General features: G+C 35.1%; 43 protein-coding genes, 6 tRNA genes and 1 pseudogene. 32 read left to right on the top strand and 18 right to left on the bottom strand.

Annotated elements, in window-relative coordinates; genetic code table 11:
• Nucleotides 1-187: 187 nt before the first annotated feature.
• Nucleotides 188-264 (bottom strand) — tRNA-Asp (locus tag H710_RS04250).
• A 220-nt stretch (nt 265-484) separates the two neighbouring features.
• Between H710_RS04250 and H710_RS04245 the strand changes: the two genes are divergently transcribed.
• The 3 genes from H710_RS04245 to H710_RS04235 all read left to right on the top strand — a co-directional run bounded on the left by H710_RS04245 (nt 485) and on the right by H710_RS04235 (nt 5,993).
• Nucleotides 485-560 (top strand) — tRNA-Val (locus H710_RS04245).
• A 1,172-nt stretch (nt 561-1,732) separates the two neighbouring features.
• Nucleotides 1,733-3,673, top strand: a complete 1,941-nt coding sequence (locus tag H710_RS04240; protein ID WP_041849594.1) for a DUF1561 family protein — start codon at nt 1,733-1,735, stop codon at nt 3,671-3,673.
• A 370-nt stretch (nt 3,674-4,043) separates the two neighbouring features.
• On the top strand, nt 4,044-5,993 hold the full coding sequence (locus tag H710_RS04235; protein ID WP_041849593.1) for a DUF1561 family protein: 1,950 nt from the start codon (nt 4,044-4,046) through the stop codon (nt 5,991-5,993).
• A gap of 173 nt (nt 5,994-6,166) precedes the next feature.
• Here the strand turns inward: H710_RS04235 and H710_RS04230 are convergent, their stop codons facing one another.
• Both H710_RS04230 and H710_RS04225 read right to left on the bottom strand, forming a co-directional pair.
• Nucleotides 6,167-7,405 carry a DUF2087 domain-containing protein gene (locus H710_RS04230; protein ID WP_041849592.1) on the bottom strand — a complete coding sequence of 413 codons (1,239 nt, stop codon included), beginning with the start codon at nt 7,403-7,405 and terminating at the stop codon, nt 6,167-6,169.
• An 18-nt stretch (nt 7,406-7,423) separates the two neighbouring features.
• A complete protein-coding gene (locus tag H710_RS04225; protein WP_041849591.1) occupies nt 7,424-8,113 on the bottom strand; it encodes a hypothetical protein in 690 nt (229 codons plus the stop codon).
• 98 nt (nt 8,114-8,211) lie between these two features.
• On the opposite strand from H710_RS04225, the gene H710_RS06265 reads away from it, so the two are divergent.
• The 7 genes from H710_RS06265 to parE all read left to right on the top strand — a co-directional run bounded on the left by H710_RS06265 (nt 8,212) and on the right by parE (nt 16,050).
• Complete coding sequence (locus H710_RS06265) at nt 8,212-8,373, top strand: hypothetical protein (RefSeq protein ID WP_179852339.1); 162 nt, start codon at nt 8,212-8,214, stop codon at nt 8,371-8,373.
• Between the two features lie 187 nt (nt 8,374-8,560).
• Nucleotides 8,561-9,748: a hypothetical protein gene (locus H710_RS04220; protein ID WP_041849590.1), complete on the top strand. Its 1,188-nt coding sequence runs from the start codon at nt 8,561-8,563 to the stop codon at nt 9,746-9,748.
• Complete coding sequence (locus tag H710_RS04215; RefSeq protein WP_041849589.1) at nt 9,742-10,950, top strand: MFS transporter; 1,209 nt, start codon at nt 9,742-9,744, stop codon at nt 10,948-10,950. The genes H710_RS04220 and H710_RS04215 overlap by 7 nt, the downstream gene beginning before the upstream one ends.
• A 438-nt stretch (nt 10,951-11,388) precedes the next feature.
• Nucleotides 11,389-12,033 (top strand): LemA family protein, encoded by a 645-nt coding sequence (locus H710_RS04210; RefSeq protein WP_041849588.1) that lies wholly within the window; start codon nt 11,389-11,391, stop codon nt 12,031-12,033.
• The gene (locus tag H710_RS04205; RefSeq protein WP_041849587.1) at nt 12,033-12,887 is read left to right on the top strand and encodes a TPM domain-containing protein; all 855 of its coding nucleotides are present in this window, start codon (nt 12,033-12,035) and stop codon (nt 12,885-12,887) included. The genes H710_RS04210 and H710_RS04205 overlap by 1 nt, the downstream gene beginning before the upstream one ends.
• A 289-nt stretch (nt 12,888-13,176) precedes the next feature.
• Entirely contained in the window at nt 13,177-13,902 is a 726-nt protein-coding gene (lipB, locus tag H710_RS04200) for a lipoyl(octanoyl) transferase LipB (RefSeq protein ID WP_041849586.1), read from the top strand.
• Nucleotides 13,903-13,971: 69 nt separating this feature from the next.
• Nucleotides 13,972-16,050, top strand: a complete 2,079-nt coding sequence (gene parE / locus H710_RS04195) for a DNA topoisomerase IV subunit B (protein WP_041849585.1) — start codon at nt 13,972-13,974, stop codon at nt 16,048-16,050.
• Nucleotides 16,051-16,067: 17 nt separating this feature from the next.
• Here the strand turns inward: parE and recJ are convergent, their stop codons facing one another.
• Nucleotides 16,068-17,852: a single-stranded-DNA-specific exonuclease RecJ gene (gene recJ, locus H710_RS04190; RefSeq protein WP_041849584.1), complete on the bottom strand. Its 1,785-nt coding sequence runs from the start codon at nt 17,850-17,852 to the stop codon at nt 16,068-16,070.
• A 284-nt stretch (nt 17,853-18,136) separates the two neighbouring features.
• Between recJ and rplM the strand changes: the two genes are divergently transcribed.
• Both rplM and rpsI read left to right on the top strand, forming a co-directional pair.
• Nucleotides 18,137-18,601, top strand: a complete 465-nt coding sequence (gene rplM / locus H710_RS04185) for a 50S ribosomal protein L13 (RefSeq protein WP_041849583.1) — start codon at nt 18,137-18,139, stop codon at nt 18,599-18,601.
• Nucleotides 18,602-18,603: 2 nt separating this feature from the next.
• The gene (rpsI, locus tag H710_RS04180; RefSeq protein WP_041849582.1) at nt 18,604-19,089 is read left to right on the top strand and encodes a 30S ribosomal protein S9; all 486 of its coding nucleotides are present in this window, start codon (nt 18,604-18,606) and stop codon (nt 19,087-19,089) included.
• Between the two features lie 160 nt (nt 19,090-19,249).
• Here the strand turns inward: rpsI and H710_RS04175 are convergent, their stop codons facing one another.
• Entirely contained in the window at nt 19,250-19,615 is a 366-nt protein-coding gene (locus H710_RS04175; protein WP_041849581.1) for a response regulator, read from the bottom strand.
• A 522-nt stretch (nt 19,616-20,137) separates the two neighbouring features.
• Nucleotides 20,138-20,926, bottom strand: a complete 789-nt coding sequence (locus H710_RS04170; protein WP_041849580.1) for an N-acetylmuramoyl-L-alanine amidase — start codon at nt 20,924-20,926, stop codon at nt 20,138-20,140.
• A 242-nt stretch (nt 20,927-21,168) separates the two neighbouring features.
• On the opposite strand from H710_RS04170, the gene H710_RS06550 reads away from it, so the two are divergent.
• Together H710_RS06550 and H710_RS06385 are read left to right on the top strand one after the other, a co-directional pair.
• Nucleotides 21,169-21,330, top strand: a complete 162-nt coding sequence (locus H710_RS06550; RefSeq protein WP_155367627.1) for a DUF1561 family protein — start codon at nt 21,169-21,171, stop codon at nt 21,328-21,330.
• Between the two features lie 647 nt (nt 21,331-21,977).
• Nucleotides 21,978-22,371 (top strand): annotated as a pseudogene (locus H710_RS06385) (tyrosine-type recombinase/integrase); the annotation flags it as partial.
• Nucleotides 22,372-22,444: 73 nt separating this feature from the next.
• On the opposite strand, the gene H710_RS04160 reads toward H710_RS06385, so the two are convergent.
• The 5 genes from H710_RS04160 to H710_RS04140 all read right to left on the bottom strand — a co-directional run bounded on the left by H710_RS04160 (nt 22,445) and on the right by H710_RS04140 (nt 25,257).
• Nucleotides 22,445-22,521: transfer RNA gene (locus H710_RS04160), tRNA-Arg, on the bottom strand.
• A gap of 36 nt (nt 22,522-22,557) precedes the next feature.
• The gene (locus tag H710_RS04155; protein WP_041849579.1) at nt 22,558-22,863 is read right to left on the bottom strand and encodes an ETC complex I subunit; all 306 of its coding nucleotides are present in this window, start codon (nt 22,861-22,863) and stop codon (nt 22,558-22,560) included.
• 88 nt (nt 22,864-22,951) lie between these two features.
• A tRNA-Pro gene (locus H710_RS04150) sits at nt 22,952-23,028 on the bottom strand.
• Nucleotides 23,029-23,359: 331 nt separating this feature from the next.
• Complete coding sequence (gene hdaA, locus H710_RS04145) at nt 23,360-24,049, bottom strand: DnaA regulatory inactivator HdaA (protein WP_041849578.1); 690 nt, start codon at nt 24,047-24,049, stop codon at nt 23,360-23,362.
• Nucleotides 24,046-25,257 (bottom strand): AI-2E family transporter, encoded by a 1,212-nt coding sequence (locus H710_RS04140; protein WP_041849577.1) that lies wholly within the window; start codon nt 25,255-25,257, stop codon nt 24,046-24,048. The genes hdaA and H710_RS04140 overlap by 4 nt, the downstream gene beginning before the upstream one ends.
• Nucleotides 25,258-25,423: 166 nt before the next feature.
• On the opposite strand from H710_RS04140, the gene purM reads away from it, so the two are divergent.
• The 11 genes from purM to recG all read left to right on the top strand — a co-directional run bounded on the left by purM (nt 25,424) and on the right by recG (nt 38,915).
• Complete coding sequence (gene purM, locus H710_RS04135; protein WP_041849576.1) at nt 25,424-26,509, top strand: phosphoribosylformylglycinamidine cyclo-ligase; 1,086 nt, start codon at nt 25,424-25,426, stop codon at nt 26,507-26,509.
• Nucleotides 26,506-27,117 carry a phosphoribosylglycinamide formyltransferase gene (purN, locus tag H710_RS04130; protein ID WP_041849575.1) on the top strand — a complete coding sequence of 204 codons (612 nt, stop codon included), beginning with the start codon at nt 26,506-26,508 and terminating at the stop codon, nt 27,115-27,117. Before purM ends, purN begins: the two co-directional genes overlap by 4 nt.
• Nucleotides 27,118-27,489: 372 nt before the next feature.
• A complete protein-coding gene (locus H710_RS04125) occupies nt 27,490-28,347 on the top strand; it encodes a DsbA family protein (protein WP_041849574.1) in 858 nt (285 codons plus the stop codon).
• Between the two features lie 226 nt (nt 28,348-28,573).
• A complete protein-coding gene (gene accB, locus H710_RS04120) occupies nt 28,574-29,056 on the top strand; it encodes an acetyl-CoA carboxylase biotin carboxyl carrier protein (protein ID WP_041849573.1) in 483 nt (160 codons plus the stop codon).
• Nucleotides 29,057-29,070: 14 nt separating this feature from the next.
• Nucleotides 29,071-30,408 carry an acetyl-CoA carboxylase biotin carboxylase subunit gene (accC, locus tag H710_RS04115; protein WP_041849572.1) on the top strand — a complete coding sequence of 446 codons (1,338 nt, stop codon included), beginning with the start codon at nt 29,071-29,073 and terminating at the stop codon, nt 30,406-30,408.
• 214 nt (nt 30,409-30,622) lie between these two features.
• Nucleotides 30,623-30,698 (top strand) — tRNA-Thr (locus H710_RS04110).
• Between the two features lie 541 nt (nt 30,699-31,239).
• Nucleotides 31,240-33,165 (top strand): DUF1561 family protein, encoded by a 1,926-nt coding sequence (locus H710_RS04105; RefSeq protein ID WP_041849571.1) that lies wholly within the window; start codon nt 31,240-31,242, stop codon nt 33,163-33,165.
• A gap of 620 nt (nt 33,166-33,785) precedes the next feature.
• Nucleotides 33,786-33,908 carry a DUF1561 family protein gene (locus H710_RS06485; RefSeq protein ID WP_348519595.1) on the top strand — a complete coding sequence of 41 codons (123 nt, stop codon included), beginning with the start codon at nt 33,786-33,788 and terminating at the stop codon, nt 33,906-33,908.
• A gap of 503 nt (nt 33,909-34,411) precedes the next feature.
• The gene (locus H710_RS06370) at nt 34,412-34,558 is read left to right on the top strand and encodes a DUF1561 family protein (protein WP_244875572.1); all 147 of its coding nucleotides are present in this window, start codon (nt 34,412-34,414) and stop codon (nt 34,556-34,558) included.
• Between the two features lie 350 nt (nt 34,559-34,908).
• Complete coding sequence (locus tag H710_RS04100; RefSeq protein WP_041849570.1) at nt 34,909-36,669, top strand: GNAT family N-acetyltransferase; 1,761 nt, start codon at nt 34,909-34,911, stop codon at nt 36,667-36,669.
• Between the two features lie 137 nt (nt 36,670-36,806).
• A complete protein-coding gene (gene recG, locus H710_RS04095) occupies nt 36,807-38,915 on the top strand; it encodes an ATP-dependent DNA helicase RecG (RefSeq protein ID WP_041849569.1) in 2,109 nt (702 codons plus the stop codon).
• Nucleotides 38,916-39,125: 210 nt separating this feature from the next.
• Here the strand turns inward: recG and glmS are convergent, their stop codons facing one another.
• The 5 genes from glmS to H710_RS04070 all read right to left on the bottom strand — a co-directional run bounded on the left by glmS (nt 39,126) and on the right by H710_RS04070 (nt 44,652).
• The gene (gene glmS, locus H710_RS04090) at nt 39,126-40,949 is read right to left on the bottom strand and encodes a glutamine--fructose-6-phosphate transaminase (isomerizing) (protein ID WP_041849568.1); all 1,824 of its coding nucleotides are present in this window, start codon (nt 40,947-40,949) and stop codon (nt 39,126-39,128) included.
• A gap of 162 nt (nt 40,950-41,111) precedes the next feature.
• Entirely contained in the window at nt 41,112-42,452 is a 1,341-nt protein-coding gene (gene glmU / locus H710_RS04085) for a bifunctional UDP-N-acetylglucosamine diphosphorylase/glucosamine-1-phosphate N-acetyltransferase GlmU (protein ID WP_041849567.1), read from the bottom strand.
• Between the two features lie 14 nt (nt 42,453-42,466).
• On the bottom strand, nt 42,467-43,255 hold the full coding sequence (locus H710_RS04080) for a cytochrome c biogenesis CcdA family protein (protein WP_041849566.1): 789 nt from the start codon (nt 43,253-43,255) through the stop codon (nt 42,467-42,469).
• A gap of 50 nt (nt 43,256-43,305) precedes the next feature.
• Complete coding sequence (locus H710_RS04075; RefSeq protein WP_041849565.1) at nt 43,306-44,268, bottom strand: hypothetical protein; 963 nt, start codon at nt 44,266-44,268, stop codon at nt 43,306-43,308.
• A gap of 60 nt (nt 44,269-44,328) precedes the next feature.
• A complete protein-coding gene (locus tag H710_RS04070; protein WP_041849564.1) occupies nt 44,329-44,652 on the bottom strand; it encodes a HesB/IscA family protein in 324 nt (107 codons plus the stop codon).
• A gap of 108 nt (nt 44,653-44,760) precedes the next feature.
• On the opposite strand from H710_RS04070, the gene H710_RS04065 reads away from it, so the two are divergent.
• The 4 genes from H710_RS04065 (at nt 44,761) to H710_RS04050 (ending at nt 51,930) form a co-directional block, all read left to right on the top strand.
• Nucleotides 44,761-45,957, top strand: coding sequence for a deoxyguanosinetriphosphate triphosphohydrolase (locus tag H710_RS04065; protein ID WP_041849563.1), 1,197 nt, complete (start codon nt 44,761-44,763; stop codon nt 45,955-45,957).
• A gap of 31 nt (nt 45,958-45,988) precedes the next feature.
• Nucleotides 45,989-47,746 (top strand): arginine--tRNA ligase, encoded by a 1,758-nt coding sequence (gene argS, locus H710_RS04060; RefSeq protein WP_041849562.1) that lies wholly within the window; start codon nt 45,989-45,991, stop codon nt 47,744-47,746.
• Between the two features lie 136 nt (nt 47,747-47,882).
• Complete coding sequence (locus tag H710_RS04055) at nt 47,883-50,300, top strand: SPOR domain-containing protein (RefSeq protein WP_041849561.1); 2,418 nt, start codon at nt 47,883-47,885, stop codon at nt 50,298-50,300.
• 523 nt (nt 50,301-50,823) lie between these two features.
• A complete protein-coding gene (locus tag H710_RS04050) occupies nt 50,824-51,930 on the top strand; it encodes a branched-chain amino acid aminotransferase (protein WP_041849560.1) in 1,107 nt (368 codons plus the stop codon).
• Nucleotides 51,931-52,028: 98 nt separating this feature from the next.
• Here H710_RS04050 and glpX read toward each other — a convergent pair whose 3' ends face one another.
• Nucleotides 52,029-53,018, bottom strand: a complete 990-nt coding sequence (gene glpX, locus H710_RS04045) for a class II fructose-bisphosphatase (protein ID WP_041849559.1) — start codon at nt 53,016-53,018, stop codon at nt 52,029-52,031.
• Nucleotides 53,019-53,540: 522 nt separating this feature from the next.
• Between glpX and H710_RS04040 the strand changes: the two genes are divergently transcribed.
• Nucleotides 53,541-53,615 (top strand) — tRNA-Glu (locus H710_RS04040).
• Between the two features lie 362 nt (nt 53,616-53,977).
• On the opposite strand, the gene H710_RS04035 is transcribed toward H710_RS04040, so the two are convergent.
• Nucleotides 53,978-54,619, bottom strand: coding sequence for a hypothetical protein (locus H710_RS04035; protein ID WP_041849558.1), 642 nt, complete (start codon nt 54,617-54,619; stop codon nt 53,978-53,980).
• Between the two features lie 273 nt (nt 54,620-54,892).
• Here H710_RS04035 and H710_RS04030 point away from each other — a divergent pair, with 273 nt between their 5' ends.
• Both H710_RS04030 and H710_RS04025 read left to right on the top strand, forming a co-directional pair.
• The gene (locus H710_RS04030; RefSeq protein ID WP_041849557.1) at nt 54,893-56,107 is read left to right on the top strand and encodes an NADP-dependent isocitrate dehydrogenase; all 1,215 of its coding nucleotides are present in this window, start codon (nt 54,893-54,895) and stop codon (nt 56,105-56,107) included.
• A 117-nt stretch (nt 56,108-56,224) separates the two neighbouring features.
• Complete coding sequence (locus H710_RS04025; protein WP_041849556.1) at nt 56,225-57,661, top strand: MFS transporter; 1,437 nt, start codon at nt 56,225-56,227, stop codon at nt 57,659-57,661.
• The last annotated feature ends 10 nt before the right edge of the window (nt 57,662-57,671 follow it).

Here is a 57,671-nt window from a genome sequence, read left to right as displayed (position 1 = left end):
GCTTCAAGGGCATGCCGTGCAAAACTTTTCAATAGTATAAGTACCGCAGTGCAAAGAAAGACGCAAGCCCCTATTCTTATAAACTATGGAAAAATTAAATTTCACAGAAAATTTGACGGTCAGCATCCCAACCACTACGCACTTTTAAATGCTTACATTAAAAATAATTAAGAGGTTACTTTAGAAATGGCGCGAGTGACGGGGCTCGAACCCGCGACCTCCGGCGTGACAGGCCAGCACTCTAACCAACTGAGCTACACCCGCGCATTTTATTTTGAATTAATCAAAATTAGTACCAGCGGTGGTGTAAGGTGTTCATTCATCTGTGTCAAGCATACTTCAATGTTTTTTCCAAAAAAATAAAATAAACAACAAAAACAAAATTTTTTTATCCGTTAAAAAATATTAATGAATATCATCTTTGTTCTTGCCTTTAGAAAAAATTTTCCTTAAAGAGCTTTCATCTAATTGCAAATTATAAACAGGGCGATTAGCTCAGCTGGTAGAGCGCCTCGTTTACACCGAGGATGTCGGGAGTTCGAGTCTCTCATCGCCCACCATTGTATTTTTTATAATGATTAACATTTTATCGATCTTTATTTAAAGGTAAGGGAAATATAATCCAAAGTGAGAAAGTGGAATTCTTCAATTTTCCTCTTGTATAGCGGTTTTTAATTCCTTGAGAGCCATTGCTTCAAATGTATGAAAATCGTATCAAATGCATTATTAAGACGTTCAAGATCAAGAATAAACAAAAATATAACAAGTACTATCCACCTCGTTAAGCGAGACATCATTCTCACATCCGGTAGGTACTCATCATCTCTGCAAGAGCTTTTTCTCTGCTTCTGTCAGCTCTACACTCTTGTTACTTTATTTTCTAGCCATGTTGCTAACCACACATATTTTTACCTTGCTTGTTGTGCTTTAAAAGATCTCTTGCCAAATTTGGACTCATCATATCTAAATCTTAGTGTTCTACATAAATTGGTAACCAACTAATGCAAAACGCTCGTTCATTTGTTGCGCAACCATTGAGAAAGATCAGCACGTACATCAGTATCAATTTTCCTGTTAATCTCATTTTCTACCTCAAGCTATGTACCGTCATCTTTAATGCATGCTCCATTTGCCTATGCTGTTCAGTTTTCTTCCAAGATAAAAGCCTTTTATGAAGGCCATAAAAAAGCAGCCAAAGCTGCTAATATAACCAAGAACTTCTCTCATGAACCAGTGTTTCAGTTTCCCCTTCACAAAGTTTGTCGATATTTGCTTTATCAATAGTGAAATGCAAGGCGCAAAATGATCAATAAATTCGCACACTAATCTGAATAATGTTTATTCACTTAAACCTTAATCATCATGATTATCAATGACAAATAAAATCGCCTTATCCTTAAACCTTAAAACATATTTGACGTGCTTCACATGATAACTCTTTGAACTTAATTTCAAATGTTCATGCAGATAGAATGTCTAATTATGCATGCTCTTCAGCGATCTTATCACAGTGTTCTGCTCCTAATTCATAGTGAAGATTCATGTTCAAACAACGTTCATTACAAATAGAAAATCATAAACAAACCACACACACAACCATAAACAAACCACAAATTTATTGTCTTATTTAAAATCCCATTTCTTTGTTCTTCATCCAGGATATGGCGATCAAGCACATTTTCCAACTCACACATCAATATCATAACGAAAACAACGTTAAAGGAAACACACAATGAAATTGAAACTATTGTTGTTCTTGTTTAACCTCTTATTATCTCTTCATACTTCTTTGTCCGCACCTATTCCTGCTCAAGTCCTGCAAACCCCTACAGACCATCCTCACGACAAAGCTATTCATGTTAAAGTCCATACAGGATATAAATATTGCTATGCCCCTGTCTTTACAAAAGGAGAGGGATACATCTATCTCGATGATTGTTCTTCCTCTAACGTTAAATTCGCTCGCTATGACCTGTTTCAAAGAGTCGCCTGGAATATCAACGACACCTGGTTGTGCATGACTGCTCCTAGCTCCGTGACAGGCATTGACGGAAGCTCAACCGCTGACTGGGATTATTTGCTCTTACGCCCTTGTGTTATCAATGATCAAAATCAACGCTGGATCATTAAAGAGCAAAGTTTTTATACAGCTGATGGAAGATTTCGTGTTAAAGACTATAAATGGTATGCTTATATTTCAAAGAACGAGAAAGACTATTATGACCATAAATTAGCCTTTGAAATGGCTGCCTGGGTCCAAACGATTTCTCCTCCTGGAAATCTCAGTTCCAAAACCTTTGTCGCCTGGCTATATGTCAATACATATCCTCCTGTATTTGCCCTCTATTATCTGCAAAATGACTCCTCCTCCCTCTCTACAACACCGCTGCCTCTTTATTACAATCCAGAAAATGGCCATATCGCTCAATATTACAATGCCTCTGGGGATTTTTATTGTATGGTTTCTCAACAATCTCCTTCCGATAATTGGAATTGGGTTACATGGCAACCTTGTACGGATAAAGTTTCTTCAAGTAAGGATGCCTCTTTTTGGGATATTTCTCAGTTAGATGAGACTAAAGGTCTTATTTTGGATTCTCAAGGTAATCCGCTAAGAGTAACGCAATATGGTACTTATTGGGGGGTCCCTTACACAGCAAAGCCCAGTTATCTTAAACAAGACACCAACAACTCGCCAACCTCTAATTTTCTATTGTCTACTGATATTGAAAAATGGAACCGTTATGTGAATGGGAATTTAGGAGATACGCTTGCTTATTGCCCTGCCCCTGGAAATAAGAAAAATGTTACACAGAATTCTTCTGCCAAAACACGAGTAAAACGGTCTTTACCTCCCGATTTTGATCTCACCCCAGAATGGACAAAAAGACTATGGGAAATCTCTAGAAGCACTATACGTAATGTTGAAACAACTATTGGCTATTGTGGAATTTGCATGCTGCATGCTATGCAAATGCTTGCTGAGTTGCAAGAATATCACAATAGTACTCCCCCTCAAGACGGAGAAGGATATTTCTTTAATACGCGTCTAGGTGTAGATCCATTTGACTCACTGCGTTTTAGATTTCCTGGAATTGCAGAAAGACTCGAAGTTACAGAGCAGTATACCGATATACCTTATTATGTGGGAGAAGATATGCACATAAGAATAAGTAGAATATCTCGCACTATAGCATCAATGTTTTTGACACAATATGTGTGGAGATCTTCAGCGGTAGCAAGAACCAATGATAAGATGAGAAGGGTACTTCAAGAACTTGTAAATACTCCTCCTGGAACACTTGGATTTGTAACAATTATTGCTGAAAATAGTACAGGAATGTCTGGTCATGTCCAACCTTTTTTAAGAACACGCCAATGGTTAACCTTAATCCCTACAAATACACCTGACCATACTCTTGGAACATTCAGAAATAGTCTTATCTCAACAACAAATCCACAAACCTTTCTTTATCATCTCTCAGAGAGAGGCACTCAAACACTTCGTTCAATCTCAACTTTTCAAATGAATCCATTAAATAATCCTCCTTTGAATCTTTACGTGTCGCAAAGGAATTGCACTGGAGAAGGAGAACATAGAAGAGGTAATAGAGGACTTCCAAGAGCTTCTCTCATTAATCAATGTAGAAGTAGCAGATGTGCTATCCAATGAAGAATATGACAGCATAGCCTTTTAGGCCTTTGAGAACTCTATTTTTCCAAATATATAAAATCGTATTAAGTGCATTGATCAGATGCTCAAAATCAAAAATAAACACAAATATAATCAGCACCGTCCATCACATAACATAAAGCGAAACATCATTTCTGCACCCTGGTAAAAATATTTTACCATCTCTTGTAGAATCTTTTTTGATTTCTGTGAACTCGACGCTATGTGAAAGAAAACAATATAAACAAGCCATAAAAAAATCATTCTTCTAGAATATTAGAAATTCTATCGCTCAAGATAGCTATATAAGACATCATTTTTTCAGTTAACTCATTAATAAAAAGCGGGAAAGAAATTAAAAGGAAACACAATGAAATTAAAACTGTTTTTCTTCTTCCTTAGCTTGCTATTGACCATTCAGACTTCTTCTGCAGCTCCTGTTCCTGGAGTGATTCAAAGACCTCCTGATCGTCCTAATGACAAAGTTATTCAAATCAGAGTCCACACAGAAAGCGAATACTGTTATGCTCCTATGTTTACAGGAGGAATGGGCTATATTTATATCGATAATTGTTCTTCCTATAGAGTTAAAGCAGCTCGATATGACCTATTTCAAAGAGTCGCTTGGAATATCAATGATACCTGGTTATGCATGACAGCTCCTGACTCTGTTACAGGGATTGATGAAAATTCTACAGCGGACTGGGGATATCTCTTATTAAAACCTTGTGTGATCAATGATCAAAACCAACGCTGGATCATTAAAGACGGAAGTTTCTATACAGCCGATGAGAAATTTCGCGTTAAAGATTTTAATTGGTATGCTTATATTTCAAAAGATTCAAAAGCTTCTTATGACCATAAATTAACTTTTAAAATGAAGGACTGGAGCTCAACAGTTTCTCGTCCTGGTAATATCAGTTTAAAAACATACGTAGCATGGTTATATGTTAGTGTATCCCCTCCTTTATTTGCCCTCTATTATCTGCAAAATGACTCCTCCTCCCTCTCTAAAACGCCGCTGCCTCTTTATTACAATCCAGAAAATGGTCATATTGCTCAATATTACGGTTCATCTGGGTCTTTATATTGTATGGCTTCCAAACAAACTGATTCACAGGATTGGAATTGGGTACAATGGACAGAGTGTACAGATAAAATTCCTTCAAAGAAGGACTCAACCTTTTGGGATGTTTCTCAGTTAAATGAAAATGAAGGTTTTATTCTGGATCATATGGGCAATCCGTTAAGGGTTACTCAATATGGTAGCCATTGGGGTGTCCCTTATACAGCAAAAACGAGTTATATACTAAAAGACACAACAAACTTTCCAACATCTAAGTTTATTCTTTCTACTGATATTGAACAATGGAATCGTTACACGAATGGGAATTTAGGGGAAACACTTCCCTTTTGCCCTGCTCCTGGAAAAAAGGAAATTTTGCAAAATTCTCCGACACGAGCAAAACGACAATTACCTCCTGAGTTTACTCTCACCCCAGAATGGAAAAAAAGACTATGGGAAATCGCTAGAAGCACTAAAGACGGCACGGAGCGAATTGGCTTTTGTGGTGTCTGCATGGTACACGTTGCGCAAATGCTTGCTGAATTACAAGAACGTTATCAGGGCCCCATTTATCGAGATAGAGATGGTTATTTTTTCAATACGCAGGAAGGTGTAGATGTATTTACCTCACTTCGCTCTAGATTTCTTAGTCTTACAACTAGACTTGAAATGACAGAATCTTTTTCTGCAACACCTTTTACTCCAACAGAGGATAGGCATGAACGAGCAAATAGAGCATCTAGCGTAATGATATCAACGTTTTTACCTGACTATATGTGGAGATCTTCAGCCGTTGCAAGAACGTCATCAGAAATAGGAAACACGCTTCTAACTTTGTTGCGTAGACCTCCTGGAACGCTTGGATTTGTTGTAGTTGTTAGAGATAATGCTGATCATACAGGCTACGTTGCTCACGCTCAACCTGTTTTAAACACGAATCAAGGACTGATATTAATCTCTACCAACGCACCTGGATTAAGTTTTGAAGACTTCACGAACCATCTTACCCCAATCCCAGCAACAAAAGAAGGTTTAGGAAGATTAGTTTCATATCTTTCAGTGAGAGGCTCTCAATCAATTCATTCAGTCTCAACCTTTGAAATGGTTTCGTTAACCTTACCCTCTTTTAATGTTTATATGTCTCAAGACAATTGTACTGGAGAAGGTGATCATAGAAGAGGTAGCGGGCAACTTCCAAGCACTTCATCCATTAATGAATGTGCTAGCGGTAGTGGCAGATGTACCCCACGATAAAATTGACAAGTGTTAAAACAATGAACGAGTTTGGTAAAGAAAAAATGAAAAATCAGGCTATATGATTTTCTTAGAATAGTAAAAAATTCCAAACTCTTTCAATAAATATCAACATACATCGAAACAGTGATCTTCATCTTATGATGAAGATCATTTTCGTACCTTGGTAAATACTAACAAACACGTTCATAAGTGTTGAATTCACGTTTTAAATATCCATTATCAACTAAACAGCGTCTCAATCTTGCATAATCATCACTAAAGAGAGAACAAATTTTGGAAACTTCGAACTCATGATAAGTTCTATTTAAATCAAAAGCATTCACGATTTTTATTAATATCTCTTGTCTCTCAAGTTGCTGATCATTTAATTCTTTATTATCTCTTTTTCTTCTTTGTAGAGCTACATTCCAAGCCTTTGTAACCATTTGCCATTTTTTTTCATTATATTCAATTAAACCAATAGAGTGTAAACGAGCAACAGCTTTGTTAACCTTTTTGAGATCTAATTCTGTCATGGTACAAATTTCTGAAATACTCTTTTCTCCTAAAATTATTGCGGCATAAATTAATCGCAATTCTGCATTAGCCATTACCTCATGAAGAGCAGAAATTTTAAGACCACTTTGTAATTTTTCTTTACCTATAGGCAATTGGCTAGAACGAATTGGTATTTCATCCATCTCTAATAATTCTTCCTGCAGTGATTGTTGACGAAAAACTAATTCAGATGAAAGCCTTTTGCGAATAATACCTAAACCACTTTGGCGATATTTATGTAATTCAGGTATCGTTATTACCTCATAACTATGATCAAGCCTACTTATAATCTCTTCCCATAGAGGTGTACGAACGCGTCTTAATAATTCTTTACCATCTGAAGAAATTTGCGCTAAAATTATTGGTTCATGTAAAATTAAATACCCCCCTTCAGCAATATGAGGCCAAAGAGTTGCTACAAACCGAACATCATCAGCAAGTGAGCCTGCATCAATCCAAGCAAAGTCAATTTTTCCCCAAGATGTGATTGTTTTATTATCAATGTCAAAAAAATTTCTTTGAACCATAATAATAAATTCGAGATTTGTTTTATCTGCTTGTATAGTATCCCATATCTCCTGCGCAGATTGGCCAAGCGCTGTAAAATCATCTATGGTTATGAGATGGGGGTTATAATCTGCTGGTACATGTGAAGGATCAAGTACTCCTGTACGTTCTTGCCATATATTTTTTTCAATTATTTCTTTGTCATTAATCCATTCTTTTTTCGCTTTTTTAAGAGCTTCAAGAATAAAAATTGTGCTATCGCCTGCACCAATTTCAATAACAAGGTTTGGGCGCACCATTTTTAGTAAGGCACTAATAAGCTCAGAACTATTTTCTGTTCCCATTCCAGGTCTAATAAGGTTCATACTTCTCCCCCTTTTATTTCAAAATAAACGCAATATACCAGCTTCAATAAAAGTGCATAGAGTATTTTTCATGGTGTCAGAGAGGTTCGTTATGGGCCACTCCATAATAGTATGAGGCTCTGATAATTTATTTAAAAAATTTTTCGCTTGCGCATCTACCAAAAATGCCCGACCATTTAATGGATTTATTACTTTGTAACCAGCCTTAAACGTTACAATTATACATGTTGGTTCCCGTATAATACCGCTTGGTATATTTTTAAAAAACAGTTGATTAGTTTCGAGAATACCATGGCGTAATAACGTTACATATATTTCACTTGAACTATAACGCTTCCCATTTAATAGGATAGGGAACATTTCTCTTATTTTTTGTCCATACTTCAAATTATCATAGGTCTTAACATCAATATTTATAAAAACTTTCGATCGTTCAGATAAAATTGAAATTTCTTCAATAGATGGAATTCCAAAAATAGCCGACATATTTTTAACAATGCACACGTTTTTAGAAAAATAAATATCTGCCTCTGGATTAAGTCTCTCTGGATAGGGATAATATGCATTTTCAAGAATAGGTAATTTAGACCTCTTGAGTTCAATTTGAGAGTATTTTTTGTGTATATTATGCTGATAATACTCTATTAATTGCCAGGTATAGGCACCTGTAAATTTGTAAAAATTTATATGAAATGGATCTTTTTCCATATTATCCCCCTTGTTATCTAAAATTTATTTATATCTTGACTTTACAATTTTAAATTGCAATAATCATTATCTATCATAAAATTTAGGGGGATAATTCAATGAATATTTTATTAGATAAAGTAGAAGAATTCGAAGAGATTACTAAGGCTACATTGCTTAGAAAAGAAAATGAATTTTGTTTTTCTATTTCAGAGATATTGCCTGTAATTAGACATGTAAAATATGCACAAGTCCATATCGATGAAGATATGATTGTTTAATAGCTCTTTTGTAATTTAAAGATGCGTATAGAAATACTAATTTAAAGAACTAAAATTTTATAAAATTAGCCTTTTCAGGCTGTATCACGCCAATATGTTTATCATATAATGGGTTATTTTATAAAAAACTAATAAATGAACGATACTTAGAAAAATATTACATTAAATTTATGGGGGAAATATAAAAATGATACCCTTATTTTCTCAGCAATTTGCACGAGAAATTTGGAGTAAAAAAGCGATTGAGCTATCAACGGATTTTATCCCTTTTTCTGACAATCAACTCTTGAGCGCATTACATGCATACACACATTTGTACGATAAAATAAGATTTTTAAATAATATTGCATCCGTTAATATCTCTATTAATGGTGAAAAACCACAAAAGCCTTCAAAAGATTTTTTGGTTTTGGACACCGACCATACACTCGATGATTATATTTCTCGGATTGATAAAATAATTGGTAATGATGACTGGTCACTAATGTATTTTGGCCTTTCTGCAGCTGATCCCCGCATGTGGGATGCAACTAAAATATTTTCTGATAAGCTTGCAACTTCTATAGGAAAGCGCCCAGGTGGGCGAGTTGACGTCGACTGTTTTATTGGGCGATATTCTTGTACCCATGCCGGGATACACACAGATTATGCTCATAATTTTGCATATACACTGCGTAATGGAAAAACTATGTACACTTGGCCAAAGGATAGACTTGACCTTGTTGGACTTAAATATCCGCATTATGAAAAGTATAAATGCGAAAGTATAGCCTTAAAAAATAATACAGGATGTGTTGCCTACTTTCCTCATGATTTTATGCATGTTGCCGAAACAAAAGAAAATATTTCCGTCAATGTGAATCTTGCTTTTTGGGAATATTCTAGTGCTGCTAAAGATCACGCAGATCATCTAAGAAAAATGATTTCTATCCCCAAAAGGACACATTATAATATCATCCATTCTGGGCTAGTTAATCTCAATCCAGATGACCAATTACAACTTTCAACATTAGATGCCATTCTAAAAAACGGCTACTTTAAAAAGTATATGGCATCTCAGAGCTTAATCATGGACACAAGCTCTCGGATTGGAATTGCTCGCCCTCCTATAGAAGTAGTCAATATTGGAAATAATATCCACTTGGAACACAATACAACACTCCAATGGATTATTCTATTAGAATCAGAAGAAATTCTTATTTCCGCTAATGGCCACTGCATATGTGTTCCTTACCGTATGTCTTTTTTAAAAATCATGCATCAACTCGTTAATAAAGAAACTGTAAATTTAACTGAATTCTCTAATCACGAAAAAGAATATCAAGAAATTCTACGCTTTATTAAGAGTTTAGCGTGTTGGAGAGCCATATGCTAAACAAATATAAGCCCGTTATTTTACAATTTTGTATCTGTCTCATGCTAACTTTTGCCAGCTTAGCTGATGAAACAGCACAGATAACTTTCGCCTTAACACTTGCAGAGAATACCCATTTTATCTCTATGCTTCTGTCGACAGGATTGTTATGCGGTATTCTTGCTAATTTTTCTGCACCTTTACTGTTACATCAGTTTGGTGCCTACCGACTTATCATTAATATTTTTTATATTGAATCTCTCTTAATTGTAATAGCTGCTTTCATGGGATCCTTTTGGGCTTATATTTGTCTAGCAGCAGGCTTAGGGTCAGTTCTGGCATTACTTTGGTCAGCAGTTATGGTGGCTATACCAGATTTTGCTCAAAATGAACATCAACTTGATTGGATAAATCGTGTAGTACAAACTATGCGTAACTTTGGTTACATTGGTGGCCCAATTTTAGGTAGTTTATTTTTTACCTATTTACAGCATAGTTATGGTTTAATTTACCTTGCTGTACTGGTTCTATGTGCTGGATTTATTGTATTGTTATGTTTTAATTTACTTAAGATAAATAATATCAAACAGACTAAAAATGAGCATCTCCCTCATAGTACGAAAAAACATCTAGACTTTATCGGTCTATTTAAGAAAAAAACTGTTTTTTGGGTTTTACTGCCTTTAGTCATTACGATAGCTTTTAGCTCAGCTGAAAATGTTATGTTAATTATCTATATCCGCAAAATTTTACAATTTGATGCAACATCTTATGGATGGATCTTAAGTAGTACAAGTATTGGGCTAGTTATTGGACCGCTATTATTTACTGGTTTTTTTAAAACTTTAGGAGAATCCCCTGGAGCTTGTTTGGCTGCAGCGGGTATTGGTACAGGAATATTCTGCTTATCCTTAACTTCCAATATATGGGTTATCATCATATCTTCTCTCTTAATTGGAATATTCAATGGCGTACAAAATACCCTTATGGCCACTTTTATAATGAATAATATTAAAAAAGATGAGCGAAAACAACAAATGCCTGCTTATATCTTTATAGTACAAAGCTCAGTATTAGCTGGTTTTTTCAGTGCTGGCTTTATTGCTTTGGACTATATACAAATAAGTTTAACAATAATTGGTATAATGACGATACTTGCTGGCTGTACGGGGATTATTGCTAATCTTTATCAACAAAAATTTAAACCCAAAAGCAATCTATAACTCAGACTTTTTAGGATACTAATTTACACCCTACATCTTCTTTTTTTCATCAATAAAGTAGAAAATGTATTATTTTTTTTAAGACTTATCGTCTTCTATATGTCCATGCTGATGATACTAATAATTTTGATTAATTTCAAAATATTGTATGATCTAAAATCAAAGTGCATGCGCCTATAGGGAACACAAAAATTTATAAAAACTATAAAATTGCGTTTTTTTACATTACAAAAACACACTTTCCTTATCTACATCATAGGAAAACTTGTGAAAGGTTCTTTTGCGTAGCTCTTCAAACAATATTTCAAGTAGTAATTAGTATAGCATTGTTAAAAGAAAAATGATGATTTCTTGTTTTATGGAAATAGAATTTCCTATTTGCAAAATTCAAAATAATTTTTATTTAATGTAATACATAAACAATTTTGGATAATTCTTATGCTCGATACACAAACTGCGAGATTTTTTTCTATTCATCCTGTCATGAAAATATTACCAAAATTCTCAATTGCTATTTTTTTAATAGCTCTTGTACCACTTTTAAGTGGCTGCGGATTTAATGCAATACCAACGAATGAAGAAAAAGTATATGCGTCTTGGAGTGAAGTTCTAAACCAATATCAGCGCCGCACGGACCTCATTCCCAACCTTGTAGAAACTGTTAAAGCTTATGCATCTCATGAGAAAGATGTTTTGACTGGTGTTACAGAAGCACGTGCAAAAGCAACACAAACAAACATCAATACTGATATGCTAAATAATCCAGAAATGATGCAGCAATATTTTGAAAATCAAGCAAATTTATCAAGTTCACTCTCGCGTCTTATGGCTATTGCCGAAAACTACCCTGATCTTAAAGCGAGTCAAAATTTCCTTGCTCTTCAATCACAGTTAGAAGGAACTGAAAATCGTATTACCATTGCTCGCCGAGATTATATCGAAGCAGTACGCGTATATAATACAGCACTCAAAACAATGCCTGCAATGCTCTGGGCAAAATTATGGTTCCGTGATTCTAAACCTATGCAAACTTTTACCATTGATACTAATGCCCAACAAATACCGAAGGTTGATTTTAATTAATGGTATGTTTTCCTATGTTTATTCAACGTGCTACCTTCTTCCCTTATTTATGGGTTCTCATAAGCCTTTTATATTTGGCTATTGCATCAAATAATATTGCCTATTCACAAACTCAATTTCCGATCTTGACTGGTTATGTTAACGATGGTGCCCATTTACTTGACCATACAACAATAGAAGATCTAACAGAAAAGCTAGATGTGTTGGAAAAGAAAACTGGAAATCAAGTTGTTATTGCAACTGTCCCTACTCTCTCAGGAATTGATATTGAGACTTATAGTAATTCTCTTTTTCGTACATGGAGCTTGGGTCAAAAACAGATCAACAACGGTGTGCTTCTTATCGTTGCCCCAAATGAGCGTGAAGTGCGTATTGAAGTAGGCTACGGTTTAGAGGGTGAGTTAACAGATGTAATTTCTGCAGTCATTATTAATAATTTCATTCTTCCTAGCTTTCGTAAAGAAAATTATCAAGAAGGAATCGTGAAAGCAATTAATGCAATTATCAATATTACCGTAGAAAAAAATTCTGATTTTACCAATAAAATTAAAGAACAAGCTAAAGTTCTTGAAACAAAACATAAACAAACTAAAAAAGAAAAAATAATAATAAATATAGTTATATTTCTCATATTTTTTATAATGGTTTGCTTGCCTATTCTTGCAATGATTTTTGGTGAAAAAGTAGCTTCAGGAAAATATCGTTGGATGGGTATCATCTTTACATTTTGGTTTACTAATATAAATGCTGGTGGAAGGTATACTAATAGAGGCCTTAGTCGACATTCATTTAACCGTAGATTTAAGGGTGGTGGAGGATCATCTGGTGGTGGTGGCGCATCAGGAAAATGGTAAAAATAAAATCAAACGAATAATTTTATACAAAATGGTGAAAATATTTATTCTTCTATCGTTTGCATTTCTTTCTATTGCATAATAACAATTAACACTTCTCTCTTTAAAGAAAATTTATATTGTAGCTAACATTTTCTGTTTAGAATAAGGAAAATTCTAGAATCATACACTCTTTGCAAATGCTAAAATTTTTTTTACTTATTGAAGAGACTGTAAACTAATCAAATATCTTTGATAAAATCAAAAATTGATATTTTCATTTCAATAAATATTACTGAGGATATTCCAGTTGAAATATACTAGCCGTGATTACTTATCCTACGATTTCAAAACAACTGAACCCAATCTACCAATTGAATGGAAAATAAGTGATGGCTTAGTCGAATATTCTGAAGCACTCCACTATATGCAAGAACGTATAGAGAGTATTTATGCAAAAACTGCTCATGAACAAGTTTGGCTTCTAGAACATCCTTCCCTTTATACAGCTGGAACAAGTGCAAATAAAAAGGATCTTTTGACACCTCATTTATTCCCTGTTTATGAAGCAGGCCGCGGCGGTGAATTTACATATCATGGTCCAGGACAACGTATTGCTTACATCATGCTTGATCTTAAACGTCGAAAACAAGACATACGTGCATTCATTAGTGCATTAGAACAATGGATCATACAAACACTTGCAGAATTTAATATTAAAGGTGAACGTCGTGAAGATCGGATCGGTGTTTGGGTTGTAAGACCTGATCGTCCATCAACAACAAGTGATATACCCACAGAAGATAAAATTGCTGCTATTGGCATACGTATACGAAAATGGGTTAGCTTTCACGGCATTTCTATCAATGTTGACACTGATTTAACACACTATTCAGGCATTGTTCCCTGCGGAATAACAAATCATGGTGTCACCAGTTTACTTGATTTAGGTTTACCTATAACCATACACGATGTTGACAGTGCTTTAAAAAAAGCATTTGAACAAATTTTTGGTCCAACAATTGATGTTTCTTAAGTGCATTGATTTTTAAGGCATAAAGTTTTATTTTAAAAAAATTTAAATTTAGGTAGATAATTAAGTGATATGAGTAATGACAATAAAGATCTTTTTAGTGTTCTAAATCATGCTCAGTCCCGTATAGACAGGAAAGAAAACACTCAATATACTTCAGTGCACTCAGAAATAGCTGTTCCAGCCGTTCCTGTATCTTCACTCCATCATCACAAAGAAGACAATACCTATAATGCCTCATCTATTCGAATACTTGAAGGTTTAGAACCTGTACGTTTACGACCTGGAATGTATATTGGTGGTACAGATAGCAAAGCACTCCACCATTTATTCTCTGAAATCATTGACAATGCGATGGATGAAGCTGTTGCAGGTTATGCTGATTTGATTGATATAACATTGGACAGCAATAATTATCTGACTGTAACAGATAATGGACGTGGTATTCCTATTGAAAATCATCCCCAAATACCGGATAAGTCTACCCTTGAAGTCATTATGACACATCTTCATTCAGGTGGAAAATTTGATGGAAAGGCTTATCAAACTTCTGGTGGATTACATGGAGTGGGCATTTCTGTCGTTAACGCTCTCTCTGATGATATGGAAGTAGAAGTCGCTCGAGAGCGCAAACTTTATCGTCAACGTTTCTCACGCGGAATTCCTCAGTCTGAGCTAGACGAATTAGGTGATGTTTATAATCGTCGTGGTACACGAGTTTGTTTTCATCCTGATAGTCAAATTTTTGGTGAAAATACAGCTTTTGACCCAGAAAAAATTTATAAAATAGCGCGCTCTAAAGCCTATCTCTTCAATGGAGTGAAAATTCGTTGGCATTGTGATCCTGCGGCACTTAAAAATGCAAAAAACATCCCTGAAAAAGATATTTTTTACTTTCCAGATGGGCTGAAAGATTATTTATCCTTATCACTGAAAAATAAACATCTTGTAACAGCTGAAATTTTTTCTGGTAAAACACAACAACTTAGTGGCCATGGTTCAGTTGAATGGGCAATAGCTTGGCACAATGGTGATGCCTATATACAATCTTACTGTAATACCATTCCTACTGAAGAAGGTGGAACACACGAAACAGGACTAAGACAAACTCTTCTCCGTGGATTAAAAGCTTATGCTGAATTAATAGGAAATAAGCGAGCTTCTATCATTACTTCTGATGATGTTATGGCTTCAATGGTTGTAATGCTCTCAATCTTTATTAAAGATCCTCAATTTGTTGGACAAACAAAAAATCGATTAGCCACAACTGAGGCACAACGTATTGTTGAAAATGCAATACGTGATCCTTTCGATCACTGGCTAGTCAATTCTCCCCATGAAGCAACAAAACTACTAAATTGGGTTATTGAACGAGCTGAAGAACGTCTTAAACGACGTCAAGATAGAGAAATAAATCGAAAAACTGCCGTACGTAAATTACGCTTGCCTGGAAAATTAGCAGATTGTAGCCAAAATTCTGCTGCTAACGCTGAATTATTTATTGTTGAAGGTGACTCTGCTGGTGGTTCTGCTAAACAAGCACGCAATAGAACAAACCAAGCAATTTTACCTTTGCGTGGAAAAATCTTAAATGTGGCAAATGCTGCACATGAAAAAATGAGCTTAAGCCAAACGATCTCCGACCTAATACTCGCACTTGGATGTGGAACGCGTTCTAAATATCGTGAAGAAGATCTCAGGTACGAACGTATTATCATTATGACCGATGCAGATGTTGACGGTGCTCATATTGCTTCACTCTTAATTACTTTCTTCTTTCAAGAAATACCTGATCTCATTCGTGCAGGACATCTGTATCTCGCTGTGCCTCCCCTTTACAGAATATCACAAGGAGGAAAAGTTGCTTATGCACGTGACGACTCTCATAAAGACGAGTTGCTAAAAACTGAATTTACTGGAAAAAGTAAAATTGAAATTGGACGTTTTAAAGGCCTTGGAGAAATGCGTGCCGAGCAACTTAAAGAAACAACGATGAATCCTAAAAAACGTACACTTTTACGTGTTTCTATTAATACTTTTGAAATGCAAGAAACTAAAGAAACAGTGCAAAATCTTATGGGAAGTAAACCGGAAGAAAGGTTCCGCTTTATACAAGAAAGCTCTATTTTCGCAAATAATTTAGATATCTGATTTTCAAAAGTTAATTTTTAATCTACTGCTGCTGCATCAATAACCCGCAGTTGCGGAGTAACTGTCCCATTCCAGTAATTTAAACTGAGATTACCAGCCAAATGGATCGTTTTACCGATATTTTTAATAAAAAAATTACCAAGTGATGTTTCTACTGCACGAAAAGCTATTCCTTGTAGTTTTTTCCCTTCAATATCAGAAACAGTAAGACGCAAGTGACTTTTCCCTACTTCGCGAAGATTAACCAACCGATGAGAAGGAAGAACAAAGACAGGTGCAGCATTTCCTGAACCAAATGGACCTGCTTTTTCAATCATATCAAAAAGATCCTTATTAACACCAGAAGCAGAAATAAAACCATCTATGTTGAGACATTGTTCAGCACGCAACTGTGAAACCATTAAAGAAACTTTTTCTTTTAGCCACTCTTGAAAAGCATTGATTTTTGTTGATTGGATTGTAACTCCAGCAGCCATGCTATGTCCTCCTCCTTTTTCTAACAAATTTAGAGAAACTGCTTCACGAACAAGTTCTCCTAAATCTATGCCGTCAATGGAACGTCCTGATCCAATACCTTTGCCATCTGCTTTTAAAGCAATTGCAAAAACAGGACAAAAAAAACGCTCTTTTAAACGAGATGCAAGAATACCAACAATTCCAGGATGCCATTCTTGATGGGCAACAACAATTGATAAAGGCATTTCTTCATCTTGATAAATAGAATGAATATAAGCTTCTGCCTGAGCTAACTGAACGCTTTCCATCTCTTGTCGCTCTTGATTAAGCTGATCCAATTGCTTTGCTATTCTATCAGCTTCATCTCTATTATCACAGCTAAGCAAACGTGCTCCTAAAGCCTGATCTCCAATACGTCCACCTGCATTAATTCTAGGTCCTAACAAAAAACCTAAATGAAAACTATTAAGCGGCTCACCTATACATGCGACTTTTGCTAAAGCGGCTATCCCAGGATTATGCATAGAACGCGCAACTTGAAGCCCTTTAACAACAAAAGCACGATTAACGCCTTTTAATGGAACTACATCACATATAGTCGCTAACGCAACGAGATCAAGCATAGCTAAAAGATCAGGAATATCTCCTTCCCATTTTTTCTTTCTCAATAAATGATTGACCCATACTAATGTAATAAATACGATACCTGCAGCACATAAGTGCCCTTGTTCTGAAAAATCATCAAGGCGATTAGGATTGACAAGAGCAACAGATTCTTGATGATGATCGCCCATTTGATGATGATCTAAAACCACCACATCAGCACCTAAAAGTCTAGCGGCCTTTACTGCATCTGGACTGTTTGCACCACAGTCAACAGTAATAATCAAACTAGCTCCCTCTTGTACTAACACCTTCATGGCCTGTTCATTTGGCCCATAACCTTCAACGATACGATCAGGAATATAAGTTTTTGTTTTTATATCAAAATAACGAAAAAAACGTGCTAACAGCGCTGATGAACAAGCACCATCAACATCATAATCACCGAAAATAGCGACATTTTCTTGATTCATAATAGCTTTAACCAAACGCTCTGCAGCACAGTGCATATCCGTAAAATTCTCTGGATTAGGCATTAAAGTGCGTAACGCTGGATTAATAAAAGAAATAACTTCAGATTCATCAACATCTCTTGCCGAAAGAACCCGAGCTAATTGATCTGGCAAGCCGAATTTTTGAGAAATAGCACGAGCTTTATTGATTCCCTGAATATCAAGAGAATCTACCCAAGCTTTACCACAAGCAGAAGATTTAACATCAAGACAATAATGAGATAATTGCATGACTATTTCATAAAATAAAAGTAGAAAAAATACAATTAACGCTTAACGATAAAGCGCTCCACTCCTATTTTATAATATATAAAAATATAATGATAGTTTATTTATAAAATACTATTTCATCGTTTTTATTTTCTCTTGACGCAAACCATAAGACATTATATCAGACAGGTAGCATGAGTTAAAACATGTTTTGTTGTGATAATCATTCACAACATAAAGCAACAAAAAATGTTCTCATGATCATATACAGGATTATAGAGAGTTTTAATAATAAAGGGACTTCTATGGTAACTTTTTCACAAAAACCTGCTGAAGTAGTAAAAAAATGGATCGTCATTGATGCAGAAAATCTTGTTTTAGGTCGTCTTGCTACACTCGTCGCCAATCGCTTACGTGGAAAACACAAGCCTACTTTTACTCCACATGTTGATGATGGCGATAATGTTATTGTTATCAATGCAAATAAAGTAGTTCTCACTGGTAAAAAATATACCGATAAAAAATATTACTGGCATACTGGTTATATTGGTGGCATCAAAGAGCGTACAGCGCGTCAAATTCTTGAAGGTCGTTTTCCTGAGCGGATTATTGAAAAAGCTGTAGAACGTATGATTCCTCGTGGTCCACTTGGTCGCCGTCAAATGAAAAATCTGCGTGTTTATGCTGGTAGCCAACATCCCCACGAAGCGCAACAACCTGAAACTCTTGATGTCGGTACCTTAAATCGGAAAAATAAAAGGATTGCTTAATTATGGCTGAACTTAATTCTCTTTCTGAACTTAGTGCCGTGACGAATACTGTAGAAGTTATTAAAAACATTGCTCCTGTTCACGTACAAAAACTTGATTCACAGGGGCGTTCCTACGCAACAGGGAAACGTAAAGATGCTGTTGCTCGTGTATGGGTTAAACCGGGCACTGGAAAAATTACCGTAAATAATAAAGAATTTGAACAATATTTTGCTCGTCCTGTTCTTAGAATGATTCTTCGCCAACCAATTGTTACAGCTAAAAGAGATACACAATATGATATCGTTGCAACTGTTGCTGGGGGTGGCCTTTCTGGTCAAGCAGGTGCAATACGTCATGGCATTTCTAAAGCTTTAACATATTATGAACCGGCGTTGCGTGCTATCTTAAAAAAAGGTGGTTTTCTTACGCGTGATAGCCGTGTTGTTGAACGTAAAAAATATGGTAAAGCAAAAGCACGCCGTTCTTTCCAATTCTCAAAGCGCTAATTTTCAAATTTTGTACAACAGTGAAAGTCGCTTCATGATAATAAAGACCTCGTTTCTAATGGGGTTTTTTATTTTAAAATACAATCAAAATTATGACTCATACATCAATAATTATAATACCCTTATTTATCACAATTAAAACCTCATCAAATATGAAGTCTTAGTCCAAAAAAGATTTCAACATTGCGATAAAATAAGGAACGGAAATAGGTTTAGACATATATTCCTCACATCCACTCGCGCGAATCCGCTCTTCGTCCCCTTTCATAGCAAAGGCTGTTACAGCAACAACAGGGATAAATTTGAGCTCTTCATCCTCTTTTAATTGTTTAATGACATCGATTCCTGATACTTCAGGTAATTGAATATCCATAAGAATAAGAGAAGGCTTTGATAAACGGGCTAGATCTAGTGCAACAAGGCCATTACGAGTCTCAACCGTTTCATAGCCACTTGCTTCTACAAGATCACGAAATAATTTCATATTAAGTTCGTTATCTTCTACGATCATGACTTTTTTTAACATTAGCATTACTCTTTTTCTATATAAAAGCGTGTGAATGTAAATCAGATATATTACTGTTTAGCTAAGATAAAGAAAAAAACACATAGAATGAACGAACTAAGAAAAGCGTTTTTTTGCTCACGATAATAAGGTTTAACGCAATATTTCCTTCAACTTATAGAAATAGAATCTGGAATATTAGTATCATTACATCACCATAAAGTTTTTAGCTGGTTATATTACACTTTGCGCTAATAAATAGCTCTATAATCCTTATTACTATCTGTCTCATTACGAAACGGTTATGAATTCATAAACCAGGTTAAACTCTATATTTCTCAATTAAAATAAATCAATGACCTCATATGAACTGACTAATTTTAAATATGAGATCTTGATACGATCCTCACTTAAAACCCTTTCCCTAAAAATATCATATCCTACTTCAAATAATCATTTCACTTTTTCATATTGTTTTGTGCTTTAAAATAAACACTTAGATCAGAAAAAATTCCTTACACCTTTTATAAATTTGATCAATGTCTACACGAAAAGGAAATCATTCAAATTATTCGATGGAAAATATTTTTCTACTAATGCATAAAGAATTGCTGCTGTTTCAGAATCTAGAATTCCATCATACGTTTCTTGGCGAAAATGCATCTGAAATGCTCGAATCAAAGCCTTATATCCACTTTCAGTATTTGCAATTGAGGTATCATATCCATATTGCCTTAGTTGAGCAATAATCTCTGATTGAGGTGGAATATTTTTGAGAAATGTAGCTTGATATTTCTCCTTGAGATCATCATCATACCATGCTCCAATACCTACTCTATAGAGCTCTTTCCAAGGGAAAGATGGACCTGGATCACTTTTCCGTGTAGGAGCAATATCACTATGAGCTACAACATTAGTCGGCACAATATCTGGATAACGTTGCAAAATATTTGACCCAAGTTCTTTAACTGCATCAATTTGTATTGGATTATAAGGAGGAAATCCCCCAGGAACACCAGTAGCTAAATTAACTATCTCAATCCCAATAGACGTATCATTTAAATTTGTATGCCCAGCCCATGAACTAACACCGGCATGCCACGCACGTTCATTTTCATCAACTAAATTAAAAATACGCATATCTTTAAAACCTGCCTCAATATACGTTTTTTCTAAAGGATCAGGAATAAGATAGTGAGCACTAACGTTAGCTCCTGTCAAAGCTGTAATGGACATTGCAAAGTCAATTGCAGTATAATGCAATACTAAAAAACGAACTCGACGATTAAAGCTTTTTATAGAGCGATAGCTATTATAATCAATTTTATACATAGAAAATCCCTATTTTTTAGCTAAATAAATATTATAGTAAATGATATATAAAATTAATATTAGTACTATTTTAGGAATTTTTTATGATAAAATTAATATCCATGTGCCATTCTGAAATTCCTGCTCTCCTTTAATTATAATCCAGAAAATGGTCATATCACGTAGTATTACGATGCATCTGGATTTTTTATTGTATAGTTTCTTAACAATCTCTTTCTGATAATTCAAATTGGGTAAAATGGATCTCTTATACGGATACAGTTTCTTCAAGTAAAAACTCTTCTTACTGGGATCTTTCTCAGTTAAACAGAACTGAAGGTCTCATTTTGGATTATAAAGGCAATATATTAAGAGTTGCCTGCTATGGTCCTCATTGGGAAGTGTTACTGCTCCAATATGACTGAAAACCTTCAGAAATTGCAATAACAGAAGAAGATATGAGAAGAAGACTTCAAGATTTTTTGTGTTTACCTTTTGGAATACTTGGATTTATGAGAATTGTGATGAATGATGATAGTACCAATACAATACTGTTGGCCATATCCAACCGATTTTAAGATTAGAGGAAGGACTCGTATTAATCCCTTAACATCACTTTCTTTAGATACAGGTTCATCCCAACAACCAATCTAAATACACTAAGATATTATCTTTCAATTGGAAGATCTCGAAGATTTTATTCACTTATGACGTATAAATGACTTGGAGAGGTGAAATTCCTTTGAATTTTTACACATCCTAGAAAAATTGTACTAGAGAAGAAGATTATAGAAAAGACAATCGACAACTTGCAAAAATCTTTCTCATTAATCAGTGTGTTAGTGGTGGCAGTAGATGTACTATTCAATAACATAGACTTTGAGAGCCATGTTTTAAATATGTAAAAATTGTGCTGGTGAATTATTAATCTATCTAAAAAATAAATAATACCATCAACTAGGAATGAAAATCTCTATAGTCTTGATGATTTTCTTCTCCTTGAAAATGAGTAAGAAGACTATAGTTTTACTCCTTGGTTAGAAGAAGACGTAGAAAATATTATCGTCGGTAGAACATCACAGACAATATCATTCATTTAAAAACAGAAAAGAGTCAGTTTCAAACGGATGTCTTTCTTCCTATTTTACCTGAATTAGCTGCTACACTCGCAACAAGTCCAATTGGTGATGAGACGTTTATCTGTAGTAAAAGCGGCAAAAAATTCATCAAAGAAAGCTTTGGCAACATGTTTCGTAAAGCCTGTAACCAGGCAGGCATCAAAAATAGCCCATGGATTAAGAAAATCGGCGGCAACGAGAGCCGCTAATTAAGGAGTTACAATTTCACAAATGAAAGCACTTTTTGGACGGACCAAAGATAGCATGGCGTCTTTTTATAGGAAAACAGCTGATAGAAAACGGTTAACCATCGAATCCATAAAAAAGTTACCAAAAGATGCGGGATAGAGGCTAAAAAAATCAATAAAAGCAAAGAACTTTAAATCCTCTAATCTTGATCTAAGTTATTACTATTGAATATTGGTGATCCCGACAGGATTCGAACCTGTGACCCACGGCTTAGAAGGCCGTTGCTCTATCCAGCTGAGCTACGGGACCCACTGAGTATTTTTGTAATTAAAAATAAAATCCCTGTTAGTGCGTCCAAGATTGCTGCCGATCACTGCGAAAATTATCAGCATAAGAAATAACACGACGCGAAACTTTATACACATTTTCTACTCGATAAGGGATAGAATTTTTGATAGCAAAGGCAATAGCTTCCTCTTTCATATTAAATCGAATTTTTACCTGACTATTCATATCAGATGTCGCTGTATATCCCATAAGAGGCTCATACATCTTTGGCTGCTCTGGTTCATATTGAAGAATCCAAAACCCCGTATTCGCCTTACCTGACTGCATTGATGTTTTTGCTGGACTGTAAATACGTGCAACCATAGTTCTTTCTTTTAGATAAGGTAACGTTTGCATGACAATTTTTTACCACATACCACACAATTATCCCATGATTTTTTTCATTAAAACATGGTCGGAGCGATAGGATTCGAACCTACGACCCCCTGATCCCAAATCAGGTGCGCTACCAGACTGCGCTACGCTCCGTTATTCATATCTGAAATACCTTCCCTAAAATTTTAAAAGCAGAAGTGCAAGAGAAAAACACATTTTTTAAAAACTTTATTCTATTTATTCATAGAATAAGAATTGTTTAAACAATTCTTCACTTAATTGTATCTTATGATCAGAAATAAGAAAATAATATTTCCAGAAAAAACAATTAAAATAGTCACTCAAAATAGAATGACTCTTTCATAATTATTACTCACTTATGAAAAATCAGTGTTCATCCAAGATGAACTGTATCTCTCTTGCGCATTTTAATAATAATAAAACTATTTTACATCAAATAATTGAAGCTGTATTCAACATAATATCACTGCATTTGCATGTTGATGGCTTCACCAATAACAGTCCGCGTTATTTTACTTTTTCTCTGCAATGCTAATCGATCAACAGAATCAACAACACGCTGTAATGCAAACAAAGATCGCTCACAACGAGTGACAAGGTAATGGATAATATCTGAATGAACAGAAATTTGCCGATCTGAAAAAAGTTTAAAAGCAACAGCTGTTAATAAAGCATCATCAGGTTGATTAATCTCAACCAACATAACCGAATTCAAACGACTTTTTAAATCATTTAACTTTAAATTCCATGTAGATGGTACTGCACGAGCGGTTATTAACAAATGAGTTTGACGTACATCAAGATTTGCTTGCTGAATACTATTAATCAAATGAAAAAGCCCAGTTTCACTGATTTGACTTGCATCAATATCCTCAATTAAAAGCGATCGACCTGAAGAAGCTAAAGAAATAACCTGATCAATATCTTCACGATGAATAGTTAAAGCATTAGCTTTTTGTGCCCATACGCTAGAAAAATGCGTTTTTCCAGAGCCTTCTTTTCCAACCAAAACAGCAATAGGCAGTATCCAATTTGGCCAATAATCAATCAACTGAAAAGCCATACGATTACTATCCGTAACGACTAAATTATCAAAACAAAAGACAGATTCATAAGGTAAATCTAGAGGTAATTGCGCTTCCCACTCATTCATTCCACAAGCTCCGAATTTTTGCCTTGTGAATATAATTCAGAACTAAGGTAGATATGAAGGGCAAAACGAACCAAAACCCCAATAGCAGCAGCTGCAGGAACAGCAACGAGCATACCTGTAAAACCAAATAATGAACCAAAGGCGAACAGTGCAAACATTAACCACACCGGATGAAGGCCTACTGATGAACCTACAAGTTTTGGCTGAAGGATACAGGCTTCAATAAATTGACCCATGAAAAAAACAACCATAACAATAATAATCTGTCCCCAGTCATCTGGATAAAACTGAACCCAGGCAACACCAACAGACAATACAAAGCCAATCATTGTACCAATGTAAGGAATAAAACTGATAAGACCAACAAGCATACCAATTACAAGACCAAAATTAAGTTCTGTGATAGTTAAGCCAATAGCATAATACCCGCCTAATACCAAACAAACCGTTCCCTGCCCACGAATAAAACCAGCGACAGCTCTATCCATTTCACGAAAAATACTGCGAACAGTCACAAGATGATCCCGTGGTATCCACGAATCAACAGTTTCAATCATACGTTGCCAATCTAATAACATGTAAAATGCTACTACAGGCACTACCACTAATAAGCTAACAATATTAACAATAGATCTTCCTGATCTCAAAAGTGAATTTAAAAAAGATGTAATAAAATCAGAACTCTGTCTTAAAAGTGCTGTGATATTGGTTTGCAATTCACTTGGATCACTATCAAAATAATGCCTAACCCAATCAAAATTATATTCGACAAAAAAAGTTTGAATGCGATTCATATAAGTTGGCAAACCATTACTCACAAATTGCTGTATTTGCCAGCTAATAATAGGAATCAAAATTGTTAGAGAGACCACAAAAATAACAACAATAAATAAGGTAATCAAAATAGTGCCCAAAATACGATGAATACCAATTTCTTCAAGTAATTCTATCACTGGATTAAGAAAATAAGCTAATACAATCCCTGCTATAAAAGGAAACAAAATCGATCCAAAAATAAACATAAAAAGAAGAAAGAAAATTAACGCACCTAACCAAAACAAAATTTGCTTACTTATACCATTTGGCAACAACGTTTGAGCATAAGCTGGCACGTAATCAGTATGACGATCCTGAGGTTCATTTTCATGAATTCTCTTTTTCATCGTCTGTAAAGTCAAGCTATTATGATTATCTGATAACTTATTCATCAATATCCCAAAAAAATTTCAAAAAAGATTATGCAACTTCTTTCACTGAGGTCAAGAAAAACAATCATTTATATTTCTGGGTGCTAATATCAATATCTCTTGCAGAGATAACTCTATCGTGGCATTGCGTAAATATCAAAACTGATTTTCCATAAGGCAACCCTTAATGAGCAATAAAAACTTTATGAATGATAAGCCCGATAACAGCCTTACTTATGCAGAAGCCGGTGTTGATATTAATATAGGCAATACTATGGTAGAAAAAATAAAACCCTATATACGCTCAACGAAGCGAACCGGTGCAGATACAGAAATTGGTGGCTTTGGCGGTCTTTTTGATTTAAAGGCAGCAGGTTTTACAGATCCCATTCTCGTGGCAACGACTGATGGTGTTGGAACAAAGCTAAAAATTGCTATTGAAGTAGGTATCCATAACACTGTTGGTCTTGACCTTGTAGCTATGTGTGTCAATGATTTGATTGTACAGGGTGCTGAGCCCCTTTTTTTCTTAGATTATTTTGCTACCGGAAAGCTTAATGCTGAACAAGGTTCTGCAATCATTTCTGGTATCGCAAAAGGATGTCAACAAGCAGGTGCTGCTCTCATCGGAGGAGAAACTGCAGAAATGCCTGGAATGTATGCAAATGAAGACTATGATTTAGCAGGATTTGCTGTAGGAGCTGTTGAACGTGACGCATTATTGCCTGTAAAAAATTTGCAAGAAGGCGACATTATTTTAGGTCTTAGCTCATCTGGAATTCATTCTAATGGTTTTTCTCTTGTTCGGCAAATTGTTGAACAAGGCAGCTTTAAATGGGATCACCCTGCTCCCTTTAATCCTCAAATCAGCCTCAGTGAAGCACTTCTCACGCCAACTCGTATTTATGTAAAATCACTCCTATCAACTATACGAACCTATAAAGGAATCAAAGCTCTCGCTCATATTACAGGTGGTGGATTTCCTGAAAATATTCCACGTATACTGCCGCCTTCTCTTTGTTCTGAAATTAATCTTTCCGCTATTAATGTTCCACCTGTGTTTTCATGGATTTCTGAACAAGGTAGAGTGCAAACAACAGAAATGCTACGAACATTTAATTGTGGTATTGGTATGGTTATTATTGTAGCAAAAAACTCAGTTGAAGAGATTAGCAAAGCACTTGAAACACAAGGAGAAACTGTTACTTCTCTTGGCGTTTTAACACAATGTCACGGTAAAAAAGTTGTTTATAAAGGTCAATTGCGTTTATGAAAAAAAAAGTTATTATTTTTATTTCTGGCAATGGATCTAATATGGTCTCACTTGTTAAAGCGAGTAAGCAAACTGGATACCCTGCTGAAATTATTGCAGTTATTTGTGATAATCCTCACGCTGCTGGCATTGAAAAAGCACGCGACAATAATCTGCCCATTCATATTTTTGATCGCAAAAGCTATCCTTCCAAGGAAGCGCATGAAGAATCTATTCTTAATATTTTAGCTCAATATCAACCAGACTTGATCTGCTTCGCTGGCTATATGCGGCTTATCTCATCACATTTCATAAAACTTTATGAAGATAAAATCCTCAACATACATCCCTCTCTTCTTCCTTCATTTAAAGGTTTAAACACCCATGAAAGAGCTTTAGAGGCAGGCGTTAAAATCTCCGGTTGTACTGTGCATCTTGTTGCTGAAGAAATGGACTCAGGAAAGATACTTGCTCAAGCTGCTGTTCCCGTATGCCCTTCTGATAATACTGATAGTTTAGCGCAAAAAGTTCTTAAAGCCGAACATAAACTTTATCCAAAAGCTTTAAGAGCTTTCATTGAAGGATACTATCAAGAAACAGATCCTCAACAGCAACTTTTTTCTTTCTAAGATATTGTATAATTTAAGTATTAAGCCATCTTTCTTAAATTTACCCTTTTATTTCTATAAATTATGCAATAATCTTTTGTTTTGGAAAATATTTTTGCAAAAAAATGCATCTCCTCTTCTAATAACTACCTGTAAATTTCTGAAATTATGTTTTTGAAGAGAAAATTTCTTCAAAAGCATATAATATATTTAAAATCTAACCTTATAAAAGATAAACATTCAAGATATATTACACGACAATCTTTTCATAGGGACTAAACAAAACATCGATATTATTTGATATCTCACTAAATTTATAACACAGTTAATGCTGTATTGCATATACGTAATATTTTGCCATAATAATTATTATTAGGTGATAAAGACACACAAATGACTTACCAACGACAACATCCAATGATAAGTTTTACTGTAAAATTTTTAATTATGGCTATGTCAAATATTCTAGCTTTCTTGCCTTTAGCAAATGCAGAAGACAAAAAGAAAATATTTGATCACTCAATTACAGAAAACTTGAAAATACAGCTTTTAGAAGATCCTATTTTTCTATCTAAGCTTAGCGAAAAAATTACACTAAGCACCCATGATCATTATATCCAGAAAGTTATAAAAGACTATCTACTTAAAAACCCGGAAATTATGATTGAACTGGAACTTTCTTTTCAAAAACAACTGAAAGAACAAAATGAAAAACAAGCTCTAGTTATCAAATTATTAGAAAAAGAAATTTTTCATTCTTCTCATGATGCTGTTTTAGGAAATCCCAATGGCGACATAGTAATTGTTAATTTTTTTGATTATAATTGTGGGTATTGCAAACATTTTTATTCAATTATAATGAACTTAATAGAAAAATATCCAAACCTGCGAGTCATTATTAAAGATTTCCCAATTTTAGGTCCTGATTCAATAGCAGTGCATACTGTTGCTTATGTATTTCGAAAACAATTTCCAGAAAAATATGCTCAGTTTTATAAAGAGCTTTTAACGAATCCAAGTCGTACTAATAAAGCTAAAGCTATAAAAGTAGCAGTTTCACTAGGAGCAAATGAAAAAAAGCTGCGCAACATGATAAAAGACCCTAATCTACAAAAAACTTTTAAAGAAAATATTCAGATTGCTTCTGCATTAAATATCACGGGTACTCCCTCTTTTATCATTAATAATATGGTATTTGTTGGAGCTATAGAAAAAGAAACTTTAGAGGAAATAATACAAAACATGCAGTAAGCGATTTCCTTTAACTCATCAAATTTATTGAAAGATACTAAAGTATTGATTGTGTAATTTTTCTTTTTACAAGCCTATAAGTATACAGTTTTTGTGTAGTAAATTGATCTAAAACTCAAAATGCAGTGCAAAATATCAGAAAAAATATAATTAAAAGTCTAGAAATATTGTGTCGTAAGAGTATAAGAAGTGATGATCTTCACCGGTCAAGGAGTTAAAAATCAAAATGGTAACAAAAAAAATGGATGCAACAAAACATACAAAAATTAATATGGACATTATCCGTGACCTTGCAAAGATTCTGAATGACACAAATCTGACTAACATTGAGCTTGAACAAGGCGGACTTCGTATTTGTGTGTCACGCCAAAATACCTCAGCCTCCTCTGAGCAAGTAATTTATGCTCCTGTTACAACTCCTAATATGACCTCTGCTCCGACAACTGTCGCTTCGCCTGTAAAAGAAGAAAAATCAAAAAACACAATATCATCTCCAATGGTTGGTACAGCATATCTTGCACCTTCTCCAGGTGCACAACCTTTCGTAGAAATAGGACAAAATGTTTCTGAAGGACAAACATTACTTATCATTGAAGCAATGAAAACAATGAATCATATCTCATCACCACGTTCAGGAACTGTAACCGCAATTCTTGTTAAAGATGCTCAACCAGTTGAGTTTGACGAACCACTTATTATTGTTGAATGAAGTGAGAGACTGCTATGATTCAAAAAATCCTCATTGCTAATCGAGGGGAAATTGCTGTTCGTGTTTTACGTGCTTGTAAAGAGCTTGGAATTAAAACTGTAGCTATTCACTCAACCGCTGATGTTGATGCTATGCATGTTCGTCTTTCTGATGAAAGTGTCTGTATTGGTCCTCCTCCATCTCGCGATTCTTATTTGAATATTCAGCAAATTATTTCTGCGTGTGAAATCACAGGAGCTGATGCTGTTCATCCAGGATATGGCTTTCTTTCTGAAAATGCAAAATTTGCAAATATTTTAGAAGCCCATAATATTACATTTATCGGTCCAACAGCTGCACATATTCGCACTATGGGTGATAAAATAGAAGCAAAAAAAACAGCTAAACAGCTTGGTATTCCTATTGTACCAGGCTCTGATGGAGCCGTAACTGAAGGCGTTGATGCTTTCCGTATTGCTCATGAAATTGGATATCCAGTTATTATTAAAGCTTCTGCAGGTGGTGGTGGACGCGGTATGAAAGTTGTCCGTTCTGAGAAAGAACTTTCTGTAGCTCTTCATACTGCCCGTTCAGAAGCTGGCGCAGCTTTTAACGATGATTCAGTTTATATTGAAAAATACCTAGAAAAGCCACGCCATATTGAAATTCAGGTTATGGGTGATGGAGCTGGTAATGCTATTCATTTAGGAGAACGTGATTGTTCATTGCAACGACGTCATCAAAAAGTATGGGAGGAAGCTAATTCGCCTGCACTTAATGAATCAGAACAGAAAAAAATTGGTGATATTGTTGCAAATGCTTGCGCTAAACTTGGCTATCGTGGAGCAGGAACTGTTGAATTTCTTTATGAAAATAGTGAATTTTATTTCATTGAGATGAATACTCGTTTACAAGTTGAACATCCTGTAACCGAAGCTATTACAGGTATAGATCTGGTCCATGAGCAAATTCGCATTGCTTCTGGCCAAGGGCTTTCTGTCAAACAAGAAGATGTTAGCTTCTCTGGCCATGCTATAGAATGTCGTATTAATGCTGAAGATCCTATTAATTTTACACCATCTCCAGGGCTCATTACACATTTTCATACACCTGGAGGTTTAGGAATTCGTGTTGATTCAGGTGTTTATTCTGGTTATTATATTCCACCTTATTATGACAGTTTGATTGGAAAGCTGATCGTTCATGGACGAACACGCTTAGAGTGTATGATGCGTTTAAGACGTGCGCTAGATGAATTTGTAGTTGATGGCATTAAAACTACATTACCTTTGTTTCGTGACCTTATTAACAATCAAGATATTGCTAATGGTGATTATAATATTCACTGGCTAGAAAAATATCTTTCTGATTAATAAGTTGTCTAAATTCACGAACAGTAGTAAAGTAATAATTTGATATTGTGTTTTTTCCTACCCATTACGGAAGAGGGATACAACTTTTTCCAATAATTTCTATATATTTCAATAGTTGATTAGTTTATTAATTTTATATTCTTAGAAATGTCTATTAGAATCTAAAATTTTCTATTTTCCTTTTTGTAACTTTATGCTACTCACAGTGGAATGTGCCCTTATAGCTCAGTTGGTAGAGCACCTGATTTGTAATCAGGGGGTCGGGAGTTCGAGTCTCTCTGGGGGCACCATTGTGTTTTTTTTACAGTGGTTAATATCTTGATTTTGTTGATATTTTTAAAGATGAAGGAATAGGATTTTCCGAATCGCCTCTGCAAATCTCATGAAAATTAGCATTTATGAGTAGAATGCAAAGCAATAATTAACTCTCTTTTACCAATTGATATCCCCCTCGCCCTGAAGGACAAAGTATTACAGCTTTCAGGATAAATATGGGTGACGCTCTTCGTGCTCAATCCCTAGCGCATTATCATTAACTTTTAAATCAAAAGCCACTCTTGCTTGGTAGGCATATCTTGAATGTGATGATCCTTGTAAAAGAAAAACAACGGCCTATTTAACCTTCTTTATAGCTTTACGAAATTTTTTAAAACTTCAACATTCAGACACATCTATCGTAAATGGAAAATGACGCGAATTAAACATTAATAATTCATTGTTTTATTCATAGCATCATAAACTCTGTCTTTCAGAACAACAGTATGAAACAAAGTGCAGTTTTCTGACTAATCCATAAACAATCAGAGAGGGGAAAAATCAAAAGGAAACAAAATGAAATTGAGGCTGCTACTATTCTTCTTTAGCTTATTATTAACTCTTCATACTCCTTTTGCAGCTCCCATACCACATCCAAAACCTCCTCAGACTCCTGGTGACAGAGCTATTCGTGTTAAAGCCCATACAGGGAAAGAGTATTGCTATACCCCAACATTTGTAGAAGGTGAAGGTTACGTTTACATTGATAATTGTACTTCTGCTAAAGTGGCCAGATATGATCTCTTTCAACGAATAGCCTGGAAGGTAGATGGTGTTTGGCTATGTATGACAGCTCCTAGTTCGGTTACAGGTATTGAGGGAAAATCTACAGCTAATTGGGATTATATTGTATTAAGACCTTGTGTAATCAATGATCCAAACCAACAATGGGTCATTAAAAAAAATACCTTTAACGACTATGCCTTTTATACAGCCAAGGGAAATTTTCGTATTAAAGACACGAAATGGTATACTTATATTTCAAAAAACCCTCATGATTACTACGATCATACCTTAATTCCCACAATGAATCGGTGGGAACACATTATTGCTACTCCTGTGAATATTAACCTCAGAATGTTTATAAGCTGGAATTTTGCAAGTGGCCCTAGCTTCTCTAGATATTACATCACAGACGATGGATCTAAATCAGACGTTTTTGATCTTTACTATAATCCTGAAAATGGCCACATTGCCAGATATTTTTCTTCCACAGGAGCAATGTCTTGTATGTTTTCCCAACAATCTTCTTCAGAAAATTGGGATTGGGTCAAATGGGCATTGTGTAAAGATAAAGATACTGTCACTCCTCAACGAGATATTTTTTCCTGGGACATTGTTTTTTATGCTAGGCGTGAAGGGACACTCACAGATTATCAAGGTAATTTTTTAAGAGTTACCCAATATGGCTTAAATTGGGGTTCCCCTTACACAGTTAAGCCTAATTACCTTGAAAAAGATACAACCAATTCTCCCAAATCTAATTTTCTTTTTTCTTATGACATGGAGCGATGGAATCGCTATGTCAACGGAAATTTAGGAGATACACTTGCTTATTGCCCCGCTCCTGGGATAAAGGAAAATGTTGCTAAGATACGAGTAAAACGATCTTTACCTCCTGATTTTACCCTTACTGATGCGTGGATAAACAGACTATGGGAAATTGCTATAAGCACTAGTCCTGGAGGTCTAGAACACATTTCTTTTTGTGGGATCTGTCTGTTGCAGACTCTACAAATGCTTGCTGAATTACAAGAAAATTATCCAGGAAATCCTTTTCAACACAGGACAGGTTATTTCTTTGATACACATGAAGGAGTGGATCCATTTCCTTCATTTCGTACTAGATTTCCTGAGCTCGCAGAAAGGCTTCAAGCTACAATGTCTTATGTGAACCTACCTTGGCATGTAGGAGAAGATAGTTTCACACGAACAAGTAGAGTCACTCGTGCAACAGCATTAATTTTGTTACCCAGATATGATTGGAGACCTTCAATTATAGCAAGAACAGAGGAAGAAATGAGAAGAAGACTTCAAGATCTATTACGTGCTCCTCCTGGAACAGCTTGGTATATTGCAATAGTCCGATCCAATAGAGATGGTAGCAATATGATTGGTCATGCCCAACCTATTTTAAGAACAAACCAAGGACTAGTCCTAATCCCTACAAATGCAGATGACATGCCTTTGTCTCGGTTCAGGCAATATATTACTCCAACACGCAACGCAGAAGAATTGATTAATCTCCTTTCAGCGAGAAGCGCTTTGAGGATTCATTCACTTGTGACTTATCAAATGGCTCAATTGGATGAAATTCCTTTGAATCTCTATGTTTCACAAAGCAATTGCACTGGAGAAGGAGATGGGAGAAGAGGTGATAAACATCTTCCAAGAGCTTCTCTTATTAATCAATGTACCAGTGGCAGATGTGCTATTCAATAGCACAACCTTTTAAGCCATTGCTTCAAATGTGTGAAGATCACATCAAATGCATTTATTAAGGCGTTCAAGATCAAGAATAAACAAAAATATAACAAGTACTATCTACCTCGTTAAGCGAGACATCATTCTCACACCCGATAGGTACTCATCATCTCTTGCAAGAGCTTTTTCTCTGCTTCTGTTAGCTCTACACTCTTGTTACTTTTTTTTCTAGCTAGTTGCTAACCACACATATTTTTACCTTGCTTGTTATGTTTTAAAAGATCTCTCGCCAAATTTTGACTCATCATATCTAAATCTTAGTGTTCTACATAAATTGGTAACCAACCAATGCAAAACGCTCGTTCATTTGTTGCGCAACCATTGAGAAAGATCAGAACGTACATCAGTATCAATTTTCCTGTTAATCTCATTTGAGCCTTACACAGCGAAGCCTAGTTACCTTAAATAAAGACACAACCAATTCTTCCAAATCTAATTTTCTTTTTTCTTATGACATGAAACGACGGAATCTCTATATCAATGGGAAACCAGAGGATACGTTGGCTTATTGCCCTGCTTCGAGAAACAAGGAAAATGTTGCTCATCTCACTAAAACATGGATAAAAAGATTATAGGAAATTACTAAAAGTACTAGTTCTAAGGAGAAAGCAGCAATTGCTCCTTGTGGAATTTGTATGATTCAGACTATGCAAATGCTCGCTGAATTACAAGAAGATCATCTCAGAGGGTCTCTATCATAATGGAGAAGATTATTTTTTAAATACACAAAAAGGTATAAGCCCATTTACATCATTTCATCAAAGAATTTCTTGGCTTGCAGCAAAGCTTGAAGCTACAATATCCTATGATACAATACCTTTGGTATAGGAGAGAGTACTTTGACGCGAACAACTAAAACAACTCGTGCAGCAGCGTCAATATTGTTACCCCGATATGAGTGGAAACCTTCCTTTATAGAAAGAATGTCGGAAGAAGAGGTGAGAAACCAGCTTAAAGTCTGTTCAGGGCTCTTGAAAGAACACTTTGGTATATTGTAATTATTAGATCAACTATGGATGGTAGTACTATCATTGGTCATGCTCAACTCATTTTAAGAGGCTCATATTAATTCCTACAAACATAGTGAGTATGAGTTTTGATGAGTTTAGGAGTTATCTCAATCCAACGAGAAATCCAGAAATATTACTTTCTGAGTTTTCACTTAGGGGTAGTCGAAGACTTTATACACTAATAACTTTATCAAATGACTCAACTAAATGAAATTCCTTTGAATTTTTATGTTTCGCAAGACGGCTGTACTGGAAAAAGAGAGCATAGAAGAGGCAATAGAGAACTTCCAAGAGTTTCTATTATCAATCAGTGTTTAAATGGTAAATGTGCAATTCAATAAAAAATATAAAAATAATGAAAGAGTTTGGTAAGGAAACATTGAATCACCATGTTACTAAACTCTTCCAGTGAACATGGCATAACTTTTAAATTCTTTGCAACGCATTGCTTAATAAGCACAAGTCCTTCTTTGGATATTTTTTTGCATATGTCTTCTTCCCATAAAAAATTTTATCCTTTATACTATCTGCACGTCACAAAATATTGCTCTTCAAGTGATGAAGATGTCAAAATACACATGGCACGCTATTCATTGCGAAACATTGATATTTCTGCTATTCTAATACTAACGATCAAAAAAATTGATAGACAAATGGAATACAGTTATTCAAAATATAAATAAGTATTCATATGATACAAAAAACAGTTCCAGAATATATTATTCAGGTTGCAAAAGAAATTTCTGGTCGAACAGGCCATGCTGATTTTCCCTTTTTTCTTTTTGATGCTGACAATGCTTTAGAAAAAGCAAAAATATTAATTTCAACCAGCAAAAAGTATTTTACTGATAGCAACATTGCTGTTGCTATTAAATCTTGTTCACTGGGAATCTTTTGCAAATTGTTGGCGGAAGAAGGACTACATGCAAAAGTTTGTTCTGCTGATGAATTCCAGATCGCTTTATTCGCAGGATTTCCTACTGATCGCATCACTTTAGGTGGTCCCTTAAAAACCACTGAAGATTTGTCTTTTGCATTGGAAAAAGACGCTCTCATCTACGTAGATAACGTTAGCGAACTTCGTAAGCTCAATACATTGGCTGTTAATAAAAACAAGTGCTACGGTGTAGGCATCAGACTCTCTCATTTTTATCGTAATGGTAAATACTCTCGATTTGGAATAACAAAAGAAGAGTATATCAATGATATTTTACCTATATTGTCAAACACGGATCATCTTTATCTAAAGGGCTTCCATCTTTATATTGGTTCTAACCCAGAAAATTATCCAAAAATCACAGATACTTTACATCACTGGCTTCCCTTTCTTGTTGAACATATGCCATCATCAGAACACCTTGATATAAGCACCAATTTTTTTACTAACCCAGAACCTGAAAATTATGATCCAGAAACTATTTTCCGGAATATTCATGATGTATTGCACAGCTATGATCCAAATCTGTCTGAAAGATGGAAACTGATTTTTGAGCTGGATCACTACTTGAGCAAAGATAGTAGCTATGTAATAGGAAAAGCACTTGGTTATAAGCATCACTATGATGCCAAAATTATACAAACTAATCTAAGCATCAATTGGATCACGTCCATACATAACTGGCATCATTCCCTAACACTTTTAAACGATGAGGATAAAGATTCAACTAAAGATAAACAGATTTTGGCTGGCTTTAATTGTTTTGAAGATGATTCCCTGTCTCCACAAGGCCATTATGGTTTGACAGAAGGTCAACATTTTTTAATAAGAAGCTGCAATAATTATAATATGCAAGCTTCTAACGAATGGACACGTAAAAAACCACCAGTGTACATTTGGCTAAGAGGTAGTGTGCTAATTGCAAAGATGTCATCCTCTTTTACTTCCAGAGATTTATTTCATAAGGAAGAACGTATATGTTTGGATGAAAATATACGGTTAGAAGCACCTTCAAGAAAATTTTCCTCTGCGCTATATAAAGTCATTCAGTTCAACAAAGAATATTTCAGTGTATTCATGGCATGGCCACCTTCTGTTAATCATGAGTGTGATACAGCCGATTATCTTGACTCTTGTTTTCTTGCACATCAAAATGACAAAGAAAAAACACATATTATTTTGTTCAATGAAAATCCGGTTGGTTTAGTTTCTCTCCACACTATCGATCACGTGAATAAAAGTGGATATATTGGGTATTGGCTTGATAAAAGAGTTCAAGGTAATGGTATTATTACGCGAGCAGTGAACGCTCTTGTTGAGTATTATTCTTCACGTCATTTTCTTCATCGCTTTGTCATCAGATGCACTACTGTTAACCAAAGAAGCAATGCAGTTGCAAAGCGTTGCGGTTTTGTACACGAAGCGACATTTAGAGAAGCTGAATATTTAAATGGAGTTTTTCATGACCAAAATATTTATAGCTGGATTCCCTCTGATGCCCGATGCAATTCTTAGTTCACGCCTCACCCTTTTGTTTTTTAACCAACGATCAAATTAAAAATGAAATAACTTGTCTTGTCTCTTGGAAATTTATCCCCTAAAAGTTCTTTAAAAACACTAAAAAAAACAAAAAGAGCACGTTAAATTTTCTTATGTGTTTAAATCTCATTAATCCTCTTTTATCCTCTATTCGCATTTTGCCTGGAGTTACCCCCAAGATATGCGCTTTATTGGCTAAGGTTTTAAACATTAATCTTGCACAGCGTGATCCCCAACTTATTGATTTGCTTCAGTTGATGCCCCATTCGGTTATAGACCGTAGAATGCAACCCAGCATTGCTTGTGCACAAGAAGGCCAAATTGTTACCCTCAAAATCACTATCGACCAGCATCAACCTCCACCAACCGGCGTCAAATCATTACCTTATCGTGTCATTGGCCACGATGAAACAGGCCAAATAAATTTAGTATTTTTTCATGCCCGAAGCTCTTGGCTGAAAACACAGCTCCCAGAAGGAAAAATAGTCATTGTATCAGGTAAAATTGAACGGTTTAACAAACAGCTTTCAATGGTTCATCCCGATCATATAGCATTCAATGAGGAATTTAATCAGGTACCATTAATCGAACCTATTTATCCTTCTACCGCTGGACTATCAGCAAAAACATTACGACGTGTTGTGCAAAATGCTCTCGAGCATGTTCCTTTTTTACCAGAATGGATAGATGAAAGTGTTAAAAAACAACAAAATTTTTCTTCTTTTTCTGTTGCTCTACGTTGTATCCATGATCCTATAGATCCCTGTCATTTATCCGTGGAAAGTACAGCACGTAAACGTCTTGCCTATGATGAATTTCTTGCTTGTCAGTTAGCTCTTGGTCTTGTGCGATTACAAACTAAATCTCTTACAGGAGTCTCTCGTTTATCAACAGGAACCTATACTGAAAAACTACTTAAATCCTTACCCTTCCAACTAACCAATGGACAAAAGAAAACGATAAAGGAAATTGCGAATGATTTAGCTTCACCTGAACCCATGTTAAGGCTTCTTCAAGGCGATGTAGGAACAGGAAAAACCGTAGTTGCACTAATGGCAATAGCGCAAATTGCTGAAAATTTAGGACAATCAGCCTTAATGGCACCAACAGAAATTTTGGCTCGACAACATTTTTCTACAATTGCTCCTCTTGCTGAAAAAATTGGTTTACAAACAATTCTCTTAACTGGACGAGAAAAAGGAAAAACGCGCACAAATATTCTAAATGACATTTCATCAGGACACGCCTCTATTATCATCGGCACTCACGCTTTGATACAAGAAAACGTTACTTACCATAATCTTTCTCTAGCCATTATTGATGAGCAGCACCGCTTTGGTGTACACCAGCGCCTTGCTCTTACAGCAAAAGGACATAAGCCTGATATGCTGGTTATGACTGCAACTCCTATACCACGTACCCTGGTATTAACACTTTTTGGTGACATGGATGTATCAAAAATTACAGAAAAGCCAATTGGGCGCCAACCGATCACAACAGCGACGCTTCCCTCAGAACGGATCAATGAACTGATAGAGCGCATTGCATTAGCATTAAAAAAAGGAGAAAAACTTTATTGGATCTGCCCTTTGGTAGAAGAATCTACAGCCCTTCAACTAACTTCGATTGAAAGCCGTTTTGCTACTCTATATGAACAATTCGGAGATTGTGTAGATATGATACATGGGAAAATGCCTACGGATGAAAAAGATGCAGCAATGGCTTCCTTTAAATGCGGAAAAACACGTATCTTGGTTGCAACCACAGTCATTGAAGTAGGAGTGGATATTTCTGATGCTTCGATTATTGTTATCGAACATGCAGAACATTTTGGTCTTTCACAGTTGCACCAATTACGTGGACGTGTTGGAAGAGGAGACAAAAAATCATCTTGTATTCTGCTATATAAAGGTCCATTAACAAAAACAGCGGCAGCACGTCTTAATATCATGCGCAGCACAGAAGATGGTTTTATAATTGCTGAAGAGGACCTGCGTTTACGAGGTGAAGGCGAGATCTTAGGAACCCGACAATCCGGTATGCCTGAGTTTCATATAGCAAATCTTGCAGTACATAGTGATCTTTTATCGATGGCAAGAAAAGATGCACGCTTATTCTTGCAACGTGATGCTAATCTTTCCTCAGAACGAGGAAAAGCCCTACGCTTACTCCTTTATCTTTTTAAAAGAGACTATGCTATTCAACTCTTACGTGCAGGCTAATAAAAAAAGAAATTCTCTGAAAATAATTAGGTAAGCTTTGATTATTCTAAAATAGAATGCACTATCATGAGTGACTTTTTTCTGCTTAACATGCAAAATACACTCAACTGTTACTGGCAACATGTTTTAAATTAGCCTGTAAATAAAGGGCTGTATCTCTATTGATAAAGAGCTCCTTCATTTTTAATAATCTCCAGATGAAAATCATTTTTACTCAACAGTTACTGATTTTGCCAAATTACGCGGCTGATCCACATCTGTTCCTAATAAAACAGCCGTATGATAAGCAATTAACTGAATCGGTAAAGCATAAACAATCGGAGCAATAAATTCTGGAACGTCTGGCAAAATAACTGTCGACACAAAATCAAGACATGCTGCTGCTGCTCCTTTTTCATCCGTTATTAAAATAATACGGCCATTACGTGCTACGACCTCTTGCATATTAGAAAAAGTTTTTTCAAACCATTTATCATAAGGTGCAACAACAATAACTGGCATTTTATCATCAATTAACGCAATCGGACCGTGTTTCAACTCACCCGCTGCATAACCTTCAGCATGAATATAAGACAATTCCTTTAGTTTAAGCGCACCCTCTAAAGCAATCGGATAAGAAATACCACGCCCAAGATAAAGAACGCTTTTTACATTTACTAAATCATGACAAAGTTTCTTAATTTTATCATCTAACTTTAAAACTTTATTTAAAATATGTGGTACTTCTGCTAACTGCCGAACCAGCTGTTTCTCTATAGTTTCTGAAAGATGTCCACGCTGCTTAGCTGCACTAAGCGCCATAAAAGCAAGTGTTGATAATTGGCAAATAAAAGCTTTTGTTGAAGCAACACCAATCTCTGTACCTGCTAATATTGGCATAACAAAATCAGCTTCCCTTGCCATTGTCGATAGCTCTACATTAACAACCGCTGCTGTTTTTACACCACGATCTCGACAATAACGCAAAGATGCCAGTGTGTCGGCTGTTTCACCAGACTGAGAAACAAACACTGATAAAACATCAGTTGCTAGAGGAGGCTCCCGATAACGAAATTCAGAAGCCACATCATTATCAACACTCAAAGAAGCAAAATTTTCAAACCAATAGCGTGCAACTAAAGTTGAATAATACGCAGTTCCACAACTTGAAAATGATAGTCGGTTAATATCTCTCCAATCAATAAAATTTTCAAGTGGACGAACTGTATAACTTCCAAGATCAAAATAACGCACTAAATTATGGGAAATAACTTCAGGTTGTTCAAATATTTCCTTACGCATAAAATGAGGGTAATTACCTTTAGAGACTGATAAATCTTTACCCAATAATGCTGCAATAGGACGTTCTACCAGTTGATTATCTGCATCATAAATTGTCACTCCCTCACGAGTAAGAACAGCTAAATCACCATCTTCCATATAGCTTATGTGATTTACAAATGAAGATAAAGCAATTGCATCTGATGCTACAAAAAACTCACCTTTGTTATAACCAATCACTAGAGGTGGACCGGAGCGAACAGCAATCATAAGATTGTCTTCACCTTTAAAAATAAGAGCAATAGAAAAAGAACCTTGTAGTCTTTTCCAGCTTGCGCGTGTCGCTTCCTGTGGAGAAAGACCATTTTTTAATTCATGCGTAATTAAATGAGCAATAACCTCAGTATCAGTTTCTGTTTCAAAAATATAACCCTTTTCAATAAGTTCTCTTTTTAATTCTAAAAAGTTTTCAATAATACCATTATGAACAATCGCAAGCCGCTCTGTCATATGAGGATGAGCATTCCGCTCTACAGCAACCCCATGCGTAGCCCAACGCGTATGCCCAATCCCTACATTCCCTTTCAAAGACGTTATTTTTAATTTTTCTTCTAAATTAACTAACTTACCTTCGGCTCGAATGCAGTGAAGATTCCTATTATGCACTGTTGCTAAGCCGGATGAATCATACCCCCTATATTCAAGACGCTTTAAACCATCAATGAGGTAGGAAGCAACAGGCCTATTTCCAAAAACTCCGATAATTCCGCACATTAAAAGGCTCCAATCCACATACCAGATTTATGGTGGTAATCTCGTAACATAATAAACTAACTTCATTCAAGATTTGAAATCACTATATAAACTGAACATGGCATGATAAATCTCTGCACAATTATTAAATCAGTGTCAGGCTCCTAAATAGACTAAAAATAATTACTTATTTCTTGACAAATGTGCACGCAATTTTATTGCACGATCCTCTTTTATTACCTGCCGTGCTCGCCCAAGAACCAGACTATTTGTAGGAACATCTTCAGTAATAACGCTTCCTGAAGCAATATAGGATCCTTTCCCTATACTTAATGGAGCCACAAGCGCCGAATTAGAACCGATGAAAACATCATCATCAATTACCGTTTTATGTTTATTGAAACCATCATAATTACACGTAATTGTACCAGCCCCAATATTGGTATTTGTACCAATTTCTGCATCACCGATATAACTCAAGTGGTTGATTTTAGAAAATTCTCCCACTTTTGCTTGCTTAATTTCACAAAAATTCCCAACTTTAACCGACCGTGCTAACTTCGTTCCAAGACGTAAACGTGCATAAGGACCGATTTGCGCATCTCTGCCAACAACAGCCCCTTCTAAATAACTGAATGCACGAATGACTGCACCCGATTGTATTTTTACTCCTGGCCCAAAATAAACATTTGGCTCAATCAAAACACCTGGTTCAATTTCTGTATCATAAGAAAAATAAACACTTTCTGGTTTTAATATTGTAACACCAGATAGCATAAGATCGTGCGCTTTACGCTTTTGCCACAAAGCATCAGCTTCAAAAAGCTCGAAACAATTATTAATACCAATAACATTATCAAAAGGAACTTCAACAACTTGAATGTTTAAATTTTCGCGCGACGCAATAGAAACAACATCTGTTAAATAATATTCCTGCTGCAGGTTATTATTATCAATCTTATTTAAAAGAGAAAGTGCATATTTCCCATTAAGAGCCATTATTCCACCATTACAAAGAGAAACTTTTTTCTCTTCATCACTTGCATCTTTTTCTTCTACAATGGTAATAAGCTTACCATTTTTCTTAATAAGACGACCATAACCTGTTGGATCAGAAGCATAAAAACCGGCCACAACAACATCCGCCCCATCAGCGAGAAATGCACGAATACGTACCAATAAACTATGTTCTATTAAAGGAGTATCACCAAAAACAATGAGAATATCATCAACTGCTTCTTGCAAAGCTAACCGAGCAGATAAAACAGCGTGCGCCGTGCCTAAACGCTCTTTTTGTTCAAAAATCATTGCATTTTTTGTAAATGATTGAACAACTTTAGTGACATCTTCAGCACCGGATCCTACAATTACAGCCAATTGTAAAGAACCTGCTAATTCTATTTGTTTTACCACGTGACATACAAGTGGCAGCCCAGCTATTTTATGAAGAACTTTGGGAAGAGGCGACTTCATACGCGTCCCTTCACCTGCTGCAAGAACAATAGAAAGACAATTCCTAACCATAAAAACACACAAAATTAATGAAAAAAATCAAATATATTCGTAGCATCATGCCAACTGATAGCCTCAACATCACTCAACAAAGGAAAATTTGTTAAAAGCCAAAATGAAAAATCATGGATAGATCCTGTCAAAAACAAAATACCCGTAATGATGAGAAAAATACCAATAGTCTTTTCAACTTTTCCTAAATGAATACGAAAAGATTCTAAAAATCTCATAAAAATTCCTGAAAAGAAAGCTGCTAACACAAAAGGCACTGCAAGACCTAAAGAATAGATTCCTAAAAGCATAGCACCTTCCCCTACCGTTTCTTTTGTTCCTGCAAGCGTTATAACAGGCCCCAAAATTGGGCCAATACAGGGCGTCCAACCAAATGCAAAAGCTAAACCAATAATATAAGATCCTAAAGGTCCAGTAGGTATTTTGCACATTTGAATACGTATTTCACGAGATAAAAAATTAATCTTTAAAATACCCAAAAAATTCAAACCAAAAATGATAATGATAATTCCAGAAAAAATAACGAACCAATCACGATAATAGCCTATAAATTTGCCAATTATGCTCGCACTTGCACCTAATGCAACAAAAACAGTCGTAAAACCAAATATAAAAGCAATAGCCGAAAATAAAAGCGCTAAACGTACAGATGCTTTTTCACTTCGGTTTTCTGAACGAAAATCGTTAACACTAACACCTGCCATATAGCATAAATAAGGTAATACCAATGGCAAAACACACGGCGATAAAAATGATAATGCACCAGCAAAAAACACACTGAATATCGAAAAACCTGTTACCAAAATTCTGTATCCACCTTTTATAAATTATGATTTACATTCACAAATGATAATCAATCTTCTGTTTTATCGATTTTTTGCATAATGTCTGTGTCTGCTATCACACTCACATCTTTATCATAACCAGAGATGACTGAAAAAACCTTTTGATAAATTTGATTTTTATTTTTAGCAATCGCAATATAATCCCCCTCGACTAACACAAGTGGAACATAAGCACCAACTGTTTCATAAATAATATCACCAGAATCATTGGTAATAGACCAACTCGTATCTGCTAGCGCCTCTCCTCCTTCTTGACGCACCAACTTTAGTAAGATTTGAGCGGCTTGATGCTCAAGGCTTACTTCAGTAATCTTACCTTCATCTACTTGGATATCAGCACTTATAATAGCGTTAACTGAACCATAATAAGAAACAACGTGATAATAACCAGCTTTTAAACGCACAAGTGACTGAGGTTTTACATTTGACAGAATAACGCTGGTATCATCAGTCTCCTTTGCATCTTCATATATAGTAAAATTCAATTCTTTTTCATTGATTATACCATTAAGCACTGTGCCGCTTAAAATAACACCACCAGCTTCAAGATTAAAATTTTTGACAAGCTGTTGTCCTTTTTCTAAGCTGACACGATGCACTGCGCTTGCGTGGCCAAACGAAACATGCACAAGATAATTCCCCGCCTCTAAGTCAAAATGTGCACTACCACCTTCAAAAGTTGCAATCAATGGCAATTTATCCCCCATTAAGACAGGGGCATAAATTCGCCACACCAATCCTTTCATAATATTTTCGCTGTTGTTCGTTAATCGAGCGTGCACTATTAGCGTAGCCTGAGATAAAGTTTCTTCATCATTATTTTGAGAATGTATAATGGGATCTGTTAACCGTTCTTGTTGCGGACTTTTAACTCTTTCCTCCTCAGAAAATGCACTATAACTCCCAACCAACAAGAAAAATACTGCGACTAGCCAAAAAATCTGATGTAATATTTTTGTTAAGGCATTCATTTTTATATTGTTGACTAAAGTGACAATGTTTTCAAGCAACAATATTGCAAAATAAAAATTCTAAATTGAAAAACTAACGCCGCAACCACATGATGACACAGCATTGGGATTACGAATTTGAAACGATTGCTCCATAAGATCGTCTACAAAGTCAATTTGAGATCCTTTCATAAAAGAAAGAGAGATTGAATCAATGAATATAACCGCCCCACCTTTTTGAATAACGAAATCATCCTCTTTACGTGTAGAAACTAAATCATATTTATAAGAAAAACCTGAGCATCCACCGCCCTCAACAGAAATACGTAATGCTATCTTATTAGGTTCGTTTGATAGTATTTTTGCAATCCGTTCAGCAGCAAAATCTGATACACTCACAGTCATTTTTTATATACCCTTGCATTAAGCTATTGAGAGAGAATATCCTAAACAGATAAAAGTTTGTTAATAACAAGCTAACACTAAGTTTAAAATGAGAATAAATAATTTGCAATGAATATCAGCAATATCCATTATCAATCTCGAGCGATATATAGCACAAACCCACAAACAAGCCGTGGAAGACTATTTTGTGAAACTCTAAGCACAACACGCACTCCTTTTCAAAGGGATCGGGATCGTATTATTCATTCTAATGCATTTCGACGACTTAAACATAAAACTCAAGTATTCATTGCTGATGAAAGCGACCATTATCGTACTCGTCTTACTCATTCAATTGAAGTGTCTCAAATTGCACGGACATTAGCCCGCGCACTACATCTTGATGAAGATCTCGCTGAAGCCATTGCTCTTGCTCATGATTTTGGACACCCCCCTTTTGGCCATGCCGGAGAAGAAACCCTTGATGAATCAATGGCGCCCTATGGTGGCTTTGATCATAATGCACAAGCATTACGCATTGTTACAAAACTTGAACAGCGTTACGCAAATTTTGATGGACTTAACCTAACGTGGGAAACACTAGAAGGACTTGTAAAGCATAACGGTCCTCTTGCAGGTCCTCATTCTAGTAATAGAAATATTCCGATTGATATTCTGCAATATAATGAGCAACAAGATCTTGAGCTCGATCGCTTTGCAGGATTAGAAGCACAGTGTGCTGCTATTGCTGATGATATTGCTTATAATGCTCATGATGTTGATGATGGTTTGCGTTCGTATTATTTAACATTGAGTCAGTTCGAAAAAATTCCTCTTACAGCTTCACTGTTAAATGACATTGAACAAACATATCCACAGCTTGATCAAACTCGACGTGGTTATGAATTAGTGCGAAGACAAATAACAATCATGGTTGAAGATGTTATTCAACAATCAGAAAAAAATTTAGCACTCATCAAACCCCAAAATACACATGATGTTCATCAAGCAGGACAGATGATTGTTACCTTTTCTCCTGCAATGGCCGTGCAAGAAAAACAGCTAAAAGATTTTCTTTTCAAAAATCTCTACTACCATGATCAAGTCCTCAAGCGCCGAAATACAGCACAATATATCATACAAAAATTATTTAATTGTTATAGTAACAATCCAAATCTTATGCCTGACAATTGGTACAATAAAACGACTCACTTAACAGACCAAGAATTAGCACGTCTTATTTCTGATTTCCTATCAGGCATGACTGATCACTATGCCTTACGTGAATACTACCGATTGTTTGACCAAAGAGTCGATTTTGTTTAACTGGTTTTAAATACAATTATGGAATTTGAATATGAACGTCTTTAAAAATTTCGAGCAAAAAATTAAAAAATCGCTTGAAGAATCTGATATAAAAGGGAAAAATGGAGAAAATTTGGATTTATCAAAAATCACTGTTGACCCTCCACGAGATTCCTTACATGGTGATTTATCAACCAATGCTGCTATGGTTCTTGCAAAATCTGTTGGACTTAATCCGCGTACACTTGCAGAAAAAATTATAGCACTTCTAAAAGATGATCTATCCATTGGTCATCTTGAGGTTGCCGGATCTGGATTTATAAATATCAAGCTTACCAAATCATTTTGGCACGATGCACTGAAATTAATGATTACATCGGGGACAGATTATGGCCGTACTCAAATAGGACACGGAAAACAGATCAATGTTGAATACGTATCTGCAAATCCAACAGGTCCAATGCATGTTGGACATTGTCGAGGTGCCGTTGTTGGAGATGTTCTTGCTAACTTGCTTCAGTTCGTTGGCTATAACGTTACTAAAGAATACTACATTAATGATGCTGGTAAACAAATCGAAATTCTTGCTGCTTCTGTATTGTTGCGCTACCGTGAAGCACTTGGAGAAACAATTAATAGAGTTCCAGAAGGACTTTACCCTGGTGAATACCTAATACCATTGGGACAATCACTTGTTCAAGAATTTGGTGACAAATTACTCACTATGGATAATGAAGAAGCTTTATCTATAGTAAAAGAGCGCTCAATTGATGCAATGATGACCATGATTCGCCAAGATCTGGCGACTTTGAATATTCATCATGATGTCTTTTTTTCAGAACGAATGCTTTATATGAATAATGCGCAAGCCATTCGAAGCACAATTAATGACCTTACTTTAAATGGGTATGTCTATAAAGGTAAGTTATTACCACCTAAAGGGAAAACTGTAAAAGATTGGGAACCACACGAGCAAACATTATTCCGTTCAACCGATGTTGGTGATGATCAGGATCGTGTTTTAATTAAATCTGATGGTTCTTATACTTATTTTGCTGCTGATGTTGCTTATTTCCGTGATAAATTTCACCGCCACTTTGACGAAATGATCTATGTTTTAGGAGCAGATCATGCTGGCTATGTGAAACGACTTGAAGCAGTAGCAAAAGCAATCTCTGGAAACAAAGTCCAATTAACAGCCTTTTTGTGTCAATTGGTTAAGCTTTTTCGTAATGGTCATCCCGTACGCATGTCTAAAAGAGAGGGATCATTTATCACTCTTCGTGATGTTGTAAAAGAAGTCGGTCGTGATCCAGTGCGCTTTATGATGCTTTATCGTAAATGTGAAGCACCTCTTGATTTTGATCTAGAAAAAGTAACAGAACAATCAAAAGACAATCCTATTTTCTATGTACAATATGCACATGCGCGTTGTCATTCTGTGTTTCGTCAAGCGCAAAAAAATCTTCAGATTGAGAATCCTTCAAACGATTTAATGATTGCCCATCTTGATCAATTAACAAATGACAGTGAAATATCATTGATACACAAACTTGCCCAATATCCACGCATTATTGAACAAGCCGTAGTGTATAAAGAGCCACATCGCTTAGCATTTTATCTCTATGATCTTGCCTCAAGTTTCCACGGACATTGGAATAAAGGGAATGATAATCCTGAGTTACGTTTTATTAAGCCTAACAACAAAAAATTGTCATTAGCTAGATTAGGATTGGTTCAAGCATTTATTAATGTTCTGTCATCAGGACTTAAAATTGTGGAAGTAAAAGCTCCTACAGAAATGCGTTGAAAAAATTGTATAAATATATAAGGTTTGTGATTTGTTAAATATATTTTGATGTTCTTTTTTGAAAAAACTGATATTTTAAAATATAGTATTTAGAATTAGTAGTGCATTCAGTGCAGATCATTATGTGAGAAAATTTATGAGGGAAAAGGATCACAAATATCAGCAAGAAGAGAAGCAAGATCATGAGCATTATGATCCTTTAGAGAGATTCACGCAATTTTTAAGCCGTAAAAATGAAAATCAGGGCTCTCAGCATACTCAAGATTCATCACAATCTGACCATTTAATCCCCCAATCTCCTATAACTCATTTCCAAAATGATGATTTTGATTTGTCTTTCTTAGATGAGGAGTTTGCAAATAATTTAACTGATGAGTTTTCATTTGATGAGAAAAATAAACCAGAAAATTTTCCATTTCACGTCAATAACCCAGAAACAGCAAACACTCCTCCATCACCTGTTTCCTTTGTTGCTCCTAAAGAAAGTGATTTTTTATCTGAGATTATGCACTCTTCTTCCCTTAACGATAGTGAAGAGAAAATTTTAAACACACTATCCCCATTACCCATTCAAAAAAATCAAACACTACAAAATAAACAAACAGAAACGCATATTGATCCTTTTTTTGCAGAGGATCACTTTAACGAAAAATTAGAAGATTTTCCTCTTAATGCAGATATAAATAATAGAACTTCAACTACTAAAACAGCACATAAAAACACTGTAACTCTTTCACAAACTAAAGTAGATCATTCAGATATTATTGGCACACAATCAACCCCTTATAATAGTGAAAACTCCTATTATACATCGCCAAACTTTTCACATGAGATGCCTACTGATCAACAAACTTTAGAAAAAGACCAATATAGCGGTATACAAAGATCTTCTACAGAAACACCTTCCTCTTCTTTACCTTTTAAAGCGACGCAGAATAGAAATGACACTTCAACAAGTGCTTTCTCATCTTCTTCTTTAAATTCGCCACAAACTAACAAACAGATTGATTTAGAGGATCTTTCACAAGAAGAGCACATTACTGATTATCCCAAATCTTATAAAAAAGAGCCCTTACAACAAGAAGTTGGTATAAAAACAGCTCAATATAATCAGGATAACTTAAATTATATGAGCTTAAAAACTACAGAAAAAGGTAATTTTTCTGCACATAACTTCACTCATCACGACAATCCTCCTCCAAATGTTGATACTTATACATTTATAGAGGAAATTGTAGAAAAAACTGAACCAATTATGGTTTCAGAAATTCCGTATGAACAACCTAAAGAAAATATACCTGCTGATGGGCTTAAAAAAGAGTTTTCTGATGTATTTAATGTAGGAAATATTTCAGAAAATGATTTTTCGCAAAAACAAAGTGAATTTTTTAACGAACTTTTTCATAGCCCTGAGAAAAACCCAAAGGAAGATTTACGCATAAATACTCAGGAAAAAAAAGCCAATTATCATCTCTCTGAAAAAGAAGGATATTCTTCCTCTTTCCCAGAGAATTCACAATACAGATTCACAAATGAAAAATCAGCACATAAATTAACAACGCCTATTTGGAAAAATTTCATTATTAGTAAGGGTCTTATCGGAAGTACTGTTTTTTTTATCGCGATAATCATTGCTTTTATAAACTATCCTCACTTTTTTACGTCATTAAATGAAAGTGAAAATTCACCTATAATTCGTGCTGATAATGCACCTTTTAAAGTCAAACCGAAAACAATTGACACTGAAAATAACATTATACATAATTTAAATATTTATAATCCAATAACTGAGAGAGATGAAAAGAAAGAAAATACGCAAAAATTTCTTATTGACACTTCTGAACAGCCTGAATCTTTCATAGAATTAAATGATGAATCAGTATCTGCAAACACTGCATCACCTTCTCCTGAAGTGTACAACAATGTTGAAGATACAATTACAGAAGCTCTGAGTCATACGATTCCTACACAGGAAGTTCAAACAGTTATCGTGAGACCAGAGGGTACAAGATTATTAACTTCAAATCACTATGTACAAAAAAACACCGTATATCAGCCTGAAGTCATTGAAAAATCTCAAATTACATCTGAAATATCTTCACACTCCTCTGATACCAGTGAACAAGAAAGTTATTCTGAAGAAAATATTGATACAATCATTGCAGAAAATACTTCTACCAATAATATCATAGAAAAAAATGATGCTTCATTTATACCGGTGCCTTCACTGACTAAGCCAAATTTACATGCACAAACGCAGGTCGTTTCCCGCTCCAATCCATCAACACAAACAACGGAGCAAAATTTAGGAAATTACTATGTTCAACTTGCATCCCAACCAACACTAAAGTTGGCTGAAGATTCTTTGAAAAATCTAAAATCTAAATTTAGATCTCTTATTGGTACTCATGTGTTAAATATTTACCCCACAAGCATACCAGAAAAAGGGCTTTATTATCGTGTTCGTATTCAAATTCAAAATCGTAATGAAGCTATAAACCTTTGTGAAGATATTAAAAATTCTGGAGGAAGTTGTTTCATTACAACTAAATAAGCTGCTAAAACTACTGCTATATTATATTGAGTTTATTACTGCTCAAATTGTTAATTATTCTTAAGAAGCCTTATCTTAGATATTATTATATCAGTTGTTGTAAATTTTCTTCCTTAATTATACTTTATTAAATTTATTTACTTAAAGAATTTTATTTATAAAATGATGGAAGATTACGATTTTGAGCCTATTGAAAGACGCCATATTAAAATCTCTTTTTGAACATATTACTGCCTGATGACTTCTTAAAAGCCTTAAAATTCAAATACTTACTTTCAAATAAAACCAATCAGTTATAGGGAATTACAAATAATTTGATAACGATTTAAAGTATAATCAAAAGAATAGCTGCAAAATGGCTAATTCAATTTAAATTCTGAAATAATGTATTGATATAAAGAATTTCTTATCACAATAACTGATATTGAAGAACTTCTTATCGTAATGCCATACTGAAAATATTTCAGTATTTTTTCAATAAAAAATATACAAAAATAAAACATTATCTAAGAAAGTTTAATTCATGGATTCTCTCTTATCATCACTCCCATTTAAAATAGAAAGACATCCCTCACCTTTATCAGATGAAAAACGTGAAAAAATTTTAAAAAATCCTGGTTTTGGTCAGTTTTTTACAGACCATATGAGCGTTATTCAATGGACTGAAAAAAAAGGGTGGCATAATGCTACTATTTCTCAATACAAACCTTTAGAAATTAATCCAGCAAGTACTATATTACATTATGCACAAGGAGTTTTTGAAGGTTTAAAAGCATATCGTGCAAAAGATGGACGTATTTTATTATTCCGTCCTGATGTCAATGCTCAGCGTTTTGTAGAATCAGCAAAACGGTTAGCGATGCCTGAATTACCCCAAAACATCTTTTTAGATACAATTAATCGACTAGTAAAAATTGATCAAAAATGGGTCTCTGATCATCCAAATGCTAGCCTTTATTTACGTCCATTCATGTTTGGAAATGAAGGCTTTTTAGGAATTCGTCCCTCTCGAGAATATATTTTCTGTATCATAGCATCTCCAGTTGAGTTGTATTTCACAGGAACAGAAAAACCGATCTGTGTATGGATTGAAACAGACTATAGTCGCACTGGTCCAGGCGGTACAGGAACTTCTAAATGTGGAGGCAACTATGCAGCAAGTTTACTCGCACAAAAAAATGCAATTCAAAATAATTGTAATCAAGCACTCTTCCTTGATACAGTTGAACGTCAATGGATTGAAGAACTCGGAGGTATGAATATTTGCTTTGTTATGGCAGATAATACTCTTGTAACACCTGCCCTTAATGGTAATATTCTTGCAGGGATAACCCGTAATTCAATTTTGAAGTTAGCACAACAAATGGGTTTAACAGTAGAAAAGCGTCCTTATGCTTTTGAAGCTCTTAAAAAAGATGTACAAAACAATCAGCTCAAAGAAGCTTTTGCCTGTGGTACTGCTGCTGCTATCACATCGATTGGTCGTTTCAAATATAAAGGTGGAGAATTTATAATTGGCAATGAAATGATTGGTGCAACCACAGAAAAACTCCGCACACAACTGATTGATATCCAAAAAGGAAATATAGAAGATAGAAATGGCTGGGTGCACTCCATTCAATTACTGTAATTAACGAAACAACATTTTAATTCATCTTGAAACTTATAACAGTATAATTCTCGTTAAACATACTTATTATCGTTTAAAGCGATAACCAGAAAAACGCATCAGCTAAATTTTGATCGATCTTTATGCTGTGCTTTAATATTACGAATTGTACCAGTATGTGAACGCATCACAATTGTTTCTGTCTGGATATAATCACGAGTAAATTTAACACCAGAAAGCATATTACCCTCTGTTACCCCTGTTGCAGAAAACAAAATATCTCCCTTTGCTATCTCTTCCATTGTATAAACTTTATTAGGATCAGCAATTCCCATTTTAGCAGCACGCGTAATTTTTTCTTCTGTATCAAGCTGTAAACGCGCTTGTATCTGCCCACCAATACAGCGTAAAGCTGCTGCAGCTAATACACCTTCTGGTGCACCACCAATACCTATATACATATCAATACCCGTTTCATCTGGATCAGTTGTGTGAATAACACCAGCAATATCCCCATCACCAATTAAACGGATTGATGCACCTGTTGCACGCACTTCACTAATCAGTTCTGCATGGCGAGGCCGATCCATAATACAAACAGTCATCTGATTAACAGCTACCCCTTTGGCCTTGGCAAGAGCAAAAATATTGTCCTCAGGCTTAGCATCTATATCAACCAACCCTTCAGGATAACCGGGACCAATCGCAATTTTTTGCATATAAACATCAGGAGCGTAGAGTAAATTACCTTTTTCAGCAATCGCAATCACTGAAAGCGAATTGGCAAGATTTTTGGCACAAATTGTAGTTCCCTCGAGCGGATCAAGCGCAATATCAACGGCTGGTCCATTCTTTAACCCTACCTTTTCTCCAATATAAAGCATAGGAGCTTCATCACGTTCACCTTCACCAATTACTACTGTACCATCAATAGGCAAACGATTAAGCTCCTGACGCATTGCATCTACAGCGGCCTGATCAGCTGCTTTTTCATTACCCTGCCCTCGCAAACGTGCAGCCGCAACAGCTGCACGTTCAGTTACACGTACCAATTCAAGTGTTAGAATACGATCAAGTCCATTCGAGACATTCTGAATTGCTTTGGGCATATAATAAAATCCTATTAAAATTAGTGTTAGCAAAAAATGTTGGCGCTTATTACCAAATACTGATTAATTTTTTTGCAAAGATGAAAGCTTTCTACAAGAGAAACAACAAACAGACTTCTACATAACTTCATGTTATAAATCTTATAAAAACAAATTAAGATTTTTTACTGAGATGATTATCTTCTAATAAATACATCCTTCACCATAACGTATTTGTTTTTTAATAAATAGCTCTAAAAAATTTTCAATGGTAAAAACCATTTATTTTCTATTTTCATTCTTTTCCTAAAATTGAAAGCAATATCGTCGATTATTATCATACTCACATTTTAAATTTTTTATTAACCTTTATCACTTTATTGGTATATTATCTTTTCTAGATTCTCCCAAAAAGCTATCTGCATTGTATCAACATGCATAAACACCCAAAAATTATTCAATAAAATGCGTTTTTTTTAAAAAAATCACTTATAAGACTTGCGAAGTAAAAAGATCCTCTCTATAAAGCCTCATCACTGGTTTGCGCCCATCGTCTAGCGGTTAGGACATCGCCCTTTCACGGCGGAAACAGGGGTTCGATTCCCCTTGGGCGTACCAGTTTTCTATAATAAGCGCATTAGTGCTTAATTAGGTTATTAAGCTAGAGTCTGCTTTTTTATTATTTTCTCCTAAAAATACATTAGCATTCTTGCAAATATATACAGCTCATAATTTGTAATCTGTACAACAAGTAATAGTCACTTTATTCCATAAAACAATCAAAAAGACCAACCCAGCACCAGCAAACCCCAATTGATATTAAAGTTCACCTTATATTCTCTACGATAAATATTATGCAAATTTTTCTGGTTTGGGAATAGAATTTTATTAATCAATTCATGCACATAGTGCAATCTTCCAAAGATTTGGTCATCAAATTTAATTTTTTATAAAATTTATCAAATAATTAAAGAAAATATTTAATAAATAATAGAAAATCGAATAGATCCTATAGCTCCAGTAAATATCTGCTTACTTTCTTGTTGAAACTGTTGAATTGATTCTTCATCAATCATACGACGACCCCATATTGCACTAGATATATTGCTTTGTTTCCAACTAGTCAAATTTTTAGCAAAATTTTCTACACCTGATTGATTATATACTTTAGCAGAATCATTTTCTGTAATGTCCAATAAAACTTGTGTTCCGTTAGACAATTTCTCTTCTTTATCTAAGGAATTCAAAAAATTCTTCCATTGATCACCATTTACTGTCACGGGAACATAAACCTGAAAATATTTCTTCGGAGTACCATCGTAATCTTGAAATGAGGAAACACCATCATCAGCTAGCTCTCCTAACCAATCAACAAAATTAGCAACACTGTTCAAATGAAAAGAAAAATCCGTAACTCGCCCTTTATTATTAGAAGATTCTTGAATACACAGCAATGCGTCATACACAGTTGAACAAAAAACATCTCTAGTATTAATATACACAAGTGAGGCTTGAAGAGTATCCTGAACTATTTCATTAAAACCCTGTTTTACATGTAAACTATTATTCTTCTGATATTCCTCAGTCCTTATATGTGACCGAAATGAATTGATAAAAACCATTATCCCCCTCCATTCAAGATAACGTAAACGATATCTAAACGGAATTATGTAACACAATAAATAAAACTCAAAAAGAAAAAATAAATAATAAAAATTCAATTTTATTTATAAATATTTTCATATTTTTCAAAAATATAACACAGTAGCTTATTGTTATATTATTCTATTTCTTTATAAAATTGAATTTTTTCTATTGTGCTTATTTTTACTTTTCATCATAGAATTGAAAATGCTATAGTAATTTTTATTGCTGACAAGAAAAAGAGGCCTTTAATGGAAAAGATCAAAGTGGACAATCCCGTTGTCGAAATCGACGGAGATGAAATGACCCGTGTTATCTGGAAATATATTAAAGACAAATTGATCCATCCCTATCTAGATATTGATCTTAAATATTATGACCTCTCCATTACCAATCGAGATGGCACTAACGATCAAGTAACAATTGATTCCGCTCATGCTATCAAACAATATGGAGTTGGCATAAAATGTGCGACTATCACTCCTGATGAATTACGTGTTAAAGAATTTAACTTGAAAAAAATGTGGAAATCACCCAATGGCACAATCCGCAATATTTTGGGAGGAGTCATTTTTCGTGAACCGATTATCTGCAAAAATGTTCCACGTCTTGTTCCCAATTGGACAAAACCAATTATTATTGGACGTCATGCTTTTGGTGATCAGTATAAAGCAACTGATTTTAAATTCCCTGGCAAAGGAAAATTAAGCATCAAATTTGTTGGCGATGATGGTCAAGTTATTGAGCATGATGTCTTTGATGCCCCGAGCGCAGGTGTCTCCATGGCTATGTATAACCTTGATGAGTCAATCCGTAATTTTGCACGTGCATCTTTCAATTATGCTCTACAACGAAATGTTCCTGTTTATCTTTCGACAAAAAATACTATTCTGAAAGCTTATGATGGCCATTTTAAAGATATTTTTCAAGAAATATTTGATATGGAATTTAAAGATGAATTTGAAAATCGTAAACTAAATTACGAACACCGTCTAATTGATGACATGGTTGCTTCTGCACTCAAATGGTCAGGGGGTTATGTTTGGGCATGTAAAAACTATGACGGTGATGTTCAATCAGATATCGTTGCTCAAGGTTTTGGTTCACTTGGTCTCATGACCTCTGTTCTCATGACTCCAGACGGAAAAGTTGTTGAAGCAGAAGCTGCACATGGTACAGTTACGCGTCATTACCGTCAGCATCAAAAGAATGAAGAAACATCAACAAATTCTATCGCTTCTATTTTTGCATGGACACGCGGACTAGCGCATCGCGCTAAACTTGATAACAACGAGAAATTAAAAAACTTTGCTGCTATATTGGAAATGGTCTGCATTAATACCGTTGAAGAAGGTTTCATGACAAAGGATCTTGCAATTTTGATTGGTCCTAAACAATCATGGCTCTCCACGGTGGGTTTCCTTGATAAGGTTGACCAAAATCTTAAAAAAGCAATGGCTCATTGAAAGACATTATTGAAAACCTCAAAATTTTACGAGAGGAGAGCTTTGAACCCTTCCTAGAAAAATTAAAAAACCGAATTATATTTAACTTGAAGAAAAACGATTATTTTTAATATGTAAATGGTTAAAAAACAAAGCTGGTCTGAACTCTTATCTGGTAAAAACGGTCTTTACTCTCTAACCCTTTCGGGTGGAGTTATTTTGCACGCCGTCAATGTTTACATCGTTATTACTATTTTGCCTTCCATTGTCGATGATATTGGTGGTGAACAATATTATTCTTGGGCATCAGCTATTTTTGTTATAGCTTCACTGATTGGAGCTTCACTTGTAACAAAAATGCTAAGAAAAATGGAGCTTCATAAAATCTATGCTATTTCTGCGCTCATCTTTGCAACGGGCACCTTTGTCTGCAGCATTGCTGGCAATATGCCATTATTTTTAATAGGACGTCTTATCCAAGGTTTTGGTGGTGGTTTTTTATTATCCTTATCCTATTCCGTGGTGCGCATTATTTTTAGTTCGCATTTATGGTCATACGCATTAAGCATTATCTCTGGAATGTGGGGTATATCAACATTGCTAGGACCAGCCATCGGTGGTATTTTTGCACAATATAACTTATGGAGAGCATCTTTCTGGATTGTTGGGGTTTTAGCAATAATTTTCTCACTTGTAGCATATAAGTTTTTGCCAAAAGAAAATAAAACTCATATTCCAACACTCCCTTTTCCTCTTGTTCAACTCCTTACCCTCACCTTATTAATTCTTATTATCTCTATTGGTAGTGTTATCGATACAACAATTGCAACAGCCTGTAGTTTAACGATTGGAATTGGCCTTTTTTTCGTTTTAGCAAAACTTGAATCATCAACTCCTCATCCTATGCTGCCACATAAAGCCTTCTCTTTTTCATCTGAATTTTTTCCTATTTATTCGCTGATACTCATCATGAGCACAGTAGCTTACGGTATGGAACTTTATCTACCACTTTTTCTTCAAGAACTTCATGGTAAAGATCCACTAACTACAGGTTATATGACTGCATTAATCAGCCTGGGTTGGACATGTGGTTCTTTATTAACTGCTAGTGCATCAACAAAAAAAATTTGCCGCATCATAGTGTATTCTCCTATATTAACACTTTTAAATATAGGAGTACTTTTATGGCTTATTCCAACAGAAGTAACTATTTTTGAGTATATTTCCATTATTGGCTTAGCATTATTTGCTATCGGAATTAGCAACGGCATAGCATGGCCACATCTATTAACACGAATATTACAGTGTGCTAGCGATGAAGATGCTCTGCGTGCAAGTGAATCCCTCACGTCAGTACAATTATTCCCAATAGCGTTAAGCGCAGCATTAGCAGGAGTAATTACTAAGCTCGCTGGTTTATTTAATCCTGGAGGAATAGAGGGAATGATTTCTGCAGCAAAAGCTCTTTTTACAACATTTATCGGTATTTTATTCTTTCTTGGTATTCCATTTGCATTACGCGTTTCGTACAGAATATTTAAAAATCCAACCGGACAAAATGGACCTCTTAAATGAGAAATGTGTG

The sequence above is a fragment of the Bartonella bacilliformis Ver097 genome (assembly GCF_000709795.1).
Lineage (GTDB): Bacteria > Pseudomonadota > Alphaproteobacteria > Rhizobiales > Rhizobiaceae > Bartonella > Bartonella bacilliformis_A.
This window is presented reverse-complemented; position numbering and strand designations above follow the sequence as displayed.

What these genes read in the sequence shown, in the direction of transcription:
- H710_RS04240 (WP_041849594.1), top strand. Translation starts at nt 1,733, where the DNA reads ATGAAATTGAAACTATTGTTGTTCTTGTTTAACCTCTTATTATCTCTT.
- H710_RS04235 (WP_041849593.1), top strand. Translation starts at nt 4,044, where the DNA reads ATGAAATTAAAACTGTTTTTCTTCTTCCTTAGCTTGCTATTGACCATT.
- H710_RS04230 (WP_041849592.1), bottom strand. Translation starts at nt 7,405, where the DNA reads ATGAACCTTATTAGACCTGGAATGGGAACAGAAAATAGTTCTGAGCTT.
- H710_RS04225 (WP_041849591.1), bottom strand. Translation starts at nt 8,113, where the DNA reads ATGGAAAAAGATCCATTTCATATAAATTTTTACAAATTTACAGGTGCC.
- H710_RS06265 (WP_179852339.1), top strand. Translation starts at nt 8,212, where the DNA reads ATGAATATTTTATTAGATAAAGTAGAAGAATTCGAAGAGATTACTAAG.
- H710_RS04220 (WP_041849590.1), top strand. Translation starts at nt 8,561, where the DNA reads ATGATACCCTTATTTTCTCAGCAATTTGCACGAGAAATTTGGAGTAAA.
- H710_RS04215 (WP_041849589.1), top strand. Translation starts at nt 9,742, where the DNA reads ATGCTAAACAAATATAAGCCCGTTATTTTACAATTTTGTATCTGTCTC.
- H710_RS04210 (WP_041849588.1), top strand. Translation starts at nt 11,389, where the DNA reads ATGCTCGATACACAAACTGCGAGATTTTTTTCTATTCATCCTGTCATG.
- H710_RS04205 (WP_041849587.1), top strand. Translation starts at nt 12,033, where the DNA reads ATGGTATGTTTTCCTATGTTTATTCAACGTGCTACCTTCTTCCCTTAT.
- parE (WP_041849585.1), top strand. Translation starts at nt 13,972, where the DNA reads ATGAGTAATGACAATAAAGATCTTTTTAGTGTTCTAAATCATGCTCAG.
- recJ (WP_041849584.1), bottom strand. Translation starts at nt 17,852, where the DNA reads ATGCAATTATCTCATTATTGTCTTGATGTTAAATCTTCTGCTTGTGGT.
- rplM (WP_041849583.1), top strand. Translation starts at nt 18,137, where the DNA reads ATGGTAACTTTTTCACAAAAACCTGCTGAAGTAGTAAAAAAATGGATC.
- rpsI (WP_041849582.1), top strand. Translation starts at nt 18,604, where the DNA reads ATGGCTGAACTTAATTCTCTTTCTGAACTTAGTGCCGTGACGAATACT.
- H710_RS04175 (WP_041849581.1), bottom strand. Translation starts at nt 19,615, where the DNA reads ATGTTAAAAAAAGTCATGATCGTAGAAGATAACGAACTTAATATGAAA.
- H710_RS04170 (WP_041849580.1), bottom strand. Translation starts at nt 20,926, where the DNA reads ATGTATAAAATTGATTATAATAGCTATCGCTCTATAAAAAGCTTTAAT.
- H710_RS04155 (WP_041849579.1), bottom strand. Translation starts at nt 22,863, where the DNA reads ATGGTTGCACGTATTTACAGTCCAGCAAAAACATCAATGCAGTCAGGT.
- hdaA (WP_041849578.1), bottom strand. Translation starts at nt 24,049, where the DNA reads ATGAATGAGTGGGAAGCGCAATTACCTCTAGATTTACCTTATGAATCT.
- H710_RS04140 (WP_041849577.1), bottom strand. Translation starts at nt 25,257, where the DNA reads ATGAATAAGTTATCAGATAATCATAATAGCTTGACTTTACAGACGATG.
- purM (WP_041849576.1), top strand. Translation starts at nt 25,424, where the DNA reads ATGAGCAATAAAAACTTTATGAATGATAAGCCCGATAACAGCCTTACT.
- purN (WP_041849575.1), top strand. Translation starts at nt 26,506, where the DNA reads ATGAAAAAAAAAGTTATTATTTTTATTTCTGGCAATGGATCTAATATG.
- H710_RS04125 (WP_041849574.1), top strand. Translation starts at nt 27,490, where the DNA reads ATGACTTACCAACGACAACATCCAATGATAAGTTTTACTGTAAAATTT.
- accB (WP_041849573.1), top strand. Translation starts at nt 28,574, where the DNA reads ATGGTAACAAAAAAAATGGATGCAACAAAACATACAAAAATTAATATG.
- accC (WP_041849572.1), top strand. Translation starts at nt 29,071, where the DNA reads ATGATTCAAAAAATCCTCATTGCTAATCGAGGGGAAATTGCTGTTCGT.
- H710_RS04105 (WP_041849571.1), top strand. Translation starts at nt 31,240, where the DNA reads ATGAAATTGAGGCTGCTACTATTCTTCTTTAGCTTATTATTAACTCTT.
- H710_RS06370 (WP_244875572.1), top strand. Translation starts at nt 34,412, where the DNA reads ATGACTCAACTAAATGAAATTCCTTTGAATTTTTATGTTTCGCAAGAC.
- H710_RS04100 (WP_041849570.1), top strand. Translation starts at nt 34,909, where the DNA reads ATGATACAAAAAACAGTTCCAGAATATATTATTCAGGTTGCAAAAGAA.
- recG (WP_041849569.1), top strand. Translation starts at nt 36,807, where the DNA reads ATGTGTTTAAATCTCATTAATCCTCTTTTATCCTCTATTCGCATTTTG.
- glmS (WP_041849568.1), bottom strand. Translation starts at nt 40,949, where the DNA reads ATGTGCGGAATTATCGGAGTTTTTGGAAATAGGCCTGTTGCTTCCTAC.
- glmU (WP_041849567.1), bottom strand. Translation starts at nt 42,452, where the DNA reads ATGGTTAGGAATTGTCTTTCTATTGTTCTTGCAGCAGGTGAAGGGACG.
- H710_RS04075 (WP_041849565.1), bottom strand. Translation starts at nt 44,268, where the DNA reads ATGAATGCCTTAACAAAAATATTACATCAGATTTTTTGGCTAGTCGCA.
- H710_RS04070 (WP_041849564.1), bottom strand. Translation starts at nt 44,652, where the DNA reads ATGACTGTGAGTGTATCAGATTTTGCTGCTGAACGGATTGCAAAAATA.
- H710_RS04065 (WP_041849563.1), top strand. Translation starts at nt 44,761, where the DNA reads ATGAATATCAGCAATATCCATTATCAATCTCGAGCGATATATAGCACA.
- argS (WP_041849562.1), top strand. Translation starts at nt 45,989, where the DNA reads ATGAACGTCTTTAAAAATTTCGAGCAAAAAATTAAAAAATCGCTTGAA.
- H710_RS04055 (WP_041849561.1), top strand. Translation starts at nt 47,883, where the DNA reads ATGAGGGAAAAGGATCACAAATATCAGCAAGAAGAGAAGCAAGATCAT.
- H710_RS04050 (WP_041849560.1), top strand. Translation starts at nt 50,824, where the DNA reads ATGGATTCTCTCTTATCATCACTCCCATTTAAAATAGAAAGACATCCC.
- glpX (WP_041849559.1), bottom strand. Translation starts at nt 53,018, where the DNA reads ATGCCCAAAGCAATTCAGAATGTCTCGAATGGACTTGATCGTATTCTA.
- H710_RS04035 (WP_041849558.1), bottom strand. Translation starts at nt 54,619, where the DNA reads ATGGTTTTTATCAATTCATTTCGGTCACATATAAGGACTGAGGAATAT.
- H710_RS04030 (WP_041849557.1), top strand. Translation starts at nt 54,893, where the DNA reads ATGGAAAAGATCAAAGTGGACAATCCCGTTGTCGAAATCGACGGAGAT.
- H710_RS04025 (WP_041849556.1), top strand. Translation starts at nt 56,225, where the DNA reads ATGGTTAAAAAACAAAGCTGGTCTGAACTCTTATCTGGTAAAAACGGT.